At 61.6% G+C, this 57,048-nt stretch carries 49 protein-coding genes (1 of these 49 only partly in view); 22 read left to right on the top strand and 27 right to left on the bottom strand.

The window, feature by feature from the left end; genetic code table 11:
* Window positions 1–1,308: the 3' portion of a lysine--tRNA ligase gene (gene lysS, locus THIDRDRAFT_RS15780; protein WP_007041880.1), read on the top strand. 240 nt of this gene lie to the left of the window's left edge; only the last 1,308 of its 1,548 coding nucleotides appear in the window; its start codon lies off the left edge, out of view; it ends in the stop codon at window positions 1,306–1,308.
* 60 nt (window positions 1,309–1,368) lie between these two features.
* Here lysS and ygfZ read toward each other — a convergent pair whose 3' ends face one another.
* Window positions 1,369–2,373, bottom strand: coding sequence for a CAF17-like 4Fe-4S cluster assembly/insertion protein YgfZ (ygfZ, locus tag THIDRDRAFT_RS15775; RefSeq protein ID WP_007041879.1), 1,005 nt, complete (start codon window positions 2,371–2,373; stop codon window positions 1,369–1,371).
* A gap of 298 nt (window positions 2,374–2,671) precedes the next feature.
* Here ygfZ and THIDRDRAFT_RS15770 point away from each other — a divergent pair, with 298 nt between their 5' ends.
* A complete protein-coding gene (locus THIDRDRAFT_RS15770) occupies window positions 2,672–4,498 on the top strand; it encodes an RNB domain-containing ribonuclease (RefSeq protein WP_007041878.1) in 1,827 nt (608 codons plus the stop codon).
* A gap of 179 nt (window positions 4,499–4,677) precedes the next feature.
* Here the strand turns inward: THIDRDRAFT_RS15770 and mepK are convergent, their stop codons facing one another.
* A complete protein-coding gene (gene mepK / locus THIDRDRAFT_RS15765) occupies window positions 4,678–5,205 on the bottom strand; it encodes a peptidoglycan L,D-endopeptidase MepK (RefSeq protein WP_007041877.1) in 528 nt (175 codons plus the stop codon).
* Between the two features lie 357 nt (window positions 5,206–5,562).
* On the opposite strand from mepK, the gene THIDRDRAFT_RS15760 reads away from it, so the two are divergent.
* Window positions 5,563–6,261: a transglycosylase SLT domain-containing protein gene (locus tag THIDRDRAFT_RS15760; protein ID WP_007041876.1), complete on the top strand. Its 699-nt coding sequence runs from the start codon at window positions 5,563–5,565 to the stop codon at window positions 6,259–6,261.
* A 27-nt stretch (window positions 6,262–6,288) separates the two neighbouring features.
* Here the strand turns inward: THIDRDRAFT_RS15760 and THIDRDRAFT_RS15755 are convergent, their stop codons facing one another.
* A complete protein-coding gene (locus THIDRDRAFT_RS15755; RefSeq protein WP_007041875.1) occupies window positions 6,289–6,507 on the bottom strand; it encodes a hypothetical protein in 219 nt (72 codons plus the stop codon).
* Window positions 6,508–6,860: 353 nt separating this feature from the next.
* Here THIDRDRAFT_RS15755 and sat point away from each other — a divergent pair, with 353 nt between their 5' ends.
* On the top strand, window positions 6,861–8,051 hold the full coding sequence (gene sat / locus THIDRDRAFT_RS15750) for a sulfate adenylyltransferase (protein ID WP_007041874.1): 1,191 nt from the start codon (window positions 6,861–6,863) through the stop codon (window positions 8,049–8,051).
* Between the two features lie 31 nt (window positions 8,052–8,082).
* Here the strand turns inward: sat and THIDRDRAFT_RS15745 are convergent, their stop codons facing one another.
* Complete coding sequence (locus THIDRDRAFT_RS15745) at window positions 8,083–8,937, bottom strand: pentapeptide repeat-containing protein (protein ID WP_007041873.1); 855 nt, start codon at window positions 8,935–8,937, stop codon at window positions 8,083–8,085.
* Window positions 8,938–9,184: 247 nt separating this feature from the next.
* Here THIDRDRAFT_RS15745 and THIDRDRAFT_RS15740 point away from each other — a divergent pair, with 247 nt between their 5' ends.
* On the top strand, window positions 9,185–10,462 hold the full coding sequence (locus tag THIDRDRAFT_RS15740; RefSeq protein WP_007041872.1) for a bifunctional O-acetylhomoserine aminocarboxypropyltransferase/cysteine synthase: 1,278 nt from the start codon (window positions 9,185–9,187) through the stop codon (window positions 10,460–10,462).
* 22 nt (window positions 10,463–10,484) lie between these two features.
* Complete coding sequence (locus tag THIDRDRAFT_RS15735) at window positions 10,485–11,390, top strand: bile acid:sodium symporter family protein (protein WP_007041871.1); 906 nt, start codon at window positions 10,485–10,487, stop codon at window positions 11,388–11,390.
* 59 nt (window positions 11,391–11,449) lie between these two features.
* Here THIDRDRAFT_RS15735 and THIDRDRAFT_RS15730 read toward each other — a convergent pair whose 3' ends face one another.
* Entirely contained in the window at window positions 11,450–11,992 is a 543-nt protein-coding gene (locus THIDRDRAFT_RS15730; protein ID WP_007041870.1) for a hypothetical protein, read from the bottom strand.
* 311 nt (window positions 11,993–12,303) lie between these two features.
* Between THIDRDRAFT_RS15730 and THIDRDRAFT_RS15725 the strand changes: the two genes are divergently transcribed.
* Both THIDRDRAFT_RS15725 and THIDRDRAFT_RS15720 read left to right on the top strand, forming a co-directional pair.
* Window positions 12,304–13,698: a ribulose-bisphosphate carboxylase gene (locus tag THIDRDRAFT_RS15725; RefSeq protein WP_007041869.1), complete on the top strand. Its 1,395-nt coding sequence runs from the start codon at window positions 12,304–12,306 to the stop codon at window positions 13,696–13,698.
* A gap of 176 nt (window positions 13,699–13,874) precedes the next feature.
* A complete protein-coding gene (locus THIDRDRAFT_RS15720) occupies window positions 13,875–14,912 on the top strand; it encodes an alpha/beta fold hydrolase (RefSeq protein WP_007041868.1) in 1,038 nt (345 codons plus the stop codon).
* A gap of 24 nt (window positions 14,913–14,936) precedes the next feature.
* Here THIDRDRAFT_RS15720 and THIDRDRAFT_RS15715 read toward each other — a convergent pair whose 3' ends face one another.
* Window positions 14,937–15,875: a DUF808 domain-containing protein gene (locus THIDRDRAFT_RS15715; protein WP_007041867.1), complete on the bottom strand. Its 939-nt coding sequence runs from the start codon at window positions 15,873–15,875 to the stop codon at window positions 14,937–14,939.
* 129 nt (window positions 15,876–16,004) lie between these two features.
* On the opposite strand from THIDRDRAFT_RS15715, the gene ubiT reads away from it, so the two are divergent.
* Window positions 16,005–16,472, top strand: a complete 468-nt coding sequence (gene ubiT / locus THIDRDRAFT_RS15710) for a ubiquinone anaerobic biosynthesis accessory factor UbiT (protein WP_007041866.1) — start codon at window positions 16,005–16,007, stop codon at window positions 16,470–16,472.
* Between the two features lie 164 nt (window positions 16,473–16,636).
* Here the strand turns inward: ubiT and THIDRDRAFT_RS15705 are convergent, their stop codons facing one another.
* Window positions 16,637–17,290, bottom strand: a complete 654-nt coding sequence (locus THIDRDRAFT_RS15705; protein ID WP_007041865.1) for a cytochrome b/b6 domain-containing protein — start codon at window positions 17,288–17,290, stop codon at window positions 16,637–16,639.
* Complete coding sequence (locus THIDRDRAFT_RS15700; protein ID WP_007041864.1) at window positions 17,290–18,924, bottom strand: tetrathionate reductase family octaheme c-type cytochrome; 1,635 nt, start codon at window positions 18,922–18,924, stop codon at window positions 17,290–17,292. Before THIDRDRAFT_RS15700 ends, THIDRDRAFT_RS15705 begins: the two co-directional genes overlap by 1 nt.
* 325 nt (window positions 18,925–19,249) lie before the next feature.
* Here THIDRDRAFT_RS15700 and THIDRDRAFT_RS15695 point away from each other — a divergent pair, with 325 nt between their 5' ends.
* Entirely contained in the window at window positions 19,250–19,768 is a 519-nt protein-coding gene (locus tag THIDRDRAFT_RS15695; protein WP_007041863.1) for a TIGR00645 family protein, read from the top strand.
* A gap of 32 nt (window positions 19,769–19,800) precedes the next feature.
* On the opposite strand, the gene THIDRDRAFT_RS23955 is transcribed toward THIDRDRAFT_RS15695, so the two are convergent.
* The 4 genes from THIDRDRAFT_RS23955 to THIDRDRAFT_RS15675 form a co-directional block, all read right to left on the bottom strand.
* Entirely contained in the window at window positions 19,801–20,865 is a 1,065-nt protein-coding gene (locus tag THIDRDRAFT_RS23955) for a GGDEF domain-containing protein (protein WP_245535865.1), read from the bottom strand.
* Between the two features lie 282 nt (window positions 20,866–21,147).
* The gene (locus THIDRDRAFT_RS15685) at window positions 21,148–21,327 is read right to left on the bottom strand and encodes a YgaP family membrane protein (protein WP_007041861.1); all 180 of its coding nucleotides are present in this window, start codon (window positions 21,325–21,327) and stop codon (window positions 21,148–21,150) included.
* Window positions 21,328–21,510: 183 nt separating this feature from the next.
* Window positions 21,511–22,722 (bottom strand): Bcr/CflA family multidrug efflux MFS transporter, encoded by a 1,212-nt coding sequence (locus THIDRDRAFT_RS15680; protein ID WP_007041860.1) that lies wholly within the window; start codon window positions 22,720–22,722, stop codon window positions 21,511–21,513.
* A 253-nt stretch (window positions 22,723–22,975) separates the two neighbouring features.
* Window positions 22,976–23,767, bottom strand: coding sequence for an alpha/beta fold hydrolase (locus THIDRDRAFT_RS15675; protein WP_007041859.1), 792 nt, complete (start codon window positions 23,765–23,767; stop codon window positions 22,976–22,978).
* A 351-nt stretch (window positions 23,768–24,118) separates the two neighbouring features.
* On the opposite strand from THIDRDRAFT_RS15675, the gene THIDRDRAFT_RS15670 reads away from it, so the two are divergent.
* The 3 genes from THIDRDRAFT_RS15670 to THIDRDRAFT_RS15660 are packed head-to-tail and all read left to right on the top strand — an operon-like array spanning window position 24,119 to window position 27,676.
* Window positions 24,119–25,363 (top strand): paraquat-inducible protein A, encoded by a 1,245-nt coding sequence (locus tag THIDRDRAFT_RS15670; protein WP_007041858.1) that lies wholly within the window; start codon window positions 24,119–24,121, stop codon window positions 25,361–25,363.
* Entirely contained in the window at window positions 25,356–27,038 is a 1,683-nt protein-coding gene (locus THIDRDRAFT_RS15665) for a PqiB family protein (RefSeq protein ID WP_007041857.1), read from the top strand. The genes THIDRDRAFT_RS15670 and THIDRDRAFT_RS15665 overlap by 8 nt, the downstream gene beginning before the upstream one ends.
* 2 nt (window positions 27,039–27,040) lie before the next feature.
* A complete protein-coding gene (locus THIDRDRAFT_RS15660) occupies window positions 27,041–27,676 on the top strand; it encodes a PqiC family protein (RefSeq protein WP_007041856.1) in 636 nt (211 codons plus the stop codon).
* On the opposite strand, the gene THIDRDRAFT_RS15655 is transcribed toward THIDRDRAFT_RS15660, so the two are convergent.
* Window positions 27,664–29,283: a methyl-accepting chemotaxis protein gene (locus THIDRDRAFT_RS15655; RefSeq protein ID WP_245535864.1), complete on the bottom strand. Its 1,620-nt coding sequence runs from the start codon at window positions 29,281–29,283 to the stop codon at window positions 27,664–27,666. The genes THIDRDRAFT_RS15660 and THIDRDRAFT_RS15655 overlap by 13 nt on opposite strands.
* Window positions 29,284–29,875: 592 nt before the next feature.
* On the opposite strand from THIDRDRAFT_RS15655, the gene THIDRDRAFT_RS15650 reads away from it, so the two are divergent.
* A complete protein-coding gene (locus THIDRDRAFT_RS15650; protein WP_007041854.1) occupies window positions 29,876–31,081 on the top strand; it encodes an ammonium transporter in 1,206 nt (401 codons plus the stop codon).
* 2 nt (window positions 31,082–31,083) lie between these two features.
* Here the strand turns inward: THIDRDRAFT_RS15650 and THIDRDRAFT_RS15645 are convergent, their stop codons facing one another.
* From THIDRDRAFT_RS15645 to THIDRDRAFT_RS15625, 6 genes are all read right to left on the bottom strand, one after another.
* Window positions 31,084–31,386 (bottom strand): TusE/DsrC/DsvC family sulfur relay protein, encoded by a 303-nt coding sequence (locus THIDRDRAFT_RS15645; RefSeq protein ID WP_007041853.1) that lies wholly within the window; start codon window positions 31,384–31,386, stop codon window positions 31,084–31,086.
* Window positions 31,387–31,464: 78 nt separating this feature from the next.
* Window positions 31,465–32,247 carry a DUF3050 domain-containing protein gene (locus THIDRDRAFT_RS15640; protein WP_007041852.1) on the bottom strand — a complete coding sequence of 261 codons (783 nt, stop codon included), beginning with the start codon at window positions 32,245–32,247 and terminating at the stop codon, window positions 31,465–31,467.
* A 108-nt stretch (window positions 32,248–32,355) separates the two neighbouring features.
* Window positions 32,356–33,306, bottom strand: coding sequence for an energy transducer TonB (locus tag THIDRDRAFT_RS24750; RefSeq protein WP_007041851.1), 951 nt, complete (start codon window positions 33,304–33,306; stop codon window positions 32,356–32,358).
* Complete coding sequence (locus THIDRDRAFT_RS15635) at window positions 33,303–33,677, bottom strand: biopolymer transporter ExbD (RefSeq protein WP_007041850.1); 375 nt, start codon at window positions 33,675–33,677, stop codon at window positions 33,303–33,305. Before THIDRDRAFT_RS15635 ends, THIDRDRAFT_RS24750 begins: the two co-directional genes overlap by 4 nt.
* Window positions 33,674–34,099: a TonB-system energizer ExbB gene (gene exbB / locus THIDRDRAFT_RS15630; RefSeq protein WP_007041849.1), complete on the bottom strand. Its 426-nt coding sequence runs from the start codon at window positions 34,097–34,099 to the stop codon at window positions 33,674–33,676. Before exbB ends, THIDRDRAFT_RS15635 begins: the two co-directional genes overlap by 4 nt.
* A gap of 331 nt (window positions 34,100–34,430) precedes the next feature.
* Window positions 34,431–35,162, bottom strand: coding sequence for a hypothetical protein (locus THIDRDRAFT_RS15625; RefSeq protein ID WP_007041848.1), 732 nt, complete (start codon window positions 35,160–35,162; stop codon window positions 34,431–34,433).
* A 153-nt stretch (window positions 35,163–35,315) separates the two neighbouring features.
* On the opposite strand from THIDRDRAFT_RS15625, the gene THIDRDRAFT_RS15620 reads away from it, so the two are divergent.
* From THIDRDRAFT_RS15620 to rluB, 7 genes are all read left to right on the top strand, one after another.
* Entirely contained in the window at window positions 35,316–36,191 is an 876-nt protein-coding gene (locus THIDRDRAFT_RS15620) for a PHP domain-containing protein (protein ID WP_007041847.1), read from the top strand.
* A gap of 21 nt (window positions 36,192–36,212) precedes the next feature.
* Window positions 36,213–36,836: an L-threonylcarbamoyladenylate synthase gene (locus tag THIDRDRAFT_RS15615; RefSeq protein ID WP_007041846.1), complete on the top strand. Its 624-nt coding sequence runs from the start codon at window positions 36,213–36,215 to the stop codon at window positions 36,834–36,836.
* Window positions 36,836–37,507: a site-2 protease family protein gene (locus THIDRDRAFT_RS15610; protein ID WP_007041845.1), complete on the top strand. Its 672-nt coding sequence runs from the start codon at window positions 36,836–36,838 to the stop codon at window positions 37,505–37,507. The genes THIDRDRAFT_RS15615 and THIDRDRAFT_RS15610 overlap by 1 nt, the downstream gene beginning before the upstream one ends.
* A 65-nt stretch (window positions 37,508–37,572) precedes the next feature.
* Window positions 37,573–38,790, top strand: coding sequence for a tryptophan--tRNA ligase (locus tag THIDRDRAFT_RS15605; RefSeq protein ID WP_083827503.1), 1,218 nt, complete (start codon window positions 37,573–37,575; stop codon window positions 38,788–38,790).
* Window positions 38,791–38,903: 113 nt separating this feature from the next.
* Window positions 38,904–39,746, top strand: a complete 843-nt coding sequence (locus THIDRDRAFT_RS15600) for a segregation and condensation protein A (RefSeq protein ID WP_007041843.1) — start codon at window positions 38,904–38,906, stop codon at window positions 39,744–39,746.
* The gene (gene scpB / locus THIDRDRAFT_RS15595; RefSeq protein ID WP_007041842.1) at window positions 39,727–40,329 is read left to right on the top strand and encodes an SMC-Scp complex subunit ScpB; all 603 of its coding nucleotides are present in this window, start codon (window positions 39,727–39,729) and stop codon (window positions 40,327–40,329) included. The genes THIDRDRAFT_RS15600 and scpB overlap by 20 nt, the downstream gene beginning before the upstream one ends.
* Before the next feature lie 112 nt (window positions 40,330–40,441).
* The gene (gene rluB / locus THIDRDRAFT_RS15590) at window positions 40,442–41,332 is read left to right on the top strand and encodes a 23S rRNA pseudouridine(2605) synthase RluB (RefSeq protein WP_007041841.1); all 891 of its coding nucleotides are present in this window, start codon (window positions 40,442–40,444) and stop codon (window positions 41,330–41,332) included.
* Here the strand turns inward: rluB and THIDRDRAFT_RS23950 are convergent.
* From THIDRDRAFT_RS23950 to THIDRDRAFT_RS15555, 7 genes are all read right to left on the bottom strand, one after another.
* Window positions 41,329–43,737 carry a putative bifunctional diguanylate cyclase/phosphodiesterase gene (locus tag THIDRDRAFT_RS23950; RefSeq protein ID WP_007041840.1) on the bottom strand — a complete coding sequence of 803 codons (2,409 nt, stop codon included), beginning with the start codon at window positions 43,735–43,737 and terminating at the stop codon, window positions 41,329–41,331. The two genes, rluB and THIDRDRAFT_RS23950, sit on opposite strands and share 4 nt — an antisense overlap.
* 9 nt (window positions 43,738–43,746) lie before the next feature.
* A complete protein-coding gene (locus THIDRDRAFT_RS15580; RefSeq protein ID WP_139058768.1) occupies window positions 43,747–44,187 on the bottom strand; it encodes a type 2 periplasmic-binding domain-containing protein in 441 nt (146 codons plus the stop codon).
* 8 nt (window positions 44,188–44,195) lie between these two features.
* Window positions 44,196–45,380 carry a hypothetical protein gene (locus THIDRDRAFT_RS15575; RefSeq protein ID WP_007041838.1) on the bottom strand — a complete coding sequence of 395 codons (1,185 nt, stop codon included), beginning with the start codon at window positions 45,378–45,380 and terminating at the stop codon, window positions 44,196–44,198.
* A gap of 264 nt (window positions 45,381–45,644) precedes the next feature.
* A complete protein-coding gene (locus tag THIDRDRAFT_RS15570) occupies window positions 45,645–47,822 on the bottom strand; it encodes a hypothetical protein (RefSeq protein ID WP_007041837.1) in 2,178 nt (725 codons plus the stop codon).
* 184 nt (window positions 47,823–48,006) lie between these two features.
* Window positions 48,007–48,234, bottom strand: a complete 228-nt coding sequence (locus tag THIDRDRAFT_RS15565; protein WP_007041836.1) for a SlyX family protein — start codon at window positions 48,232–48,234, stop codon at window positions 48,007–48,009.
* 15 nt (window positions 48,235–48,249) lie between these two features.
* Window positions 48,250–48,864 (bottom strand): PAQR family membrane homeostasis protein TrhA, encoded by a 615-nt coding sequence (trhA, locus tag THIDRDRAFT_RS15560; protein WP_007041835.1) that lies wholly within the window; start codon window positions 48,862–48,864, stop codon window positions 48,250–48,252.
* A gap of 6 nt (window positions 48,865–48,870) precedes the next feature.
* On the bottom strand, window positions 48,871–49,836 hold the full coding sequence (locus tag THIDRDRAFT_RS15555; RefSeq protein WP_245535863.1) for a serine hydrolase: 966 nt from the start codon (window positions 49,834–49,836) through the stop codon (window positions 48,871–48,873).
* A 671-nt stretch (window positions 49,837–50,507) separates the two neighbouring features.
* On the opposite strand from THIDRDRAFT_RS15555, the gene THIDRDRAFT_RS24745 reads away from it, so the two are divergent.
* A complete protein-coding gene (locus tag THIDRDRAFT_RS24745; protein WP_245535862.1) occupies window positions 50,508–51,272 on the top strand; it encodes a GTPase family protein in 765 nt (254 codons plus the stop codon).
* A 256-nt stretch (window positions 51,273–51,528) separates the two neighbouring features.
* Here the strand turns inward: THIDRDRAFT_RS24745 and THIDRDRAFT_RS15545 are convergent, their stop codons facing one another.
* On the bottom strand, window positions 51,529–56,886 hold the full coding sequence (locus THIDRDRAFT_RS15545) for a DUF7948 domain-containing protein (RefSeq protein WP_007041831.1): 5,358 nt from the start codon (window positions 56,884–56,886) through the stop codon (window positions 51,529–51,531).
* Window positions 56,887–57,048: the final 162 nt, after the last annotated feature.

Here is a 57,048-nt window from a genome sequence, read left to right as displayed (position 1 = left end):
GCCGGCCGTCTCATGACGCGCCGCGTCATGGGCAAGGCGAGCTTCGCCCATATACAGGACATGTCGGGGCGCATCCAGCTCTTCGTCCAGCGCGATCAGATCGGGCAGGAGGCCTACGCGTCCTTCAAGCGCGACCTGGATCTCGGCGACATCCTCGGTGTCGAGGGTGTGCTCTTCAAGACCAAGACCGGCGAGCTCTCCATCCGCTGCGAATCCATTCGGCTGCTGACCAAGGCGTTGCGACCGCTACCGGAGAAATTCCATGGTCTGACCGACATGGAGAGCCGCTATCGCCAGCGGTATCTGGATCTCATCATGAACTCCACCGCGCGCGAGACCTTTCGCGTGCGTACCGCCATCGTTCAGTTCATCCGCGATTATCTGAACGCTCGGAGCTTCCTGGAGGTCGAGACCCCCATGATGCAGGTGATTCCGGGCGGTGCCGTGGCGCGTCCCTTCGTCACCCACCACAATGCGCTCGACATGCAGCTGTTCCTGCGCATTGCGCCCGAGCTCTTCCTCAAGCGTCTGGTGGTCGGCGGATTCGAGCGGGTCTACGAGATCAATCGCAACTTCCGCAACGAGGGGTTGTCGACGCGTCACAATCCCGAGTTCACCATGCTGGAGTTCTACGAGGCCTATGCGGACTACCGCGACCTCATGGACCTGACCGAGGACATGCTGCGCCGCATGGCCCTGGAGGTGCTCGGTCGCACCGAGATCCAGTATCAGGGCGAGACCTACGACTTCGGCAAGCCTTTCGCGCGCATGAGCGTGCGCGACTCGATCCTGCGCTTTAATCCGGATCTGACCGCCGAGGAGATCGACGATCTGGATCGGGCCAAGCAGGTGGCGGAACGGCTCGGCATCAAGCTGAAACCGACCTGGGGGCTGGGCAAGGTACAGATCGAGATCTTCGAGATGACCGTTGAGGGTCGTCTCATGGATCCGACCTTCATCACGCGCTATCCGACCGAGGTTTCGCCCTTGGCGCGACGCAACGATGAAGATCCCTTCGTGACCGATCGTTTCGAGTTCTTCGTCGGCGGTCGCGAGATCGCTAACGGATTCTCGGAGCTGAACGACGCCGAGGACCAGGCCGAGCGATTCCGGCAGCAAGTCGCGGAAAAGGATGCAGGCGATCAGGAGGCTATGTTCTACGACGCCGACTATGTCCGCGCCCTGGAGCACGGTATGCCGCCGACGGCGGGCGAGGGGATCGGTATCGACCGGCTGGTCATGCTCTTCACGGATTCGCCCTCGATCCGTGATGTCCTGCTGTTCCCGCACATGCGCCCGGAAACCTGATGCGATCGGTCGCGAAGACACCGACTGCATCCGAGTCGGTGTCTTCGCGACGCGCGGTCGTCAATCCTCGCTGGGAAAGCCGTAGGGTGGGGGCTGTAGCTGAAGGGCGGGGCCGTCGTGCCCGAGCCTGATCTCGCCGTCCTCGGCGGCGGCGATCTCGGCGACCGCCAGCAGCGCGAAACGTCCCTCGGCCAGGGGGGCTGCGTCGACGATCCAGCCGCTGCCCTGCTGTGAGGTGCTGGAGGATGCATAGAGCTCGTCGCCGGGTTTCGGCTGGGCCGGCAGGTCGGCCTCGGCCAGATACATGCGGCGTTTGAGCTTGCCGAGGAACTGCATTCGGGCGACGACTTCCTGGCCGGTATAGCAGCCCTTGTTGAAGCTGACACCGTCGATGTGCTGCAGATTGAGCATCTGCGGGATGAAGGTCTCGGCCGTCTCCGAATAGACGTTGGGTAGACCGGCCTGGATGTCGAGTCGTCTCCAGATGTCCGGGCTCGCCACGCTGGCTCGCTCGCTCAGGTGCTCCCAGAGCTGGCGTATGGGATCGAACGGGCCCAGGATTTCGAATCTGGGGACGTCGCCGGGGAGTCGAATCAGCGTGAGTTCATCGGAGACGGTCACGCCATTCTCCATTTCGGGGACCGGCAGATCCTGATCTGCGAGGCGGCGCGGCGCATCCGCACCCGCCAGGCCGATGCGGATGCAGGTCTCGCTGGCGTCGGCGAGCGTCACCTTGCTGCGCAGCACGAAGATGCTCAGGCGCTTCAGGATGTCGGGGACCCGCTCGGCGGGCATCTGGAGATAGAGCGTGTCACCGCAGCGGATCATGCGGAAGAGGGCAAGCATGCGGCCCTTGTTGCTGCAATGACTGCTGAGCTGGCTATGGGTCGGCGAGAGCTCGCGGATGTCGTTGGTGAGCTGGCCTTGGAGAAAGGTTTCGGCATCGGCGCCCTGGACGGCGATGAGTCCGAGATGGGTGAGATCGATCAGTTGGCAGTCTCCGTCTGGACTCGCTCCTCTCTCTTGAGACTGCTCGGTGAGAAAGGCTTGCCATTGTTTCATCATGTGGATGGGACCTCGATACGGATGATGCCGGCGTGCGGCGTATGGATCGCGCGTTGAAGGCTGGATTCTGGTGACCCTGTGCCGCTGGACGCCGCCGACTGGAGGCTGGCCTGCTCCAGTCGGGATGATACGCAAGGATGGTGGCGAACACCGAACGGCTCGTGTCTGCTCGTGGCGGACGCAGAGCCTTCTTTTCAGCTCGGCGTCGTGCATGGGCCCGCCGAGACTATTGCACATTGTCCTCGCATTCGGGTCGACCGCGTTCGAACCCGGCTGCTCATACGGAGATAACTGCGTCTTGGCGACACATCAAGCCAATCCACCTGTCGACAGTCTGGTTCTCTATAAGAATCGGCCAGCCCGTGTTGCGAGCGTCGGCGATAAGATCGAAATCGAGCTCGACGGCGGTCAAAGCAAGCGGGTACGTCCCAAGGACGTGGAGCTGCTCCATCCCGGTCCGCTACGCCGTCTGGCCGACCTGATCCCGCAAGAGGGCGAGTTGACCGAGGCCTGGGAGCTGCTCGAAGGCAGCGAGACGACCCTGCGGGATCTGGCCGAGTTGGCGTTCGACGATTTCACCCCCTCGACGGCCTGGGCCGTCTGGGAGCGTGTCGCCGAGGGTTTGGCCTTCGTCGGCACCCCATCCGCCATCCAGGTACGCTCGCGCGAGCTCGTCGAGCGTGAGCGTGCCGAGCGCGAGGCGAAGCAGGCTGCGGAGGCGGATTGGAAGGCATTCCTGGAGCGCATGGGCGCCTCGGCGCCCACAGCGGAGGATGCGAAGCGTCTCGGCGAGGTGGAGCGGCTTGCGCTGGGCCAGATCGAGCACAGTCGTATCCTGGAGGCGTTGGGTCATCAGTCGAGCCCGGAGAATGCCCATCGCGCGCTGGTTCAGGTCGGCTACTGGTCGAAGAGTCACAATCCCTATCCGTCGCGCTGCGGTGCGACCCTCGTCGATCTGGATCTGCCTGTCGCCGAACTCGGTGCGGGGAACGAGCGTCTGGATTTGACCCATCTCCCTGCCTACGCGATCGATGACGAGGGCAATCAGGATCCGGATGATGCGCTGAGTCTTGAAGGCGATCGGCTCTGGGTGCATGTGGCCGATGTGGCGGCCTTGGTCGAGGGCGATAGCGACTTGGAGCGGGAGGCGCGCGCGCGTGGTGCCAACCTCTATCTGCCCGAGGGTGTCGTCAATATGCTGCCCGCCGCCATCACGGAACGGCTCGGTTTGGGGCTGCACGAGGTTTCCCCCGCCTTGTCGTTCGGATTCCTCTGCGATGAGCAGGGCGAGCTTCGGGATCTCCAGGTCGTGGCCTCTTGGGTTCGGGTCGAGCGGTGCACCTACGAGGGTGTCGAGACCCAGCTCGACCAATCGCCATTCGCCGAGATGCTGGCGGTGACCGAACGCTTTCAGTCGCGGCGTCAGGCCAATGGTGCGAGCAGCCTGGCGCTTCCCGAGGTCAGCGTTCGCGTTCTGGACGGGCAGGTCACGATTCGTCCCTTGCCGCGTCTGCGTAGCCGGGAGCTGGTGACGAATGCCATGCTCATGGCGGGTGAGGCGGCGGCACGGTTCTGCGCCGAGCGCGAGATCGCGATTCCCTTTGCGACCCAGGTGCCCCCGGACTCGGGTGCCGAGGCGGAGGATCTTGCGAGCATGTTCGCGCGTCGACGCTGTTTCAAGCCGACCCGTTTGGCGATGACGCCCGAGCCGCATTCGGGTCTGGGTCTGCCGATCTATACTCGGGCGACCAGTCCGCTGCGGCGCTATTCGGATCTGCTTGTCCATCAGCAGATTCGCGCTAGTCTCGCCGGGCGTGCCCCGCTCGATGCCGAGTCTGTCTTCGCGCGCGTGGCCGAGGCGGACGCGGCTTCCAAGGTGGTTCGGCGTAGCGAGCGCTTGTCCAATCAGCACTGGAAGCTGGTGTACCTGCGCGATCACTCGGGTTGGAAAGGAGAGGGCGTGGTCGTAGGGCTCGAGGACAGAAAGGCGGTGGTGCTGGTGCCGGAGATCGCCCTGGAGACGCGAGTCCGGTTCCGCGATCCGGTTTCGCTGAATCAGCGTGTGCGTCTCGCCCTGAACGAAGTCGATCTTCCCGGTCTGACGGCAAGCTTCCGCATCCTCTGATGCGTTCCGCCATAGGGCTGGATTACTTGATTCAGGTCAATTGAGGCTCAAGCCGGATCCGCTTAACCTTCGGGGGTGAGGCGGGTCCAGCTTGCTTTGGGCATTCTCGGGGCGATTCGCGCGGCGTGCCTGTAGGAATCGCGTTCAGCGAGACTCGAACCGGAAGACGGTGAGTCGATTCAGGCTCGCCACTGACGGACGGCGCCGGTATCCAGATGCACGAAATTGGAGCGCGGATAATAGCCTACGCCGCCTCGGCTGAGTTCGATTGCCGTGTCGCGCAGATGTCGCGTCGACAGGTCTGGGAAACGAATATCGATGGCCTGCCCCTTCAGATGAAGGCTTTTCTTGGCCACGCCGCTCGATGAGCGTCGCAACATCCTGTTGGTTGCTGGCGAACGGTAGGCGCTCAGAACGTGGTAGCGGGCATCTGGGTCTCCGAGAGTGACCTTGAGGTCGTAGAGCAGATCGAGCAGACGGGGATCCATGGCGATGGTGTCGCCAGTTCGGAAATCGCGGAAAAAATAGTTGAGCCGCTGAAGGGCCGATCGCTGGTAGTGATCGCCGATGCGGTAGGTGATGTCGATACGGTCTTCGGTATGCAGGTGATAAAAGGACAAGACGCGAGGCTTGTCGACGGTCCTGCGCGCGAACACGGGACTTGCCGCTGTGGATAGGGCAAGTCCCAGGAAATAACGTCGATTCATGTTCCCCCCGGTACATTCGGGACGTTAACTAGCTAGAAGGCTCAAATTATAGAGCTCGGGGAGCATAAATCAATTGAAATCGACATCTGGCGATGCGTTTTTGAAACTTAAAGTATTACATGAGAAATAAAATATAAATATTATGATTTGGCGGCGTTCCGTGTGCGCAGCTGATAAATAACGTAATTCGATCTTAAATGCATTGATAATTGTGTTTTTTATGGGATTTTGGCTATTTGGGTCGGGTGTTTCTGTCTTGGATATGTGAGATTTTTCACTAAGCTGTATCGATGCGTGGGATACACTAGTACGGTCGATGGACTAGATGGTCATGTTCGCTGATTGCGGGGGGAAGCGATGCGTGGAACGAAGCGGATGCTTGGGGGACGGACAAGGGCGATCGTGATCGCGGGGGCGATGGCGTTCCTAGGGCCAGGTGGGGCGGTGGCGGACGTCTTCAAATACGTGGACGGTTCGGGCAACGTCTATTTTACGGATACGCCACTGAAGGGCAGCAAATACAAGCTCGCATGGCATCGCGAGGCGAAAAAGCTGGTTCGCGAGAGCAAGCGGAAGTATGCCGGTGTGACCCATGGTCGAACCCAGGGCCGGGTCCGCTCCAGCAAGGCGCTACGCCAGCGGCGCGCGAGCTACGAGCATCTGGTGCAGGCGAACGCTCGCCGTTACAGGCTTTCGCCGGCCTTGCTGCATGCCGTCATTCGGGCCGAGTCGGCCTACAATCCATCGGCCGTCTCCTCTGCTGGGGCTCAGGGAATGATGCAGTTGATGCCGGCCACGGCGGCCCGTTACGGTGTTTCCGACAGTTTTAATCCGGTCGAGAACATCCGGGGCGGAGCGGCCTACCTGCGCTATCTGCTGGATCTTTTCGACAACGATCTACAGTTGGCGGTCGCGGGCTATAACGCGGGCGAAGGGGCTGTGATGAAGTATGGCCGCAAGATCCCGCCCTATGCCGAGACGCAGAGTTACGTGCGCAAGGTGCTCCAATACTACCGCGCCGAGCAGCCCGCCAGCATCGCCATGACCGTACGCTGAGCGCGTTCGTTCTCCGCTCGATCCCCCTCAGTCCTCTCCGATCACGCGCTCGTCGCGCGGGATGGAGAGGAGCTTCTCCGCCTCTCCCTGCTGTTTCGCGAAAATGAGCCTGTATTCGACGCCCGTCTCGCGCGGTTCGTTGAGTCGTCGGCTGCGGACGATCTCACGCGCGTCTTGATAACGCTCCTTGGTGTCGAGGTGTTCAAGCTGGCGGGGCGGGGATATCTTGTAAACGAAATAGGGCATGGCTTCGAGCGTCTTATGCGTTGAATTTCTTATGGTTACATCGGAATGTTCGCGCTCTTGCGCGCGCTATTCCGCATGGTGTCGCCGCGTTAGTGCACAGGGCTCGGAGTCAAGTCTAACCCATCTCGTCGCGCTTCGATCCATTAGACTTCGGTAAAATTGTTGAGCATATAAAGACAACCTGGGAGAGTCGGTGTTTCACGCGTGGTAGGGTTCCATGGCCGACGTCCGCGCCCGCCAGGCGCTATCCTGGACGCGGTTTTAAAGCACTCGTACAAAAAACCGTTTCATCCGTCGTGTCCCATGTCGTGCTGGACGTGTCGCGATGACGCAGTCTAAAGGAGAGCCGGGCGATGATTACTCCAGTGGGTTCCGATGTCCTGAAGCCCTTGTTCGTCAATGATCCTGACCGGCATCAACCCCTGATGCGCGAGGCCGAGACTCTTCCTCGGGTCGTCATTAGCTCCCAGGCCGCCGGTAACGCGGTCATGATGGGCGGCGGCTATTTCAGTCCGTTGCCCGGGTTCATGAATGTGGCGGATGCGGTGAGCGTCGCCGAGTCGATGCACACTCGGGACGGACGCTTCTTCCCGGTTCCGATTCTCTGCCTGCTCCAGGATGTGGATGCCATTCGCGGGGCGGATCGAATCGCGCTGCTGGATCCGAGCATCGACGGCAACCCCCCACTCGCGATCATGGACGTCGAGGCGATCGAGCCGGTCAGCGATGCCCAAATGGCCCTGATGACAGAAAAGGTCTACCGCACCCTGGATCCCGACCATCCGGGGGTTGCGACCTTCAATGCGCAGGGACGGTACGCCGTTTCGGGTTCCATCCAGGTCTTGAATTTTTCCTACTTTCAGAACGACTTCCCCAGCACTTTTCGCACAGCGGTTGAGATCCGCAACGCGATCGCCGAGCGTGGCTGGAAACGGGTCGTTGCCTTTCAGACCCGCAATCCCATGCATCTCGCGCACGAGGAGCTCTGCCACATGGCCATGGAGCGGCTCGATTGCGACGGCCTGGTCATCCATATGCTGCTGGGCAAGCTCAAGCCGGGCGATATCCCGGCCTCGGTGCGCGATGCGGCCATCCGCACCATGGTCGATCTCTACTTTCCGCCCAATAGCGCCATGGTGACGGGCTACGGCTTCGATATGCTCTACGCGGGCCCGCGCGAGGCCGTGCTGCATGCCTACTTCCGTCAGAATATGGGGGCGACCCATTTCATCATCGGTCGCGATCATGCGGGTGTAGGCGACTATTACGGCGCCTTCGATGCCCAGACCATCTTCGAGGACGAGGTTCCCGAGGGCGCGTTGCAGATCGAGATTTTCCGTGCCGATCACACGGCCTATTCGAAGAAGCTCAACCGCGTCGTCATGATGTGCGAGGCACCGGATCACACCAAGGAGGATTTCGTCCTGCTGTCCGGAACCCGGGTGCGCGAGATGCTGGGGCAGGGTATCGCCCCGCCGCCCGAGTTTTCGCGCCCCGAGGTGGCGCAGATCCTGATCGACTATTACCAGACGCTCGATGCCTGAGCGTCTGGATCTGGCGCGGGCGAGATGCCGGTCAACGCAGGTTCTGCTTATAGGAGGGAACCTGTGCGTTACGGGCCTTGGAGATGTTGGCGAATTCGAGCGTGACGCTCGCCAGTTCCACCCCTGAGAAATCGGTGTTGGTCAGGTTGGTGCGATGGAGGATGGCTCCGCCGAGGATGGCGTTGGTCAGATCGACATCGGTCAGGTCGGCGCGGCTGAAGTTGGTATCCTGGGCCGAGATGTTGTGCAGCTTGGATCCGCGCAGGTCGGCCCCCTCCAGATTGGCCAGATTGATGACTGCGAAGCCGTCGGGGGTGAGGCTGGTCAGATCGGCCTCGTGCATGCGGGCCTGAACCAGATTGGCGTCGTTCAGATGGGCGTCGCGCAGATCCGCGTGGCAGAGATCGGTCTCGCGCAGGTTGGCTCGGATCAGGAGCGCCTTGATGGCGACCATGTGCGATAAGTCGCTGCCGTGGAAGTCCGTTCCGCGCAGGTCCGCGTGACTCAGGTTGGCGTGCTTGAGGTTGGCATAGCGAACCTCGGCGCAACGCAGATCGGCACCCGTCAGTTGGGCGTCTGAAAGATCCGCGCCGTTCAGCATCGCGGCCCGGGAAGGTTGCTCCGATCCGAGTCGGGCGCGTGAGAGATCCGCCGAGCGCAGGTCGGCATCCTTGAGATTCGCGCCAATCAGGATCGCGTCGACGAGCCGCGCGCCGGCCAGACCGGCGCCGGCCAGATCGCTCGATGTCAGATTGGCCCCGGTCAGATCTTGGCCGCTCAGGTCCGCGCCATTCAGGCGCATGTCGCGTAGGTCGGCTCCGGCGAGTGTCGACCCTTCGATGGTTTCCAAGACCTCTCCCGTTTCACGATGCTTGATCTCGATCATGTCGCAGTTCCTGTGGATGGTGCCGGGGGCGTCGGATCAATCGACGGCAGGGATCCGGCACGATGCTCGGATCACATCAATATAGGCCATCAGGTATTCGGGCGGCGTTGCGGACGCAGATCGACAGTCGGGGTTTCCCTGGATACCATCCCACGGGTTTCACGGGCGACGGGCTGTATCCCGAACCCCGGACCTTCGCGCGCGATCGACGCCACGATGACAACGACCACCGAAGAGGCACATGACCATGAAGCTCGAAACCCTCGCCATCCATGCGGGGTTCGCCCCTGACCCGACCACTCGGGCAGCCGCTACGCCCATCTATCAGACCACCAGCTATACCTTCGACGATACCCAGTACGGTGCCGATCTGTTCGACCTCAAGATTCCGGGCAATATCTACACCCGCATCATGAACCCAACCAGCGACGTGCTCGAACAGCGTGTTGCAGCGATGGAGGGTGGCGTTGGCGGCTTGGCGGTGGCGTCCGGTATGTCCGCCGTGACCTATGCCATCTTCACCCTGGCCCAGGCCGGCGACAACATCGTGGCGGTCTCCACGCTTTACGGTGGGAGCTACAACCTCTTCGCCCATACGCTGCCTCGGCTCGGGATCAAGGTGCGCTTCGCCGCGCCGAACGACATCGCCGGTATGGAGTCCCAGATCGACACCAATACCAAGGCGGTTTTCTGCGAATCGATCGGCAATCCGGCCGGCAACGTGGCCGACATCCAGGCGATCGCCGACATGGCGCATGCGCACGGTGTGCCGCTGATCGTCGACAATACGGTGCCGAGCCCCTATCTCTGCCGCCCGTTCGAGCATGGTGCCGACATCGTGGTCCATGCCCTGACCAAGTACTTGGCCGGACATGGGACCACCATCGGCGGCATGCTGGTCGACTCGGGTCAATTCCCTTGGGCCGAGCATGCCGATCGTTTCCCCATGCTCAACGAGCCGGACGTCTCCTATCACGGTGTCGTCTACACCAAGGAATTCGGCCCGGCGGCCTTCATCGGGCGTGCCCGCGTGGTGCCGCTGCGCAACATGGGCGCGGCTATTTCTCCCTTCAACAGCTTCCTGGTGCTCCAGGGCATCGAGACACTGCCGGTGCGCATGGATCGTCATTGCGAGAATGCCGTGGCCGTCGCCAATTACCTCAAGGATCACCCCGGGGTCGAGTGGGTGCGTTATGCCGGTCTCCCGGACAACCCGGACTATCCGTTGGTGCAGAAATACATGGATGGCGGCAAGGCGAGCTCCATTCTGTCGTTCGGCATCAAGGGCGGTCGCGAGGCGGGGGCCAAGTTCGTCGATGCGCTGAAGCTCATCCTGCGTCTCGTCAATATTGGCGACTCCAAGACGCTTGCCTGCCATCCGGCGACCACCACGCATCGCCAGTTGTCGCCGGAAGAGCTGGCTCGGGCCGGGGTGTCCGAGGACCTGATCCGTCTCTCGATCGGCATCGAGCACGCCGACGATATCATTGCCGACCTGGATCAGGCCCTGGCCGCCGCCAAGTGAGATCGGGCCTCGGGCGGCGACGATGAACGCGATCACCGGTCTCTTTCCGCTTTGGGCGCTGCTCGGGGTCGGTTGTGCCACTCTGTTCCCCGAGTGGTTCGTGGGTGCCAAGCCGGCGATCGTGCCACTGTTGGGGCTGGTGATGTTCGGCATGGGGGCGACCCTCGATTCGAGCGGTTTCGCTCGGGTCGTGCGCCGTCCGCGCGGGGTGCTGATTGGGTTGGCGCTTCAGTACGGCGTCATGCCGCTGGCGGGGTGGTCGATCGGTGTCGCCTTCGACCTTCCACCGGAACTGCTGGTCGGATTCGTCCTGCTCGGGGCCAGCCCGGGCGGGACGGCCTCGAACGTGATCTGTTATCTCGCGCGTGGCGATGTCGCCCTCTCGATCACGCTGACCACCGCCTCGACTCTACTCGCGGTCGTTCTGACCCCCGCCTTGACTTGGCTCTATGTCGGAGAGCGGGTGCCCGTGCCCGCGTTGGACATGCTCTGGTCGATCGCCGAGATCATCCTCATTCCCGTGGCGACGGGTTTGCTGGTGCGGCGCTGGCTTGGGCCGCGCATCGCGCCTGTCGAGCGGGTTTTCCCGTCGATCTCGGTTGGGGCCATCGTCCTCATCATCGCCATCATCGTGGCGCTCAACCGCTCGCATCTCGCCGAGGTCGGATTGATCGTCGCGGTTGCCGTCGTGCTGCACAATGCGATCGGTCTGACGGTGGGCTACTGGACGGCCCGCGTGCTGCGAGAAGACGCGCAAGGCGCGCGGACCATCGCCATCGAGGTCGGGATGCAGAACTCGGGGCTCGCGGTTGCGCTCGCCATCAAGTATTTCTCCGCCGCGTCCGCGCTGCCGGGCGCCATTTTTTCCATCTGGCACAACCTGTCCGGATCGCTCCTCGCCGCCTGGTGGTCGCGCCGACAGGCGTAGACTGGGTGGAGAGCGCGCGGTATCCCTGGATTGGGCGCGCTTCATTCAGGTTGCGGGGATCAGGCCCTTTCCCGGACGAGGGACTGCCGCATGCCGCAATGCGGGCAGACGGCTTCGGCGTCGGGTAGCAGGCGGTCGCAGAGTGGGTTGACGCACCGCGCCGCCGATTGACTGGCGACGGTTTCGGCCATCTCGCTGGAGATTCTGCTCGACGAGGGGCTTGGGCTATCCGGCCTTCTCCTGGATCTGGGGTTGGAACGCGGCTCTCTTGAGTGTTCGGACGCCATCTCTAGCGCGCGGCTGTCATACGCAGCCCCCTGAGACCAGAGTCGATCGCGGATCTCGCGGGTGTGATCGGCCGTATCCAGATTGGCCCGGATCCACTGACCCAGTGCGACGACCAGCAGACCGCCGAGTGCCCCAATGCCCCCCAAGACCGCGACGAGCGGATCGCGCAGATGCCACGCCAATGCCACCCCGAGCGTGAGTAGGACGAGGAGCATCGACCAGCCGATGCCGGAGATCAGGCGCGCGACGAGTCGTGCCGTGCGATAGCTCGAACGGCGTGTCTGATGTTGAGGTTCGGTGATGTGTGTCCGCATGATGTCTGGTGCTCGGTCGCGGCCGAGATGTGATCGGCGATATCTCGCTGTCTCTTGAGTGTCTCGCAAGGCGGAAGGTCTTTATCCGGGGCGCGCCTCTGTGTCTTCGGTTGGTCGGGACGGCAATATATAGATTTTTACTTATAGTCTCGATAAGAAATACGAAATATATTTATGTGAAAATTACCTGTAATCTTTATGGAAATAGTGCGAAGGGGGACAGGCCGAAGGACGCTCGCATCCCAAGGCTTCCCGTTGATATCGAAGGCATTCCGCCTGTTATAACAAACGACAACGAAGAGACGAATCACATGGCACTCGACCAGTCCAAGCGTTACGCCGATCTCAGCCTCAAAGAAGCCGATCTGATTGCCGGCGGCAAGCATATCCTCTGCGCCTACAAGATGAAGCCCAAGGCCGGCACCGGCTATCTGGAGGCCGCCGCGCATTTCGCCGCCGAGTCCTCGACCGGAACCAACGTCGAGGTCTGCACCACCGACGACTTCACCAAGGGCGTAGACGCGCTGGTCTACTACATCGACGAGAAGACCGAGGATATGCGTATCGCCTATCCGCTGGACCTCTTCGATCGCAACGTTATCGACGGCCGCATGATGATGGTGTCCTTCCTGACGCTCACCATCGGCAACAATCAGGGCATGGGCGACATCGAGTACGGCCAGATGATCGACTTCTGGGTGCCGCCTCGCGCGCTCCAGCTGTTCGACGGCCCGTCCAAGAATATCTCCGACCTCTGGCGCATCCTCGGTCGTCCGGTCGAGGATGGCGGCTATATCGCTGGTACCATCATCAAGCCCAAGCTGGGTCTGCGTCCCGAGCCGTTCGCCGAGGCGGCCTACCAGTTCTGGTTGGGTGGCGACTTCATCAAGAACGACGAGCCGCAGGGCAATCAGACCTTCGCGCCGATCAAGAAGGTCATGCCTCTGGTCTATGACGCCATGAAGCGCGCCCAGGACGAGACCGGCGAGGCCAAGCTGTTCTCCATGAACATCACCGCCGACGACCACTTCGAGATGTGCGCCCGCGCCGATTTCGCGCTGGAGACCTTCGGCTCGGACGCCGACAAGCTCGCCTTCCTGGTCGATGGTTTCGTCGGCGGCCCTGGCATGGTCACCACCGCGCGCCGTCAGTATCCCAATCAGTACCTGCACTATCACCGTGCCGGTCACGGCATGATCACCTCGCCGTCGTCCAAGCGCGGCTACACGGCCTTCGTGCTGGCCAAGATGGCCCGTCTGCAGGGTGCCTCCGGCATTCACGTCGGTACCATGGGGTACGGCAAGATGGAGGGTGGGGCCGATGATCGCGTCATCGCCTACATGATCGAGCGCGATGCCTGCGAAGGTCCGATCTACTATCAGGAGTGGCACGGCATGAAGGCGACCACCCCGATCATCTCCGGCGGCATGAACGCACTGCGTCTGCCCGGCTTCTTCAAGAATTTGGGTCACGGCAACGTCATCAATACCGCCGGTGGTGGCTCCTACGGCCATCTCGATTCCCCGGCGGCCGGTGCCAAGTCGCTGCGTCAGGCCTACGAGTGCTGGAAGGCCGGTGCCGATCCGATCGAGTACGCCAAGGAGCACAAGGAATTCGCGCGCGCCTTCGCGTCCTTCCCGCACGACGCCGACGCGCTCTTCCCGGGCTGGCGCGAGCAGTTGGGGTCCTTCGCGACCGAGGCCTAATCCTCCATCCCAAGGATCGACCTGGAGCCCCCGCGATGCGGGGGTTTCGCGTTTGGGGGGCGGCGGTCCCGAAAGCCGGCGGCCGTTTGGCTTTTGCGCGCGGTGCACCAAGATCTCCACCAGATATCCATCGCCAGGGATGCCGCAAGGCGCCCGAGATACCTGGAGGAAACGCTATGTCTCGTACGCTCGTCGCGCTGTTCGGTCTCTTTCTGCTTGCGCCCGCGCTTGCCGGGCCGGAAGCGGCGCGGGAAACACCCGATTTTGGCGTCAGGCTCGAAGGTTTCGATTATCCCTATCCGGTTGCTTTCTATCGCTTCGAGTCCCAGGGCCAGTCGCTGGAGATGGCCTATCTGGACGTGATGCCGCCCGAGGGACGGGCGAACGGACGCAGCGTTCTGTTGCTGCACGGCAAGAATTTCTGCGCCGCGACCTGGGAGGGTGTCATCTCGGCCCTGCATGAGGCCGGTTTTCGGGTGATCGCACCCGATCAGATCGGCTTCTGCAAGTCCTCGAAACCGCGCCGCTATCAGTTCAGCTTCAATCAGCTTGCGGCCAATACCCATGCCTTGCTGGATGGGCTCGGGGTCGAGCGGCCGATCGTTATGGGACACTCGATGGGCGGCATGCTGGCGGTACGCTATGTGCTCCAGTATCCCGATCAAGCCGAGCGTCTGGTGCTGGCCAATCCGATCGGTTTGGAAGACTGGCTGGAAAAGGGCGTTCCCTATCGCACGATCGACCAGTGGTACCAAGGCCAGTTGAAGACGAGCGCCGACGCTATTCGGGCCTATCAGCGAGACACCTATTACGCAGGCGACTGGGAGCCGCGCTACGATCGCTGGGTCGAGATGCTCGCCGGGCAGTTCGAGGGCGACCGGGATCTGATGGCCTGGGAGTCGGCCCTGACCTACGACATGATCCTGACCCAGCCGGTGGTGCACCGATTCGGCGATATCGCCGTACCGACCCTGCTGCTGATCGGCGAGCAGGACAACACGGCGATCGGCAAATCGGTCGCCCCGGAGGCGGTCGCGCGGACCCTCGGCGACTATCCGGTGCTCGCCCGCGAGGCTGCCGCGCGCATTCCGCACGCCACCCTGGTCACCTTTTCCGACCTGGGACATTCACCCCAGATCCAGGATCCGGAGCGCTTCAATCGCACGCTCCTGGATCATCTCCTCAAGACGTCTCCCGATGACGCGCCGAGATAGGTGCGTCGGGCGCCAGTGTCTTCCTCAGTCTTTACCGAGCATTCGCTGGATCGGGCTGTAGACCGCGAGCGCGGCGGCGCCCACCAGCAGGCCGGCGAGTGCGTTGACGAGCAGGGGCGCGCTGACCGACAGTGCCGGCCCGATCGCGGGGATGGCGTCGAATGCCGCGCCGATCTGATCGCTCAGATGGTGTGTCATGGGGAGGCCGTGCAGGATGATGCCGCCGCCGACCAGGAACATGGCGATGGTTCCCGCGATCGAGAGCCCCTTCATCAGGAGCGGCGCGGCGCGCAGCAGTCCGCGTCCGATCCTGCGTAGGACCGTGCCGAGCGGTCCGTTCCGATCGCGCCGGCTCAGATAGAGTCCGGCGTCGTCCAGCTTGACGATGCCGGCGACCAATCCATAGACGCCCACCGTCATGAGGATGGCGACGCCGCTCAGGACCAGCAGCTGGGTGAGTAGGTTTTCCGCGTCGACCGTGCCGAGTGTGATGACGATAATCTCGGCCGAGAGGATGAAATCGGTGCGGATCGCGCCTTTGATCTTGGTCCGTTCCAGTGCGGCCAGGTCGGTGTTCGGGTTTGCGAGCGCAGCCGCCAGTTCGGCGCGTCGCTGCGCGTCCGAGGGTTGATGGCGAATGGCATGGGCGACCTTCTCGAATCCCTCGAAACAGAGATAGAGACCGCCGACCATCAGCAGTGGCACGATGGCCCAGGGTGCCAGTGCGCTGATGATCAGGGCCAGCGGGACCAGGATCGCCTTGTTGACCAGCGAACCTTTGAAGACGGCCCAGACCACGGGCAGTTCGCGCTCGGCGCGCACACCTTGCACCTGCTCCGCGTTGAGTGCCAGGTCGTCGCCGAGTACGCTGGCGGTCTTGCGGGCCGCGACCTTGGTGAGTAGCGAGACGTCGTCGAGAACGGAGGCGATGTCGTCGAGCAAGGCGAGCAGGCTGGTGGCCATGATGCGAGTGGGTCCTGTGGTCAGGGAAGTGATCGCGGAAATCTGTCACAGCATGGCGACTTGTGTCGAGCGTCGCGAGGCGCGAGAATCCGCTGCTATTTTTTGAACGATTCCATCGAGATGACGACCATGCCTGATCCACAACGCTTTTTGTACCCATTGACCTTTCCGCTACGGCTGGTGCCGGGCGTACTGCACAGTCGGGCGCTCGCCGGCATTCTCAACCAGGTCATGAAAGAGGCATTGGCGGAGGGTGAACTCGATTTCCTCGAAGGGCGCCGCATGGCGATCGAGATCGATGATATCGGCGTGCGCTACCGCCTCGGCCTGACCGAGGGACGCATTCGGGGCTATGGCGACGATACCCCACCCGATTCCAGTATCTCCGGTGGACTGCACGAGTTCCTGCTTTTGGCCGCCCGTCGCGAGGATGCGGATACGCTCTTTTTCCAGCGCCGGTTGCGGATGTCGGGCGACACCGAACTGGGGCTGTATCTCAAGAATTTCCTCGACGCCTTCGAGCCGCCGGAGAAATATCAGCCTTTGATGCGGGCGCTTGAGAAGATGGCGAGTATCCGCTTTCCGGGCAAATCCTGATCCCCGCGAACCTCTCTGCTCGACGGCCATGAGCCGTTGATGAACCGAACCGGCTTTCCGCGCGGAATTTTGGCTTGCGGTTGCGCGTTCGGCATCAAAAAAGGCGGACCGGGAATCCCCGGTCCGCCTTCATGCGAGGCGAGTCGCGTGCCTCCATTCTTTCCTCAGCGAATGACCCCCGGTTCGTCCTTGAGCAGATAGGCCTCTTCCTCGGGGCTCAAATCCACGTCGTCGAATCCGCTGATCATGGGCATGACGTGCTCTTTGAAGGAGTGCCCCGTGGTGAGCATGTAGACGTGGATCATGACGAAGACGACGATCGTGAAGGCCGCCCCCGTGTGCACCAGCGCCACGCCGTCCAGCACCTGGGTGGCATGCGGGATGTCCCGCCACAGGAAATAGAAGAGGTAGGCCAAGCCAGAGATCCAGATCAGCGGGAAGAGCACGATCTTGAGCATCAGATAGGCCAGCGCCTGTAGCGGGTTGTGCTTGCGCCAGTACGCCTTGCGATAGGGGTGATGTTCGCCCTGAAAGATGCCGAAGCTATAGAAGCGCAGCACCTGCCACATGCCCTTGACGGTCGGGATGAAGTGGCGCCAGTTCCGGGTGGTGAAGAGCCAGAAGATGCTGAAGGCCCAGAGCAGCAGTAGCAGAAATGCGGCTAATGTATGCAGGGTCACCGCCTGCTTGAAGTCGAGCAGATGATGGAATCCGTGCAGCCCGAAGCCGCTGAACATGAGCACGAGGATCAAAAACATCTGCGTCCAGTGCCAGAAACGCTCGAATAGGCTGAAGATTCTTACACGACGAATGGTCATCAGTGCTTGGCTCCCTTGGGCGAGAAAATGCGGACCAGGGCGTGGCCCAGGATGACGAGGAAGGTTCCGGCAACCGCGATGATGCCGATCAGGTCGAGCCAGCGGTTGTTGTCACGGCCCGGCATGTAGACGCCCTCGACCCCTTGGAGCCGTCCATTCTTGGAATGGCAGTCGGCACAGTCGAGGGCCTGTTCCTTGGGTGCGACCATGTGCGTGATAGGCCAGTAGGAATAGGTCTTGACGAATCCGTACTCGCCTGAGTAGGGGAGATTGAACGCCTTCATGCCATGGGCGATCGACTTGCCCATGTCGTAGTTGCCCCAGTAGGAGTCCTCGTCCTGGCCCCAGAGGTGGTTGTAGACCAGGGTGCCGTTGCCCATGTCGGCCGGCATCCAGGTGGTCATGCGTTTGAACGGCCATATCCGCGACCTGGGGTCCTCGCGCGAGCCGGTGAAGTCATTGATGGCGACCGGCTTGGTGACGTCGAACTTGGTATCGATGGTCGTGTAGTTCATCTGACCGTCGAACCAGCGGTAGAGGGGAACCAGATTCTCGCCGTAGGTGAAGGTGCCCTTGATCGACTTGTAGGTATAGCGCTCCTCGCCGTTGCCCTGGGTATAGCCGTGCTCGTGGTAGCCCTCGCCGTTGCGGGTCTTGCCGGCGGTGCGCCAGTCCCAGTCGGTCTCGGTCGCCACGCCGCCGCGCGCGTATTCGGGGATGTGGCAGGTCTGGCAGGCGACGCTTGAGATATGGTCGTTGAGCTTGAAGGGGGCGAGCGAGTCGACCGGATGGGGCTCGTTGCCGTGACAGGACTCGCAGGTCGCCACGTCGCGCCGCTCGCCCGGTTTGCCCGTGCCTTTCTCGTCCTTGGCGATGACGTGGTAGCGGCTGCCGGCCCAGATATGCGATTTGGTGATATGGCAGGCGGTGCAGGCGAAGTTGAGCCCCTTTGCGTCCATGTGGACGTCCAGATCGCGCGGTGGATTGGTCAGCGCGCTGGAGAGGTCGCCATGCTTGACATTGTCGCCGCCTCCACCGTGAAAGTGGCAGGTTCCGCAGTTGGCGCGCTGAGGCAGGCCGACGCTCTGGGCGACCAGATTGTAGTCGATGGGCGCCATGTCCTCGAACATGACCGAACAGGCTGGGCTACCTTCGCTGTTCGGTGTCTTGTAATAGGTCCCTGTCGTTTCGTGGCAGACCAGACAGTCGATGTTGGTCTCGTCGCTGAAGTCGAAGCTCTCGTCCTTCCAGCCGTACCCGGCATGGCATTGGGCGCACATGCCCTCGTTGCCGCGGGCGTTGGTGCAGAAGTTGTTGACCAGATGCTTCTTGCCGAGCAGTTGACCGGTCTCTGGATTGCGATACTCCCAAGTCCAGTGGATGTTCTTCATGAAATGCTTGCCGGTTTCGGTATGGCAGCTCAGGCAAGCCTTGGTGACCTCCGGGCCGGAGGAAAAGGGCTGCTTTAGGGCCTCGTACTTGCTGTGATCGCCGGTGCCGCCGGTGAGCGGGCCGGAGACCTGGTCTGGCGGCTTGGACGCGGGTGGCGTGGGCCATTGATCCGTGGCTTGAGCCGTCGTCAGTACGAGCGTCCCCAGCAGGAATGCCAGGACGTGTCCGGAAAAGGGTCGCATAGCGCGTGCTCCGCAAGTAATGGTCTGATGGACCTGGCGCATCGGCGATCTTGGCGTCGCCTGACGCACACAATGCAGTCAGCATGCTGATGTCACGGACTCGACATGTCCATGACATACGACAAGCTAGAGGCTTGGGCTGGGGGGCTTTGGTTCTGGAATGTCCGGCGGGAAGGGGCTGGCGAGACGGTGGGCGGAGTCACTACAATGCGTTGAGTCGGCCCAACTCTTGAGTGACGGCGTCGATTCCTTCTGGTGCCGCCGTGCATGCCCGTGCCGCGCGGCCTTTCATTCCCTATCCCTATCTGCGCGGAGACATACTCAGGTGCTGGAACGTTTCGTCGAACGTCTGCTTTACGGCAGCCGCTGGCTGTTGGCGCCCATCTATCTCGGACTGGCCCTGGTGCTGGTCGCGATTGGCGTCAAATTCTTTCAGGAGATCTATCACCTGCTCACCCATATTCTGGAGATGACCGAGTCGAATATGGTGCTCCTCGTCTTGGGTCTGATCGATCTGTCGCTGGTCGGGAGTCTGGTGGTGATGGTCATGTTCTCCGGATACGAGAACTTCGTCTCTCAGATCGATATCGAGGAAGGGGACGACAAGCTGGCCTGGCTCGGCAAACTGGATGCCGGCACCCTGAAGCTGAAGCTGGCGGCCTCGATCGTGGCCATCTCGTCGATCCATCTGCTGCAGGAGTTCGTCAACATCCCCCATGTGCCGAGCGAGCAGCTCATGTGGTACGTCATCATTCACCTGACGTTCGTGGTCTCGGCGCTGCTGCTGGGGCTGCTGGACCGCATGTCGTTCGCCAGCCATCGCGACCACGGCAAGGATCATTGACCCAGACTGGGGTCGAGTGCATCCACCCTTGGTCAGACCGTGAGTCCTTGGGTGACGAGGCGATCGCGGCCTGAATTCTTGGCCTGGTAGAGCGCCTTGTCGGATGCCTGGAGCCAGTCGCTGGCCGTGGGGCTCGCATTGAGTTCGGCGATGCCGATCGAGATGGTGATACGTAGCCGTTCCTGCTCGTACTCGATTTCCAAATCACGCACTACGTCCAGCAGACGCTCGGCGAGCTGGACCGCCGTGCTGGTCGTGGTGTCCTGCAACACGACGGCGAACTCCTCGCCGCCGTAACGGGCGACGAAATCCGTCCTGCGCGGAAAGCTCTGTACGCAGCAGTTCGCGAGTCGTTTCAGCACCTGGTCTCCTGCCGGGTGTCCGAAGGTGTCGTTGATGCGTTTGAAGTGATCCGCGTCCACCATCATCAGGCAGGCCGGCTGTCCGGAGAGCTTGCAGAGTTCGAAGACGCGTTCGAGTTGGATATCGAACGCCTTGCGGTTGTAGAGTCGGGTTAGCGGATCGAGCTCCATCTCGCGCTGGGCCGCATCCAGTTCTCCGCGCATCTCGTGCAGCTTGCCGGTGAGCTCGTTGAGCAGTCCCTGATTGCGTCGGGAGCGCTCTTTGGCGATATCCGTGATGAGATTGATGGCGTGCAATGCCGTCTCGCTCAACGTCTCGATCGGGGCGTTACCCTCAATGGCGGTGCGCATGTGTCCGATCGCCGAGAGGACCCGCGTCTGTTCCTCCTGATCCTCCGCCAGCACGCGCCCCAGGGTCTGGACGAAGTCACCCATGACCTGTCGCGTTCCGACAATCTGTCGGTTGACGTATGACTGCTCGTTGCGTCTGAGTCGCGAGACGAAGGCGTTCAATCCCGGCCAGTCGCGTCGCGCGGTGAGTTCGGGATCCCCATCCCCGGTCTCATCCTCTGGAGCGGGCTCCAGGCCTGGACGCGGGGTGGCCATCAGGATGTGACGCACCCAGCCATCGATCTGCTCGTTGATGCTGCTGGCCTTGATCTCGTCCAGATCGAAGGCGTACTGACCCCAGGTCTTGAGAACCGCGGCCAATTGGTCCAGCGCGGTTCGTTCCATCACCGGGGAAGTCGGGGTCGCCCTCTGGCTTTTCTCGTTCGAGCCCTGGGTGGCCTTGGGTGATTCCGACGCGCTCTTGCCTCGCTTCCAGAATTTCGCCATCTCGCATGCCACGGAAGAAGTGTTTTGTGAATGGCAAGACTAGCGGTTCTCGCCTTGTTCGACGAGTCCTGGAAACGAACAAATTGCCGGGATCGGATTGGCGGAGTGTGTACGGGGGCGTCGACACATCCTTGTGTCGCGGCCTTGGACGGCGGCTGAAGCGCCGGAGGCCGTTTGGACTCAGCGCGTGGTATCGACGTCCATGGGGATGTAAACCGGGCACCAGCGCAGATAGGCCGTTGCCAACAGGGCGAACCCAATCAGGCCCCAGGCGTTGCCGGTGGAGAGGCCCCACAACAGGAATAGGATGCCCGCGATCGCGCGGTACTTGCGGTCGTTCTCGCCAATGTTCTTGTTCATGTCGATGCTCCAGTCAGGCTCGATTCGAATGATGGCCCGCTGGCTTGGTATGGCCGCAGGCCGACCTGGATCGGTTGCTTCGTTCTTCGTGATCGATGGTCACGAAGCTGTAACCATAAAACAAATGGGGTATCTGTGAAAAGCGGTTGCGCGATATTGGTGCGGTGGATGTTATCGGGCCATTTAACCGATGTCGTCCGTTGCCTGTCCGCCGACCTGGGGTCGCGAGCGGCAGAGCGTCGTGTAGGCGGTCAATCCAAGGATTCCGCAAACGCCCATGCCGATCAGCAGCGGGGCCGACGTCCCGTCATGAGCGACGCTGGCGAGCGTTCCCATGGCCGCTCCGGCGCCGAATCTGGCTGCGCCGGCGAAGGCCGAGGCGGTTCCCGCCGCCTTGGAAAAGAAGGCCATATAGCCCGCCATGGCGTTTCCGAGCACGACGCCGGTCATGCCCAGAAAGAGGACGGCCATCAGGGCGATCGTCCAGAGTGACGGAGCGCCCGCCAGGAGGAGCGCGAAGGCCATCAGCCCGGAGAGACTCTGTACGATTAGGGCCCAGAGCAGCAGACGATCCGCGCCGAGTCGTTTCGCGAAGCGTGCATTGAGCGCCGAGAACAGCATCCCCACGGCGACATTGGCGCCGAAGGCGAGCCCGAACCAGGTCGCCGGGAGTCGATGCAGCTCGATGTAGACATAGGGCGAGGTGACCACGAAGGTCATCATGCCGGCGAAGCTGCAAACCCCGGTCAGCAGATATCCCACCGCCGCCCGGTTGCGCATGATTCGCAGATAGTTGCGCAGGATCAGTCCGGTATCGAAGGCATGACGGTGCTGACGATGGAGCGTCTCTCTGACCAGGGTGAAATAGAGCGCCGTCGCGATTAAGGCGATAGCGAACAGGACCAGGAATACGACCCGCCAGGAGGCAAACCCGATGATCAGCGAGCCCAGGCTGGGCGCGACCAGCGGTGCCATCGCCATCACCAGCATCACCAGTGACATGACGCGGGCGTAATCGTCCTTCTCGTAGAGATCTCTGACCAGTGCGGGGACGGTCACCGCGACGGCCGCGCCGCCGAGCGCCTGGAATCCGCGCGCGATGAGCAGGACCTCGATCTGGGGCGCGAGCATGCAGGCGAGGTCGGCCGCGAGGAAGAGGAAGAGTCCGCCGCCGATGGTCGCGCGTCGGCCCAGCACGTCCGAGAGCGGTCCCAGGAAGAGATGCGCGCAGGCGAAGACGCCCAGATAGATGGTGACGCTGAGCTGGGCCACCTCGATGGAGGTTTCGAGATCCATCGCGATGGCGGGCAGGCTTGGTAAATAGAGATCGATCGCGAAGGGCGTCAGACCGGACAGAAGCGCGAGCACGATCAGGAGGCTGGGTCGGATCTGCATGGATGGCTCGCTATCGGCGCTGGCCGCAGGTGTGGTAGGGGTGAGGCCAGTGGATCATAGCCTTCGTCTCATCGGCGCGAAAGGATCCTGGGTGAGGGGCTGATGATGGATCCGCCGAGCAAGTTTTCGGGGAGGGCGCCGTTCGAGGGCCGTTCGGCGAAGATGTGGGTGGCCTTTTGGAAACCTCATCCGTACCGCAAGGGATGACGCGCGGTCCGGATGAGGTGAGTGCGAGATCGGTTAGGATCGGTTCTTAGCGCGTTGGATCGGGGTAGAAGAGCTCGCGCAGTCCGCTACGCTCGAACGGCTTCCAGTCACCCTCGGATTGCGCTAGGCGGTCGGCGACGGCATAGAGCACCGTCGGATTGACCGCGAGGCCGAGATGGCTTGATTCGACCTCGATGTTTTCCGCCGCCGGGCCCTGGTGCGTTTGGCTGCTGTTCCAGGGAACGATACCGTCGGTTCGGCTATAGATAGAGGTCGTGGGCACGGGGGGAGGCGTCTCCAAGGGGCCGCTGTTCTTGGGCAGGCCGATGTGGTCGCCTGTCAGGTCCTCGTAGGCATTCCATATCTCGGTTGGACTCGGGTGGCCGGCGAATGGCGAGCCCAGCGTGATGACCTGCCGCACCTGATCCGGGGCCAGCTTGGCAAGCTCGCGGGCGTAGAGCCCGCCGAGGCTCCAGCCGATCAGGCTCACCTTGCGTCCGTAGCGTTTTTCCAGGGTGTCCAGTCGACGCAGACAGGCCGACATGACGCCCGCGCGCGGGCCCATATTGACGCCCAGTTCCCAGGGATGGGCCTCATAGCCCATCTGGCTCAGGAAGGAACGCAGTGGCTGGGTCGAGAAGTCGCACCCAAGCAGTCTTGGCAGGACCAGAACCGGATGTCCGTCACCGTGTGGCGCCATCGTCAGCAGTGGCTGGGTTGCGAGCAGTGCACCGAACTCCCAGCTTGCGCGGCTTTCGAGTGCAAGGCGCCAGGGGGCGGTCGCGAGGTTCCAAAATTCGTCGAGGGCGGTGGGCGTGAGCTGAGCTGCGTGAGACAACGGGAACTCCTTCAGGGGACTGTTTTTTGCGGATTGATCGATGCCTGCGCATCGGTTTGGATTGGTGGTTGATGCCGGCATTGGTCGGCATTGCTTCAGTGACGGCCGTGCGATGAGGCGGTTTTGTCTGCATCGTCAGGCCCGGACCGAGGATCGTCAGCGGGTGATGGATACGCTAGGAAGATGTGCGATTATGCGCTCTTTGCGCCCTTTTGTGCAGTCGCAGCAAAATAGGTGAGGACATCGATCCTGGGGTGGACTCCGGCCCTCCTCGGGAGGCGTCCCGCGCTCGGCTGTCATGCGTCTGTCTTTTCACGCCTCTGTGTGCGCGTCGTCCCGGATGTTTGATCCATGAACCGAGATGCCTTGACCGAATGTCTCGAATGCGGTCTGTTGCAGCGCAATCCGGCGCTTCCTCCGGGCGGGACGGCGGTGTGCGTGCGTTGCGGCAATGTGCTGCATCGCGATCGTCCCGACAGCATCAATCGGACCCTGGCCCTGACGATCGCCGGTATCGTGCTTTTCGTCATCGCCAACGCCTTTCCCTTCCTCGCGTTTGAGATGCGAGGGCAGGAGACGCAGACGACCCTGATGACCGGTGTCATGGATCTCTGGCGGGGCGGAAATGTCTTCATCGCCGCCGTCGTCTTTTTCACCAGTGTCCTTGCGCCCGGATTGCAGCTGGTCCTTTTGCTCGTGGTACTGGTGCCGCTGATGCTGGAGCGCGTGCCGCCCTGGCTTCCGAGACTGTTTCGCTGGGTGCGCACGCTCACGCCTTGGGGGATGATGGATGTCTTCATGGTCGGGATTCTGGTCTCGGTGGTGAAGCTGTCGGAGATGGCGACCATGGTGCCCGGGGCCGCGCTGTTCGCCTTCGGGGCGCTCATCCTGGTTCTGGCGGGCGCCCAGTCGGCGCTGGATCCGGATCAGGTCTGGTCGCGCGTGCCGTTGGCGCGTGGGCCCTCGAAACCGCCGTGTGCGGGCGACGGTCATCTGGCATGCGACGTCTGCGAACTGGTGATGTCTCGCGAATCGGCGCTATGGGACGGGCGTCATCTGCGCTGTCCGCGCTGCACCGATGTGCTGCACGCCCGCAAGCCGCGCAGTCTGCAGCACACCTGGGCATTGGTCATGGCGGCGATCGCCTTCTATATCCCGGCCAATCTGCTGCCCATCATGACGGTGACCTCGCTCGGTCAGAGCCAGTCGGATACCATCTTGAGCGGGGTCATCTTTCTCTTCGAGCACGGGATGTGGCCTCTGGCCGTCATCGTTTTCATCGCCAGCATCTTCGTTCCGATGCTGAAGCTCCTGATCCTCCTGTCGCTACTGCTCTCGGTGCAATTGGGCTGGCGCTGGAGTCCACGGGAGCGGACCCGGCTCTACCGGATCACCGAGGCGATCGGACGCTGGTCGATGGTCGATATCTATGTGGTCACCATCCTGGTCGCGTTGGTGCGTCTCGGTAATCTGGCCTCGGTCCAAGCCGAAGCGGGGGCCGTTTATTTCTGTGCCGTGGTCATGCTGACGATGCTCGCGGCGATGTCATTCGATCCCAGGTTGATCTGGGACGGTTTGGAGCGAAAGCATGTCTGAGACCCCGGGCGGTCGAAGCGCGACGAATGAAGACGGGACGGGCGCCGACGCCATGCCGCAGGCGGTCGTCAGGCCGCCCAGTCGCCTGTCCCTGGTCTGGCTGATCCCCTTGATCGCCGTGGCGGTTGGTGCCTGGCTGGCGGTCAAGACGCTGAGCGAGCGGGGGCCGACGGTCACCATCGAGTTCAAGACCGCGTCCGGGCTGTCGGCCGGACAGACCAAGGTCAAGTTCAAGGATGTGGATGTCGGTCAGGTCACGGCGATCGACGTGGGCGCGGATCTCAAGACGGTGATCGTGACCGCCGAACTCAAACATGGCTTTGCCGAGCATCTGAGCGAGAACACCCGTTTCTGGGTCGAGCGTCCAAGAGTCAGCGCGAGCGGGATCTCGGGTCTGGATACCCTCTTGTCTGGCGTATTCATCGCCATGGACCCTGGCGAGAAGGGGCGTGATCGACGGCGCTTCAAGGGCTTGGAGGAACCGCCGCTGTTCAGCACGGCCGAGCCCGGTACCCAGTTCGTGCTGCGCTCGCCTACCCTCGGGTCGCTCAACATCGGCTCGCCCGTCTATTACCGCCAGATTCAGGTCGGTCAGGTCGTCGGTTATTCGCTCGATGCGGACGGACGCGCGGTGAGCATCGAGGTCTTCGTGTCCTCGCCCCACGATGCGCTGGTGTCCGGGAATACCCGGTTCTGGAACGCCAGTGGGATCGATTTCTCCATGTCGGGCGCCGGATTTAGTGTCGATACCCAGTCGCTTCTTTCGGTTGTGATCGGTGGCGTCGGATTCGATACGCCAGAGACTATCGGTTCGGTGACCTCAGGCAGTCCCGTGCCGGAGAATTTTCCGCTCTATGCAAGCCGTGAGGCGGCCCATGCCAAGACCTATTCGCGCAAAGAGCGGTATCTGCTGTTCTTCGAGGGTTCGGTGCGTGGACTTGTCATCGGCGCACCCGTTTTGCTCAAGGGGATCGACATCGGCAAGGTGTTGGATATCCAACTGCAGTACAGCGTCGAGAATCTGGCCTTTCAGATTCCGGTGCTGGTCGAGGTGGAGCCGGATCGCATTGCGATCCGAGGCGATTCGACCGCACTGGAGGGCGTCAATCTGGTCGACCGCCTGGTGTCGGGCGGTCTGCGGGGCCAGCTCAAGTTCGATAGCCTGCTGACCGGCGATCTCTATGTGGACCTCGATGTCTATCCGGACGCCCCTGCCGCGACGGTGGCCAAGTACGGCGGCTACGATGTGATCCCGACCATCCCGACGCCGCTGGAGGCGCTGACCACTAAGGTCACGGATATCCTCGGCAAGCTGGATGCGATTCCGGTGGATCAGATCGGGCGCGATCTCGCCTCTGCTGCGTCCGGTGCCAACGCGCTGGTCAATTCTCCGGAACTCAAACAGACGCTCGACGAGCTACAGGGCACGCTGGCACAGGTGCGCGGGACGGCGGAGCAGCTCAATCTCAAGATCGCGCCTGAACTCGCCAAGACCTTGGAGGAGGGGACGCGCGCGTTGGAACGGGCCGGGTCGATGCTCTCGACGACCTCGTCCTTCCACTCGGACATGCAGCGCATGTTCCAGGAGGTCTCGGCGGCCGCACGCTCGGTGCGGGTCATGGCCGACTATCTGGAGCGGCATCCGGATGCATTGTTGAAAGGTAAGGGGAGGTGAGGATGAGACGCTGGATTCGGGCTGAATGGATGTCGATCGGTTGTCTCGCGGCGCTGCTGCTCGGCTGTGCGAGCACCCCGCCGTCGAGCTTCTATACGCTGACCCCGCTGTCGCCCGATGCCGTCGACGGCAAGGTCTCTGGGCCTGAATTGAGCGTGGGGCTCGGCCCCGTGTCCTTTCCGGTGTTTCTCGATCGCCCGCAGATCGTGGAGCGCGAGGGCGGTCATCGTCTTACGATCGACGAATTCCACCGCTGGGGTGGAACCCTGCAGGACGATTTCCTGCGCGTCTGGAGCGAAAACCTGGCCCTGTTGCTCGGAACCAGTCGCATCCTGGTGTTCCCGAGCGATATTCGCTATCCGCTCGACTTCCGAGTCGCTGCCGAGGTTCTGGCGTTCGAAGGGACTCGGGGCGGCGATGCCGTGCTGAAGGTGCGCTGGTTCGTCCTGGCCCCAGATGTCGACCGGGTGCTCCTGGTCCGGGAGGATGTCTATCGGCGCCCCTGGGATAGCTCGAGCGATCCGGGCGCATCGATCGCGGCGCTGAGCGGTGCTTTGGCCGACTTCAGCCGGGATGTGGCCGCGGCGCTGCGTACGCTGCCGCGCCCCGTCGAGCCGGTTCAGGATCAGGCGCGATAACCGATCCGGCATCCGCCCCAGTGGCGACCCCGGATATAGACCGGTGCCGAGATGTCGTGGACGATCTCGCCGGTGTCGCGACGATAGGTCTGGATCAGGAATGAGAGCTCGTGCGCGCCGCACTGACGCCCGACCGGGTCGTCGAAGATGCGCTTGGTGCGATTGTGGATCAAATCGATGGCCGGCTTGCCGGTCAACGGCTGCGCGAAGCGTCGGTTGTGGGTCGGCACATATCCCTTGCGGTCGCAGCCGATGACATAGACGAGCGCCGGCTCCCGATCGAGGATGGGTTCTTGGATCGGAGGGAAAAGCCTGTCCGTCAGGTGATCGAAGCCGGTGGTGAACTTTTTCGGCTCGGTATCGGGAATCGGTGTGTAGCTGGGCTCGAAGAGCGCCTGCTCTTCGACATGTCCTTGGTCCAGTGCCTGTTCGAGTGTCTTGCCGAGCGCGGCGGCGGCTTGCTGGACGATGTCGGGCATCCGTTTATGGATGGCGATGGCTTCCGCACCCGTATCGCCCAACTTGAAGACCTTGCTGATCTCATGGAGATTCGCGGCCAGGCTCTCCAGCTCTTGAGCCTCCTGCAGGGTTTCGGCTGCGCCGGATGCATTGCGTTCGACCATGGACATGATCTCGTGGACCGCGCCGACCACCTGCTCGCTCTCGCGTCCCTGCTCGGTGATCACGGCGGCGATCTCGTCGACCCGTTCCATGGTTTCCTGCGCGCCCCGGTTGATGTGGTCGAGCGAATCCGCAGCCTGACGGGCCAGGGTGGCGCCGCTGTCTGCTTGCTCGCTGCCCTGACGGATCGAGGCGATCGCGGTTTGGGTCTCCTGTTGGATGGCGGCGATCATGGGGGCGATCTCGCTGGTCGATGTCGCGGTGCGCTCGGCAAGGCTTCTCACCTCATCCGCGACCACGGCGAATCCGCGCCCCTGCTCGCCGGCGCGGGCCGCCTCGATCGCGGCGTTGAGCGCGAGCAGATTGGTCTGCTCGGCGATCTCGCGGATGACGCTCACGATTCCGCCGATCGCTTGGGAGCGCTCGCCGAGCGCGGCGATCACCTGCGCCGATCCCTCCACGGAGCGCGCGATGCGCTCGATCTCGCTGGATGCCTCAGCAGCGGTATGCGTTCCCTCCTGTGAGAGGTCGTGGGCATTCTGGGCGTTCTCGGCGGTTCGGCTGGCGTGCTCGGCGGCCGCGTTGACGCTCGTGGTCATGCGTTCGATCCGCTCGACTAGATTGCCCGACGTTTCGCGTTGGGCGTTGGATCCGTCGGCGACGACGCGGGCATGCTTGGCGAGTGCGTCCGCCGTCGCCGCGACCCGTTCGGCGTCGAAGATGACCTTGCCCATGATGCCCTGAAAGCTCTCGATCAGGGCGTTGAAGAGCAAGGCCGAGCGGGCTGTAGGACCTTTGATCTCGGGTACGCGGCGCGACAGATCTCCGTCCGCGTGCATGTGCGACAGCGTGCTTTCGAGTCCGCGCAGCGCCTGGCCCAGGGTTTTCTTGAGCAGCCATGTGGTGATCGCGGCGATCGCGACGCCGAGTATCAGATGTGATGCAAGACTGGGATAGAGACCACCCTCTCCGAGAGTTGCCGCCAAAAAACCACCTAGGCCCGCGAGGATGCCGACCAACGTTCCGATTAACCAAAAGCCCATAGTGTTTGCATCATCGCCCTCGGGCAACGTCTCCTTGAATCTAAGGTGGGTTTGGAGTCCGCCGATCGATCGACGTCCGCTGGCCGTTCAGCGATGGCCGTGTCGGATTATTCGCAGATTTCCATGTTCTTGCTGTATTTATTCTGAATCTGTGATGCGGTCCTCGTCATCCCGTGGGAGACCGAAACCCGCCTGTTGTCGTTCGAGTGGCATCCCGATTTGCAGCCTGTCGTGACTGATAATGGTGCGCGTTTGATGCTTCGTGATCCATGATGGTGCCTCTTGTTGGTGCCTGAGTCGCAATAGTGGTGCTTTGGAGTCGTGCGGTCAGGGGCCGGAAGTCATCGAGTCATGGCCCGTCACTGCAGACCGAATAGCGCCCAACTCATTAATCGCTAGGGACGGTTTTCACCTGTTTGGTGCATACATGAGGTGTCGTGTCAGGTTTCGGAGCATGGATGTCTCGATCCCCAATGATAATTGGCCTGATACCTGCTTATGGCATGCACCAAAATTGTTCGCATGAGAGTTGTCGATGGAGTCACTGCAGGCAGGTACAGACGTCTTGTTCATTCTGGTCGGCGCCGTGATGGTGCTGGCTATGCACGCTGGGTTTGCGTTCCTTGAGGTCGGGACGGTTCGGGCTAAAAATCAGGTCAACGCGCTCTCGAAAATCATGAGCGACTTCGCGATCTCGACCATCGCCTATTTTTTCGTCGGATATAGCTTGGCGTACGGGGTCGACTTCTTTTCGGGCGCGGCTGCACTGCAGGATAAGAGTGGCTACGCGCTGGTGAAGTTCTTCTTCCTGTTGACCTTCGCGGCGGCCATTCCGGCGATCATCTCGGGCGGGATCGCGGAGCGTGCGCGCTTCTATCCCCAATTGCTCGCGTCCTTTCTGATCGTCGGTTTCCTCTATCCGCTGTTCGAGGGCATGACCTGGAACGGTAATCTGGGGATGCAGGCAATGATCGAGCGATTGTTCGGCGCCCCTTTCCATGATTTCGCCGGCTCGGTGGTGGTGCATGCCGTCGGTGGTTGGATCGCGCTTGCCGCTGTGCTCCTGCTTGGGCCACGGATTGGGCGCTACCGCAAGGATGGCAGCATCATGGCCCATCCGCCGTCCTCCATTCCCTTTCTGTCGCTCGGCGCCTGGACCCTAACCGTGGGCTGGTTCGGATTCAACGTGATGTCGGCGCAGACCGTTGGGGCCGTCAATGGCCTGGTGGCGGTCAATTCGTTGATGGCTATGGTGGGCGGAATTCTGGCGGCGATGGTTGCCGGCAAGAACGACCCCGGCTTCCTGCATAACGGACCGCTTGCCGGTCTGGTGGCCGTGTGCGCGGGCTCGGATCTGATGCATCCGATCGGCGCCTTGATTACCGGAGCGATCGCGGGCGGGCTCTTCGTCTACGCCTTCACCTTGACTCAGAACAAATGGCGTATCGATGACGTGCTGGGCGTTTGGCCGCTGCACGGTCTCTGTGGGCTTTGGGGGGGCATCGCCGCAGGCATTTTCGGGTTGAAGGCGCTCGGCGGTGTCGGTGGCGTGAGCTTCCTTGCTCAGCTCGCCGGTAGTCTGATCGGCGTCGTTTTGGCCTTCGTCGGTGGCGGGTTGGTCTATGGCCTTATCAAGATGCTGATCGGGATGCGTCTGAGCGAGGAGGAGGAGTACAACGGCGCCGATCTCAGCATCCACAAGATCACCGCGCAGCCCGACTACAATCGCGGCGAGGTCTGATCCTAAACGCAGCCGGTCGGTTTCGGTAGGCCGCCCCATTTGCAGATCAGCTTCATGGGGCCTTTCTTGAAGATGTCGTAGAGATCTTTGGTGGAGACCTTCTGCTTCTTGGCGAAGATGCGAATGGGCGGAACCACCCCATTCTCCTCGTACATGGAACGTGCTTCGCGGATGAAGGTCATCACCTGATCGGTCATCTCGAAGTCGTCGGCCTTGGCGAGCTCGATCGCGACCTCCTCGCTCCAGTCGTCGCGATCGAGCAGAAATCCTTCATTGTCCAGGGGTACGGCTAGCTCTGCGTTCATGTCTTCTCGCCTCATCGGTTGTTCGATTTCCGTGTGCAAAACAACTTGGGGCGAGAAAAAACATGTCAAGTCGGTTGGTTATTCGGGGCGATGTGACGACGCGATCGACTCCAGTACCCCGTCCCAGAAGCGGATACGGGCGCAGATCGCCTCTTCCGCCGCCGTTTCCGCCTCTTCGATGCGCTCGGGGTCGTCGGCACAGAGTCGTTCCAGCAGCTTCATCGACAGAGGGCCGTGGAAGTCCTGGTCCAGATGGATGTGTCGGTTCAGATAGGCATGGAAGGTTGGGGCCTGTTCGGGGGTGATCCCCATGCGTTCCAGGAAACGTCGAAACATCTCCGGGATCAGATTCTCGCGCCCGAGCGCGAGCGCAGCCGCCGCCATATGCGGCTTGTCCGCGCGGATGAAGCCGAATGTCGTTTCGCTGAAGTAGCGCGCCGGGCTAGGGACCTGATCCGAATAGAGCGCCTTGTCCACGCCCTGTGCGGCGACCTCGTCGAGAAAGCGTCGCGGCATCTCCGCATCCGCGCCAATCTCACGCATGGCCTGGCAGTAGAACTCGAAATGGCTGGCGTAATGGAGTTCGCCGTCGGGAAGCGGGATGGCATCCGACTCCTCCTCCAGTACCAGTTGATTGATGAAATATCGCAGGTCGGGATCCTCGGTCGGTATCCAGGGTACCCGGACCGGGGCGATGGAGGATTGGAGGTATTTGATTAGGGACATAAAGTCCCAGACCGAGAAGACATGATGGTGCATGAAGATTCGCAGGTCCTCAACGCGCTCGATCGCCCCGTAGATCGCATGATTGGCGAGTTGATCCTGCAGTGGGCGCAGATGTTCAAGGTCGAGTGATGCCATATTCGTGTCCTCGTTATTAAGAATTTCAGCGGATGCTAAACCAAATGATACTCAAGGTCCTTCGTGTCGGTGCATTTTGGTGCGCCGGTCGTTCGCGTCGGTGCGATCTCATTGGAGGTTGAAACGAATCGGAACTTGGAGTGCCCAGGTTGTGCGGTCCAATTCGGTCGGAATCGGCTTGAAGCGTCCGAGCCGGCGCATGGCGTCGATTGCGGCCCGATCGATCGATGAATGCCCTGAACTCCTAACGATACGGATCTGACCGATGCGTCCGTTCGCCTGAATGACGAAGGCCAGGGTCGTTGTTCCCGTTTGCTGGCGGCGTCTGGCGCTGGCTGGATAGCGTTGCTGGCGCGAGATCGCACGTTGAAGCGCGGACAGATAGGCGCGCTCGGATGCCTGTTGGCGTGCCTTCGACGCCCCTGATGATTGTCCACCGCCGTTGCGATTTCCGCCCGTCGAGCCTTGGGCGCGCGATCCGCTGTCCCTTGAAGCCCCGTGGTCGAGTGTGCGTTTGGTCTTTGCTGGGGCCGGAGTGGGTGGTGCTGCCTTCCGCGCCTTTGGCTTCGGTGTTGGCTTGGGCGGTCGTTTCGTTGTCTTGTGTGCCGTCTTGGCAGGTGCCTTGTCGTGATGTGTCTTCGTGCTCCGGCGTTCCGTTTTGGGTTCCAGGGGGCGGGGAGCTGGGGTCGGCTGGATCTTGGGTGCGGCCGTTGGCGCCGCTGGGGTTGGGGGGAGGGCTGGAGTCTCTGGACGCTCGGTGCTCGAATCCGTTGGCTCGGGCTCGGGCTCGGGCTCGGGCTCGGGTGTCGTTGCTGCGTCGTGCGCGGTTGCTGGAGACGGCTGGGCGCTGGGCGTTGCGGCGCTCGCCGGGACGTCCGCTGCGGCAGGCTCGGCGGCAGCGAACATACCAAGCTCGATCGGGACGACCGTTTCGCCTCGATGTGGCGCATCGGCTGGCGTACCGAATCGCAAGAGCGCGGCGGCTCCGGCCGCGTGCAGCACTGCGGAGCATGCAATTCCGGCCCAGATACAGCGTCGGCAGTTCTGGACTCGGCTCATGACTTGCGGGTCAGGATGGTCAGGCGCTCCAGCTTGCGGGTCTTGAGCTGATCGACGACGGCGACGAAGCGCTCGAAACGGGTGGCCGCGTCGACGCGCAGAACGATGGGGGTCGATGTTTCCAGCCCGTCTAGCGCCGTGGCGAGCCGCTCCTCGGTGACGGGCTCCGCATCCAGATAAAAGGCGCCGTCGGCGTCGATCGCGATCTCGACGGAGTGTGGTGGAGGCGCGTCGGCCGGGTTCGTCGATGTGGGCAGTCGGATCTCCATGCGCCCATCGCTGATGAAGGTGGCCGTCGTCAGCACGATGGCGAGCAGCACCAGCATGATGTCGATGAATGGCAGGACATTGATCTGATCGATGCGTTTCATGGGCGCTTCACCCGGCGCCAGCGCGCCTTGAGCGATTCGGTTCGGCGCAGCAGTGCGTTGTAGAAGACGAGCGATGGAATGGCGACGACCAGGCCCAGTGCGGTGGCCTTGAGCGCCAGGGCTAGTCCCATCATCATGGCTGCAGTTTCGATCTCGCCCGCGCGACCGATATCGTAGAAGGCGATGAGAATGCCCAGCACGGTTCCGAGCAGTCCGATATAGGGTGCGTTGGCTCCGATGGTGGCGATGGTGGTGAGGTTGCGAGTGAGTGCCAGTTCCAGATCCTCCGCGTCCTCGAATGCGGCCAGGTCCACACGGGCGAAATAGAGAAATCGTTCGATGACGAATGCGATCATGACGAAACTCATCAACCCCAGTAGGCCCATCACCCCCAGGTCCAGATTGGACTTCAGGAACTCCACGCGAATCTCTCCTCGGTCGATGCCGTTCGTGTCTTGTTTGTTATGAATCCGGCCACTTTATGGGCATTCCCGGACGCGTCGATCCCTGTCCCGCACCCCCTGCAGTATGCACTCTACCCGATCCGCTTCAATCTGGGTCGCATCGACTCCATGCCGTGTCGACGTGTTCTTGAGGTGGGTCTGTGCGTGTCTGATGCACGGTCGATGGTTCAGGGGCAGGCAAGGAGCGTCCGCGCCGCACTGAGCGGGCCATCTGAATGCTTGGCCAGTCGCTGACCTGGCAGCGGAGTTGAATCCGTCAGGCGCTCGGGGCCTATCGGTGTAGAGTCGCTCAGTGCAGCCGCTGTCTGCTGCAACAGCGTTCGAAATAGTGCTGCATGACCTGTCGAATCTGGTCGGGGTAGTCCAGCGCCTCCATCTGCCCCATGCCCTCGCGGAAGAAGTCGGGTGCCTCGTCGCCAAGATGCTCGACGACGTCATCGAAGGCCGTCTCCATCAGGGCGGGTTGATAGCTGCGGGTGGCGACGATGGCGCGGTTGAGGATGAGGATGCGCCACGGCTGTGTCGTGGCTGGCTCGGGATCAGGACCCACCCCCTCCATGAGTTCGGTCATGAGGCCGAACAGCTCGGTCAGTTCCTCCGGATCCTTCGCTTGATTGGCGAGAATGGCAGCGGCATTGATCGCGGGTTCGGGACGAATGAGTTCGGTGCCGTGCCGAATCATCCAGCAGCTGAAGGTTAGGGCGAGTTGGTCGAGCGCGCGCACCGATTGCGGTAGCCCCAGTCGTCTGGCGAGGTCTGACAGATCATGGAGCAGATCGAGACCATGATCGAGCAGCGCCTCCGGCTCCGAGCCGGTGAGTGTCCTTAGCGCCTGCGCCGAGGCGGTTGGTGTGGGCCGTTCCCCGGTCCGCAGGATATCGAGCAATCGGTCGAGTCCGTTGAGAAGGACCTGTGGGGTCGGTTCAGGTTGGGGGGAGGTCTCCTCGAAGAGGCGCTGGATCTCCTCGCCCTGTTCGGATATTTGGTCTGCGATGTAACTGATATCGATTGGTGGCAGCATAGCGGTCGGTCATCCCTCGATGAACTCGGCGGGCGAGTCGCGCACCCTAATGGTGCCTCTCGGACCTTGCATCTTGGAAGGATAGCAACCAGATTGGTCTTCGTCTTGCTTATCAGCATCACGCGATGCCGCGCCTTCAGTTAAACTATCCCGATGACCGCGATTCCCGATCTACATACCCATTCCACCGCTTCCGACGGCACTCTGTCGCCGACGGATCTCGTGGCGCGCGCGGCCTCGGCTGGCGTGAGGGTTTTGGCGCTCACCGATCACGACACCACGGCCGGTCTCGAGGAGGCGCGCCGTGAGGCGAACGCCCAAGGGATCGTGCTCGTATCGGGGGTCGAGATCTCAGTGACCTGGGGCGAACGGACCATCCATGTCGTGGGATTGGGTGTCGATCCGGAGAATGCCGCTTTGCAGCAGGGCCTTGCGGGTTTGCTCGAATACCGTAGCTGGCGTGCCGAAGAGATCGGACGCCGCCTTGCCAAGCAGGGCATTGAAGGCGCTTACGAAGGGGCTCGGGCGCTGTCGAACGGGACTCTGATCGGTCGCACCCATTTCGCCCGGTTTTTGGTCGATCGCCGTCTCGCTAAAGACACGGCCGATGTCTTCAAGCACTTTCTCACCACGGGCAAGCCCGGATATGTGGCGGGTCGCTGGGCCAGTTTGGAGGCCACAGTCGGTTGGATTCGCGAGGCGGGTGGACAGGCGGTTGTCGCCCATCCTGCGCGCTATGGTATGACCCGGACTCGGGTGCAGCGTCTGCTCGGCGAGTTCCGTGAGCACGGCGGTGTCGGGGTCGAGGTGGTCACCGGCAGTCATTCGCGCGACGATGCCTTCACCTTTGCTCGACATGCCCGCGAGCAGCGTCTGCTCGCCTCGGCGGGCTCGGACTATCACGGGCCCATCTATCCCTGGCTCGAACTGGGGCGCTTGCCGTCGCTTCCCGAGGGCTGCACCCCCATCTGGCATGACTGGCCCGAGATGGTGAATGAGATCGCCGCCCATCGGACCGCTGCTGTCTGACCCTTTACTTCACGTCAACCCATGGCCCAATTCTTTCAGATTCATCCCGAGAATCCGCAGCCCCGGCTGATCCGTCGCGCGGTCGAAATCCTCTTGGAGGGTGGCGTCATCGTCTACCCAACCGACTCCTCCTACGCGCTGGGCTGCCAGATCGGGGAGAAATCGGCGATGGAGCGTATCCGGCGTATCCGCCGGGTCGACGACAAGCATTATTTCACCCTGGTGTGCCGAGACCTCTCAGAGATCACCACCTATGCCAAGGTCGACAATCAGGCGTTTCGGCTACTGAAGACGCTCACGCCTGGACCCTATACCTTCATCCACGAGGCGACCAAGCAGGTGCCGCGCCGTCTGCAGCATCCCAAGCGCAAGGCGATCGGTCTGCGGGTGCCGGACAACCCGATCTGCCGCGCGCTCCTGAGCGAACTGGATCAGCCGATTTTGAGCACCACCCTGATCTTGCCGGATGACGAGCTGCCGATGACGGATCCCTATGATATGCGCGAGATCCTGGACAAGCATCTGGAGTTGGTGATCGACGGCGGTTTCTGCGGCCTGGAGCCGACCACCGTGATCGATATGATCTCCGATCCGCCCGCATTGATTCGCCGCGGCAAGGGCGATGCTAGTCTTATCGAGGAATGATGAACGCACTCAACCATTTGCAGCTTCTGGCTGTGCTCGCCGTCCCCGTCCTCTTTGCCATCACGGTGCATGAGGCGGCACACGGCTGGGTCGCCAATCGCCTGGGCGATCGCACGGCCTTCATGCTCGGGCGCGTCACCTTCAATCCGTTGCGTCATGTGGATCCGGTCGGGACCATTCTGGTGCCGACGGTCACCTTCCTGCTCGCCGGTTTCCTCTTTGGCTGGGCCAAGCCGGTCCCGGTCAATTGGCGCAATCTCGGCCATCCGCGCCGGGATATGGCGCTGGTTGCGGTTGCCGGCCCAGGGGCGAATCTGCTGATGGGGTTGGCCTGGGGGCTGGCGATCCAGCTCGGACTGCTGCTGATGCCCTTCAGTCAGTGGATTGCCTTGCCGCTGATCTATACAGGGGCCTCCGGTGTCCTTATCAATGTTTTTCTCATGGTGCTGAATCTTTTTCCTTTGCTGCCGCTCGACGGCGGACGGATACTGAACGCACTCCTGCCTCCTCGGGTTGCCTACTATTTCTCGCGACTCGAGCCCTTTGGGCTCATCGTCCTCCTGGCCCTGCTCGCCACCGGATTGCTGGGGGCGATCTTGATGCCGCTGGCGGTCCTGGCGATCGATCTGCTGCCGGGCTCAGAGATCGTGAAGGAACTGTTTCTTGCCTGAAGTCTTCTCGGCCTGAATGCGTTCGGGTCCGAACTTTTTCCAGTCTGACGCGAGGACGTCCATCCTTGACTTCTGTTTCTACTCAAAATTCGCGTGTGCTCTCCGGCATGCGTCCCACAGGCCGTCTGCATCTCGGACACTATCATGGTGTTTTGAAGAATTGGCTCGAGCTCCAGCATGAGTACGAGTGCTTCTTCTTCGTTGCCGATTGGCATGCGCTGACGACCCATTACGAGGATCCCTCGATCATCCCGGGCAGCATCCGCGAGATGGTCATCGATTGGCTGGCGGCCGGCATCAATCCCGGCTCGGCGACGCTCTTCGTCCAATCGCAGGTCCCCGAGCATGCCGAACTGCACCTGCTGTTGTCGATGATCACCCCCGTCGGTTGGCTGGAACGCGTGCCGACTTACAAAGATCAGCAGGAAAAGCTCAAGGAGCACGATCTCTCGACCTACGGCTTCCTGGGTTATCCGTTGCTGCAGAGTGCCGACATCCTCATCTACAAGGCCGGGCGTGTTCCGGTTGGCGAGGATCAGATCGCGCACGTCGAGCTGACGCGCGAGGTGGCACGGCGCTTCAATCACGTCTACGGTCGCGAACCCGACTTCGAGCTCAAGGCCGAAGAGGCCAAGAAGAAGATGGGTAAGAAGAACGCCAAGCTGTTCGACTCGCTCAAGCGGCGCTATCAGGAACAGGGCGATCAGGAGGCGCTGGCTGTGGCGCGTGCTCTGCTCGAAGGCCAGGGCAATATCACCATGGCCGACCGCGAGCGTCTGCTCGGCTATCTGGAGGGGGGCGGTCGCGTGATTCTGCCCGAACCCCAGGCGCTGTTGACCAAGGCGTCGAAAATGCCGGGGCTCGACGGCCAGAAGATGTCCAAGTCCTACGCCAACACCATCGCCCTGCGCGATTCCCCGGCCGAGGTGGAGAAATCGCTGCGGACCATGCCGACCGATCCGGCGCGAGTGCGCCGTACCGATCCGGGCGACCCGGAGAAGTGCCCGGTGTGGCAATTCCATCAGGTCTATTCCAACGACGAGGTGCGTACCTGGGTCCAGGAGGGTTGTCGCTCGGCCGGAATCGGTTGTTTGGAATGCAAACAGCCGGTGATCGATGGCGTGCTGGCGGAACTTCTGCCGATGCAGCAACGTGCCCACGAATACGAGGCGCAGCCGGACCTGGTGCGCAGCGTCCTCAACGAGGGCTGCGAGAAGGCCCGTGACGTGGCGCGTGAGACCATCGACGAGGTGCGTCACGCCATGTCGCTGGTGATGGCCTGAGTCGTGGCGGCGGACCCGGCCGAACGCTAAGGCGTCTGAACGCATCCGAGTCCGCAGGAATGGAACGCAGGGAAGAGGAGCGAGAGCATCCAGCCTCGGAAGAGGCTGGAGCGATGGCGTTGGAGTCCACACCCATGGGGCTCCAGCAGGAGATGCCGTTCGCAGTCGTGCAGGGTGCGCCGTTCATGACGCTACCGCAGGATCTCTACATTCCGCCGGATGCGTTGGAGGTGTTCCTGGATGCCTTCGAGGGACCGCTCGACCTCCTGCTCTATCTCATCAAGCGCCAGAATCTGGATATCCTGGACATCCCGGTCGCCGCGATCACGGATCAGTACATGGAGTACGTGGAGTTGATGCAGGAGCTGCGTCTGGAGCTGGCAGCCGAGTATCTGGTGATGGCCGCCATGCTGGCCGAGATCAAATCGCGCATGCTGTTGCCACGCACCGAGTCCGAGGACGAGGAGGGCACGGACCCGCGTGCGGAACTCATCCGCCGGCTCCTGGAGTACGAGCGCTTCAAGCAGGCCGCCGAGGACCTCGATGCCCTGCCGCGACTGGAACGGGACCTCTTCATCGTGCACGCCGGGGTTCCGCCTGGTTTCATCCAGCGTCAGCCGCCTGATGTGGATCTGCGCGAGTTGCTGGTAGCACTACGCGGCGTGCTGGCCAGGGCTCAGCTCTTTACCAGCCACCGGGTCGAGAAGGAGTCGCTCTCGTTGCGCGAGCGCATGTCACAGGTGATGGAGCGGTTGCGTGGTCGCGGTTTCGTCGATTTCGCGGCCTTGTTCGATTTCGCCGAGGGGCGGGCCGGTGTCGTGGTGACCTTCCTGGCCACGCTGGAGCTGACCAAGTCGAGCGTGCTGGAGTTGGTCCAGTCCGAGCCCTTCTCGCCGATCCATGTCCGTCTGCGTGAGTCCAACGATCAGGAATCCGATGACATCGCCGTCGCTTAAACTCATCGTTGAGGCCGCGCTGATCGCAGCGGGCGGACCGCTGACGCTCGATCAGATCTTGGCGCTCTTTTCCGAGGAGGAGCGACCGAAGCGTGACCGGGTGATGGATGTCATCCGCGAACTGGAGGTCGACTACGTCGATCGCGGGATCGAGATCGCCGAGGTCGCCGGCGGATTTCGCGTCCAGGTTCGCTCTCAGGTCGCGCCCTGGGTGGCGCGGCTGTGGGACGAGAAGGCGCCGCGCTATTCGCGCGCCCTGCTGGAGATCCTGTCGCTGATCGCCTATCGTCAGCCGATCACGCGTGGCGAGATCGAGGAGATTCGTGGCGTGGCGGTGAGCACCAACATCATCAAGACGCTGACCGAACGCGAGTGGGTCAGAGTGGTCGGGCACCGGGATGTGCCGGGTAGACCGGCGCTCTATGCGACCACGCGTAAATTTCTCGACTATTTCGGGCTGCGCTCGCTCAATGATCTGCCGCCATTGTCGGAGATCCGCGATCCAGAGGCGCTGTTCGACCGGGAATTGCCGTTGGAGCCGCCCGAGACCAGCGCTCGGTCAATCACCGAGCTCGAATCCTGAGCGCGATGTCTGGCGCACGTCCTGCGGAGGCGCGCTATGGTTAATTCAGCTCTTTGTTTTTGTTAGCGCTTTTGCGCATTTTCGATTCCCGATTAGGGATTTAGGCCCAGACATGAGAAACAACCGTCGCCCCCCCCCATTTCCCAGCACCGAGGAGCCGGTCCGGCTCCAGAAGCTGCTCGCCGAAGCGGGTCTCGGATCGCGTCGCGAGATCGATGCCTGGATCGCCGAGGGGCGCGTGCGCGTCAACGGCGATCTGGCCAAGCTGGGGGATCGGGCGACCTCATCGGATCGGATCCGCGTCGATGGCCGCGATGTTCGGCTCCAGCGCAAGCGCGACTCCTTGCAACAGGTCATTGCCTACCACAAGCCCGAGGGCGAGTTGGTGACGCGGCGTGATCCGGAGGAGCGCCCGACCGTCTTCAAGCGGCTGCCGCGTCCCAAGGATGGCCGTTGGATCGCGGTCGGTCGACTGGATATCAATACCTCCGGACTGATCCTCTTCACCACGGATGGCGAGTTGGCCAACCGTCTGATGCATCCGTCGAGCGAGATCGAGCGCGAATACGCGGTGCGTATCCTGGGCGAGGTCTCGCCGGAAACGCTGACGCGTCTCGCCGAGGGGATCGAGCTGGAGGACGGACCGGCCAAGCTCGACTCCGTCGTCGAACGCGGCGGGTCGGGAGCGAACCGCTGGTTCCATGTGGTGCTGCGCGAGGGGCGCAACCGTGAGGTGCGTCGACTCTGGGAGGCCGCCGGCTGCACCGTGAGTCGATTGATTCGCGTCCGTTATGGAAACATCGAGCTCGGGCGTCGGCTCTTTCCAGGAAACTGGCGTCCGCTCACCGATGAGGAGCGTTCGGTCCTGATGGCGCAGGCGGGCATGTCCGCTCCTCAGCCCGTTGGGCGTAAGCCGGTCGTGCGTTCTTGGAATCCCAGAGGAGAGGGGCATTCGGCGCCGGGCAGAGGACCCAAATTGGGCGGTCCCGGTCGTCGTCGCTAGTGTTCCTCGGTGTTCCGTAGCAAGAGCGGAATTCGATCGCGGAAGGCGTAGAATGCGTCGATCGGCAGGGGGCGTGAGAAGAAGTAGCCCTGGGCGTACCTGCAACCCATTCCGCGCAGCAGTCGGACGTGTTCGGCATCCTCGACGCCTTCGGCGACCACCTCGATGCCGAGGCTCTTGGCCATGGCAATGATCGCTTCCACTAGTGCGCGATCGCTGGCGTTGGTGGCGATGTCGCGCACGAAGCTCTTGTCTATTTTGAGCCGGTCCACGGCGAAACGCTTCAGATAGGAGAGGGATGAGTAGCCAGTTCCGAAGTCGTCGAGATAGACCGGAAAGCCCTGCTCGCGAATCTTGCTCAGCCACTGAGCCGTGCTACCGAAATCGCTCAGCAGGACGCCTTCGGTGATTTCGAGCGCGAGCGACTGGGGAGCGCAGCCGTGGCGCCGAGCGGTCTCGAAGAGCGTCTCGGGTGGCAATCCATCCGGGATCTGTCGCGCCGAGACGTTGACCGAGAGGTAGAGTTGGATGGCTTGCGCGCGCCATTTCGCCAGTTGTTCCGAGGCCACCTCCAGCGCCCAGAGTCCGATCTCGCCGATGAGGCCGCTCTCCTCGGCGAGCGGAATGAAATCGTCGGGCGGCACCAGTCCGCGCTCGGGGTGACGCCAACGAATCAATGCCTCGGCGCCTACCAGTGTGTCCTCCACCAGATCGACGATCGGCTGATAGTAGAGGACGAATTCGTGCTCGCGAATCGCCCGGCGCAGTTCGCTCTCCAAGTGTCGGCGCTCCTCGATCGCGAGCGCGAGCAGCGGATCGAAGAACTGAATCAGGTTGCCGCCCTTATCCTTGGCGTGCGCGAGTGCGAGCTCGGCGTGGTGGAGGAGGTCGCTCGCGCCCTCGTTCGAGTCTTGGGGATAGATGGCGATTCCCAGGCTGGCATGCAGCAGAACGGGCGATCCGGTGACGAAGAAGGGTGGTTGCAGACGCTGTTGGATGCGCTTGGCCACGCACTCGATGTCGAGGCCGGAATAGATATTGGACAGTGCGATGGCGAATTGGTCGGCTCCCAGCCGTGCGATCAGGTCTGTGTTCTTGATGCAGGCGGAGAGTCGACTGGCCGCCTCCTTCAGGATGTCGTCTCCGAGCGCGAGACCGTAGCTGTCGTTGATGCGGGTGAAGTCGTCGAAGTCGACCAGAATCAGTGAGAATCCGAACGCATGCGGTTGGCCGTAGTGCTCGACCAGATCCGCGAGCCGTCGCTCCAGCCCGATACGGTTGGCAAGGCCGGTGAGCGGGTCGGTGACGGCAAGGCGTTTGGCCGATTCCTCGGCCTGTTTGTGTTCGGTGATGTCGTGGATCACGCCCTGGATGGAGCCGTTACCGATCGGCGTGAGTACCATGCTGAACCAGATGTCGTCCTCGTTCGCACGCTGATGGGCCAAGTCTCTGGATACGCTGCTCGCACTGTTCAGACAATTGAGCAGGATTTCGGCGAGCGCGATCGGCTCCTTCCAGTCGAGATCGAGTAGCGCGATCGGCTGTTCCGGTTGCGTTGCGATCGAGAGCTGCATCAGACGCTCGAAGGCGGGATTCCAGGAGATGAGGACCCCCTCGCGGTCGATGATGAAGATCCCGGTCTCCACGTTCTGGAAGATGGCGTGATAGCGGCGCTCGTCCATCTCGCGCTGGATGCGCAAGTTACGCTCCTTGTCGAGCGCGCGAACCAGGTCGTCCGCCAGAAGGTTGACATCCTCGACCAGGAATCCGATCTCCGAGCTCTTGTGGTGCGATGGGGCGGTGAGACGGTCTCCGCGCGTGGCATCCATCCCGTGCAATCCATCGGAGATCTGCTTGATCGGACGGACGACCTGCAGCAGCACGACCGCAACGACCGCGAGCGCCACCAGGGCCAGCTCGATGGCCGTTTGGATGGTCGCGAGTCGCAGTTCGGAGCGCATGCTCTGCTCGATCAGGGCCCGATTTGGCGTCAAGCGAATCTGGCCCACGCGCAGATTCGGACTGAAGGGCGAAAAAACATCGCGTATCAGGGGCGGTTCGTCGGGCGCATCCGATGTCATTGGAAGCGGCGCATCGGTGCGCCGCCGAGCGGTCAGCTTCTCGCCTCCGGCGAAGATGTCGACCGCGAGCACCTCGGCGTTTTTGAGCAGGCCATTGGCGAGCTCCGTGGCGAGGACATCGTCCTTGGCGAAGCAGGCCACGCTCGCGGTGCTCTCGACCGTATCCAGCAGTTGATCGAGTCGCGCGATGGATTCCTCCTCGGCGCGGGACTGGTTGAGCTTGAAGGTGACGGTCAGGGCGAAGACGCCGAGGAAGAGAAAGAGGACGACTAGGACCGACGCGGTACGGAAGAGGATGCTGCGGTGCCAGCTGAGTTTATGCATCGGTATCTGTCATGGGTCTAGGGTGAAGACGGCCTTGAGCGGCTCGCGTAGCCGGTCGGCAGGTAGATAGCCGATGGCGCCGGGCTCCGTCATGAGCCACTGGATGATTTGCTCCTCGCTTTCCGCTTCGCGTGGTGGTGTCGTCTTGCCGGAGAAGATCAATCTGGCCCAGTAGGCGTGGATCTCGGCTGGATTCTTGCCCACCAGTCTGCGATAGAACTCGGCCCTGATCGGGTGATCCGAATCCTGGTCGATCGGGATGGCCAAGTGGCCGTTGGGAAGCTGGCGAAAACGTCCGAGAAAGATGTTGATGACCTGATCGCGCGTCAGGGTCTCGACGCCCGCGCTCACATGTATGGCCACGACCAGAGAGGTCTCGTTGGCGATCACCGACGAGGCCAGGGTCAGCATGCCCAGCAGGAGCGGTGGGATGAGAAGGCGCGATCGCACAGGTGCCACTAGAAGATAAAGTCCAGGGTCACGCTGAGGACTGTCATGCTTCCGTCCCAATCCTCGAGGTTTTCCCAGCGATAGAGGAAACGTGACTCGGGCTTGCCCCGCACGATATCCATCTGGGCTTTGATACAGAAGTTTTCCATGAAATCCCAACGTGTGCCGAGGAAGAGGGTGCGCTGATCGTTGTAGAACTCGGCCTGGAAGACGTCAGTGTATCCGGGGATTGGATGGTCGAGGTCTTTGGGTGAGGATTTGGCTGCCGAGAGGCCGACGAAAGGGGTGAGCGCGTGCATCCGATAGCTCAGGATCAGATAGCCGGCCCAGGCGTCCTGAAAGACACCGTGGTGGCTCAGGGTTCTGCTGAGCATGAACTGCGTTTGCAGTGGTCCTGAGTCGTAGACCGCGCCGAACGCGGTGAAGCTGGTGCTTTTGTCGGCGACCCGCAGTTCGTCGGCGGTGTTCGGTGGCAGGGCGTCGTAGAAGTCCTCGACGGGCAGATCCCGATCGAATTGCAGGTTGGCATGGCCCAGACGGAACTGCCAGGGACCCTTGATGAAATCCAGATAGGCGCCGGCCAGCAGTGAGCCGCTCATGTTGAATTGAAGCTCCGCCCAGGGTGACTGTTCGCGGCTCAGACCCGCGTAGGCCTTGGCCTTGAAGAGTCCGCCCGCGAGTGGTCTGGTGATCGCGAGATCCAGCCCGTCGAAATAGTCGAAGGGCAGTGTCCCGAAATAGTCCACGGGCGGGCGCACGGTGACATAGGAGTAGCCGACCAGACGTGAGTCGGCGAGCATGTAGAATTCATTGCCCAGACGGCCGGCACGCAGGGTGACGGCGGGCGATGGGGCGTAGCTGAGGAAGGCCCAGGTGAGTTCGGGCTTAAAGTCGCCATGCGGGTTGTAGTGGGAAGCGGCCTGGACGACCCCTTCGAATTCGGGATTGAAATGCAGATTGGCCTGGAGGCCGAGCACCGAGTCGGTTTCGAAGCTCCAGGCTTCGGTCAGGCCGTTGCGTTGCGAGAGGTCACGGACGAATTCGGCCGAGTCGTCGGTCGAGCGGGCAAGACCGAGCGTTCCGAATCCATGGAGCGAAAAGGCCGGTTTGCCGGCGTGTCCCTGGATCGGTTGTCCGAGGATGAGGCAGAACAGGCAGAGCGCCTGGAAATCGCGTCTGAAGGTGACCGTCAAGGGAAGGGTCGCCTGATCTGCATCTATTCGGCGTCTTCGAGGCTTTGTGGTTGGGGGCGCGTCGTTCGACTCTAGGCCTCGTGAGATCTGCATCGTGCAATCGCCGTGGTTCCTGCCAGTTCAAGCACTCAATGATCCGATGTCGTTGCACGCAGAGCAAGGGGTTTAGCCCCTCTGTGCGGATGCGTGGTCATCGGTCCTGAAAGGCTGGACCGCGTGGGGATGACCGCAATCCGTGGCGCGCGATCATCCCCGCCAGTCGGGTTAGGTCTTGCTCGGGGGGACGGCCTGCATGGTATCGAGGGTTCCAGCGATATCGGCGAGCTGTCTGCTCGCGAGGCGCTGGACATCGGGATCGGTGACCCTGCTCAGATACTCCCGTGCGGCTGATGGCTCGAAGGCGCGGGCGCGATTGATGGCTAGAATCGCCCAGCCGCGATCACGCTCGGGTCCGGCATTGGCTTGCTGAAGCTCATTTTCCAGCTGGATGAACATCTGCTTTCCTGTCTTCTCGTACCCGGCGTGCACAAGCACGCGGGCCAGTTCGGCCTGGGCGGCGCGCCGCTCGCTCTCGGTGCTGATGTCCTTGATGCTCGCCAGACCCTGTTGGAAGTGTGTTTGGGCTGCGGAGGACTGGCGTTCCGAGGCGCTACCCAGCAAGACGTGTGCGCGTAGTCGGTGTTCCGGTGTCGTGATGGAGTCGGCAATCGAGGCAAGTCCGAGAAATTTGCCGGAGAATGCCTGCTCCTGGATCAGGGCAAGCAGGAATCGCTCGGATTCCCTCGGATCTGAGGCACCCCGGCTCGCCGCGATGGCTCGGTCGAGATTCCCGATGCGCAGCCAGGCATCGGCGATATCCAATCGGGCTCGATCCTGCTCCGCAGTGGTCGAGATCCGCTCCAGGCCGGAGGTGGACTTGTCTAGGATGCCGATGGCGGTATCTTTGCTTCCAAGCCGGAAGAGTGCGGCCGCGAGGTAGCTGTCGATGCGGATATGCTGCGACGGGGACATGGGATTCCCTAGTCGCAGCGTCGCCTGGCGCAGGCTCTCGCGAGCCGCGTTGGACATGCCCAATCTGGCTTCTGCCAGTGCGATCCTGGCCCATGCCTCGGCGCGTTGAGGTGCTGATTGGGTCGCGAGGGCCAGTTGCTTGGTCTGGTTGATCAAGGCCGCCGCATCGGCGCGCGCCTCGGGCTGTCCGTAGGCCGCCAGCGCCCGAGTCAGAGCGTCTATTTTGGGCAAGGGGGAGGTCAAGGGCGCGATCTCGTCCGTTACCAGGATCGTCAGGGTATGGGCCGCGTCCGACTGTCCATGATGCCGCGCGGCGGCTCCGATCCTCGCGAGCGCGGTGATTCGCTCTGGGCCTGGCGGCAAGCGTCGCGCCAGGCTGACCGCCAATGCGCCATTGCCGGCGGTTACCGCGTCGAGTGCATTGAGTTCAATGAGACGGCTCCACTCCGGATCCTGAGTCGTCAGTCGGTGTAGCGGATCTGGATCTCGGGCGCGTGGATTGACCTGACCGAAGGCACCGCCGGCCGCCGAGGTCGAGCTGGATCTGATGTCATCCGTCGTCGTCGCGGCGATGACTGCTCCAAGGTCGGCTGTTACGCCGGCCTGTTCGAGGATGCCTTGCGACAGGGCGATCAGATCTTCTGTGGATGCCTGCTGGGCGGGCGACAAGGTGCCGTCGATTGATCCGCCCGGGATTCCCTCGGCATTCAATGCCCCTTCGATTGCGCCGAGTCCATCGGACGTCTGTTGCAGCGCCAGGGATGCCGAGCTCTTGAGTCGCCCTTGATGATCAAGGAAGAAGAAGGTTGCCGCACCGCCGGCACCGAGTCCCAGAATCAGTGTCGCGGCGGCGGAGCTCACGAACTTCCAACGCTTGTTTAGTCCGGCCGGTATGCCCATTTCTTTGCGAAGCTGATCCTCCAGACGCTTGCGGTTTCGCTCCTCTTCCTCCTGCTCCTGCTTGCGTTTGGCGTCCTCGTCGCGGCCTGCTTCCATGAGTTTGAGTCGGGTCCGAACCGCTTCGACTTCCTGCTTGCGCTTGTGCGCCTCCTTGTATTTGGCGAAGACCAACCCGCATCGGGGGCAGAGTCGGGGAGCCTCCTGGTCGATGTGGTATTCCAGACGCTCTTTACATCCCGGGCAGACCAGGATCGAGGTTTTGGGAACCAGCGAGAGATCCCCAGTGCCGCCGATGCTCGGTTTGCAGTTCGCTTTTGCTCCGGCCCGGGTCAATGCCTCCGTCATACGATGAGCGAGATCGGACGAAACCCCCTTTTTGACGAGAGTAGCCTCTTCGCGTTCGAGCAGCTGATCGGCCTTTTCGAGCTCCATCGAGAAGGATTTCGCAATTGCTCGCGCGACCTCAATCCGATCCTTGCCCTCTTGAATCCCATAGAGCATGACGTCGTATAGCGTCTCCATCGTGTCCATTGCGCACTGATCTCATAAGTAACAGGGCGTCGCCCCTTGTGTAGATGAGTTGCCGCCTCGGTTGGATCCGGCGAGACGGTCTGTGAAATGCTAACCTGATTTCCACGTCGCAAGGACGGATGCGAGTATCCAAGCAGTGGCGCTGGTGCCGCCTGAGCCAACGTGTCCGGGTTGCGATGGAGTCTCAATAATGCGGGGGGGATTCGTGTGTTGGGGAGGGGCTTGCGCCGTTCTGGGCCTGCGAGGCGATCAGCTCCTTCAGTCGCTGCAGCTCCTGGCGCAGCGAATCGATTTCCTGCTGCTGGCGGGCGACGGTCAGGTTGAGATGCCTCAGGTCGTCCTCCTGGTAGGTCAGGCGGACCTGGAGGTCGGCGATTCCCGATTCGGGTTCGTGTGCGTGCGTCGGTCCCACGTCGATCACTCCTAATCAGATGAAGAGCAGAACGGTGAAGTAGTGGCTGACGCTTCCGGCGAGCACGAAGAGGTGCCAGATCCCGTGGCACCAGGGGTAGCGGTCGTCGAGGACGTAGAAGATGACGCCGAAGGTGTAGAAGAGTCCGCCGGCGAGCAGGGCCCAGAAGCCGGCCGGGGGCAGGGCGGCGATCAGCGGATCCAGGGCGAAGAGGATCAGCCAGCCCATTCCCAAATAGATGGCCAGCGAAATGATGCGCGGTCCCTTCCGGGGCAGTGAGTCGATGATGATGCCGATCAGGGCTAGGGTCCAGACCGCGCCGAACATCCACCAGCCGGTCGCGCCCTTCAGAACGAGCAAGGTGAATGGGGTATAGGTACCCGCGATCAACAAATAGATGGCGTTGTGATCGAGGATCTGGAAGATGCGTTTCGCCCGTCCCTGCAGGCTGTGGTAAAGGGTCGAAAAGAGATAGAGCAGAAAAAGGGTCACGCCGTAGATGGTCAGGCTGGTGATCCGCAATGCGCCCCCCTCCGTCCCTGCCAGGGTGACCATGACGGTGACCCCGACCAATGCCAGAAAGGCCCCCACGAGATGAGAGATGCTATTGAAGAACTCTCCGGCGTACATGGTCGCTTACCTCGATACCGTCTGGGTGGATGTCAACAACCAGTTGCGTATTCGGTTGGAGTCTCCGACTGGGGTCAGTTTGCCCGAGCCGTGCAGTAGGACGATATAGATCCGACGATTGTTGATGACGGTGCTCATCACCAGGCAGCGGCCCGCTTCGTTGATGAACCCGGTCTTGCTGACCTCGATCTGCCATTCCGGGTTGCGAACCAGCGGATTGGTGTTTCGATACCGTAGCGGTGGCTTGCCGGAAAAAGGATAGAGCTGCATCTCTCCGGTCGCGGCTGCTTGGCGGATGGATGAATAGCGCGTCGAAGCCCGTACCATCTTGACCAGATCCTCCGCCGTCGAGCGGTTGCGCGCGTCGAGCCCGCTGCAGTCGGCGAAATAGGTGTTGCGCATCCCGAGTGCGCGGGCCTTGCGGTTCATCGCTTTGATGAATTCCGGCATGCCTCCGCGGAAGGTGGTTCGGCCGAGGGCATGCGCGGCGCGGTTGTCTGAGGAGACCAGCGCCGCCCGTATCATGTCGGCGCGGGTGAGGCGCGCCTCACCGATTCGCAAACGGGAGCGGCTGTTGCGCAGCCGGTCGCGATCCTGGTCGATGATGGTGATGGTGCGATCGAGCGACACGCCGGAATCGAGCACGATCATGGCGGTCATCAGCTTGGTGACGGAGGCGATCGGGGTCACCATGTTCGCATTCTTGGCATAGAGCTGCCGACCGTTCTCGTCGACGACGATGGCGCTGGTCACATGGACCTGCAATGCCTTACGGTTCAGACCGCCCCAAACGTCGCGGCGTTGGCTCGTGCTGGTTCCGCCCCAGTGGCCCAAGGCGTTGCTGGTGTTGGTGCGCTCTGGGGCGTGCAGCCGGCTTGAGATCACCGGGGCGTGGGAGCCCTCCTGATTGTTTCCGGCACAGGCGCTGCCGGTGAGGACCAGAGGGGCAAGGAACAGTGCCGTCGGGAGCACGCGACCCCATTTGCCGCCGAAAGGTTTAGGGATGCGGAGAACGATGGATCGCAACGGATGCAACCTAGACATGGCGGAAAAAACCTTCGGTCAAATGGGTTGGTAAGAGCGGCCAAAGTGAAATTATCGCATACCCGTGCGTTAACGCGATGCCAATCCATTGGCTCGATCGGTCTGATTCGGCAGCCGTGTCGGTGCATCTAAGGTCAGCGATACTGGCTCTCGTCCTTCATGCCGCCGACGCAAGGCGTAGAATGGGAACACTGCATGAGGATGCCAGCGAGATGACGATTTTTCATCGAAAGGCCGGGACGACCCCATGGCGCAGGTTGCAAGCGAGACTGCCGGACCTTGGGCGGCCTCAGGCCAGGTTGATCTTGGAGTGTCTCTTGGAGCGTGTCGAGCGCCAAGGTTCGGCACCCTTGGCGCTATGGGCGATGCCGGTCGTCGTGCTGTTGCCGCTCGGTATGCTGTGGCTCCTCGAACGCGGCTGGTTTGTTGTTTGGATCGGGGTTCTGGCGATGTTCGCGGGCCTTGGATTTTGGCTGCAATCCTGGATCTCTACTCGGGTCCGGCGGCCTGCTGAGCGCGGGCGGCCGTATTCCATCGAACCTCGTTCGCAAGCGCCTGAGCCGATGCGGCGAGTCGAGACGCCGTCGCCGGTTCCGCCCATGGCATCGTCGAAAACCCTGGTGACGCCCGAGGCGAGCCCTGTCGCCGAAGGCTCTCTGCGTATCCTTCTGCTTGGATTTTCCAATTCGGGTAAATCCACCCTCATTGGCGCCCTGTTCGGCAAGCTGCGCGCGGCGACCGATCTCACCCCGGATCCCAATCGTGCTCTGACTCCGTATCGACTGGAGCATCAGGGGCGAGAGCTTGCCATCATCTACGACACCCCCGGTTCCGAGCGATTGGCCCACAAGAGCCTACACGAGGTGGCGAACGTCGCCGATTTCATCATCTGGGTCAGCGCCGCGCATCGCCCCGAGCGCCAATCCGAGCGTCAGATCCTGGATGCGCTACGGCTTGCCCAGACCGCTCGTGTCGATCGCCGTCCGCCCCCGCTGCTGCTCGTGGTCACCCACATCGACCGTCTGCGTCCGCTGCGTGAATGGCAGCCTCCCTATGACCTCACGAACCCGGATGATCTCAAGGCCATGAGCATTCAGGCTGCGGTGACGGCCTTCTCGGCCGATTTCGAGGTGCCGATCGCCTCCGTCGTGCCGGTCTGTCTCGCCGAGGGGCGTGTCTACAACGTGGATGACACCCTGTGGGCCGCTATGCTGGACCTGATGGATCGCGACCAGCGGATCCGTCTGTTGCGCTGTCTGGGCGCTGGGCGCCGCGAGGAGAACTGGACCCTGCTGCGCCGACAACTCGCCAATGCGGGTCGCTTGCTCCTCGCATTCCCTGGCCGTGCGCCTCGTCGCCTCTGACTTTGAGGATCTTGCCGGTCAGCTTCGGTCGCTGAATGCGCCGTCGTTTCTGGGGAAACGCAGATGCTTGAAGACATGCGAGTTGAGCGCCCCTGCTGCGGTGAAGACTTCGATACCGTGGTGATCGGTGCCGCAGGCGGCCAGCACTCTGCAGGCGGCCAGCACTCTATTGGCGTGAGAGAACATCGCTGTATGACCGCAGTTATCGTGGGAATATGCCTGATTAGATGAATCGGCATATTCCCACCTGCATCCATCAGATGCTGTCGAGCAGTTCATCGATCCGATCGATGGCTGGTTGGATCGTCGATGTATCGCTGGTGACACCCCATAACACGTTCTGTCCCGCTTGGCGCAAGGCGGACTGCCCGGCGGTGTCGAGTGCGCCGTAGAGGATGCCGCGTGAGCGCTGGGCCGCAGCGAAGGCGAGACTGACGTGGATCCGGTTGCCGAAGCGGGCCATGTCTGTGGCCGCATCTGGATTGGCCCAGCCCCCGTTGATCAGGGCGATGATCATCTGATTCCGCAGCACTCGGCCACTTTCCAGTTCAGCCAGCCAGTATCCGTATCCCTCTGTATCGGCCTCACGGTCGAAGATATTACGGTAGAGCGCCTCGATCAGTCCCCCATAGCCGAGCGAGCCGGGGTAGGCGGCTTGTACGAGTGGTTGATCGAAGAAGCTTTGCGCGACCGTGGTCGGAGTCCAGGCGCTGTCTCGGCTCAGTGTATTGACCCAATAATCGAGGCCTTCGCTGTCGGGCGCATAGCCCATGGTTGCCAGGTAGATCTCGGCGACTTGCCAGTCCACGGCCGTACGGTCGACTACCCAACCTGAATCGAACTGCGCTCCGACCTGTGTGTCCTCATCGAGTGTGAGTTCGCAGCTTGTCGCGCTGTCTGAGCAGGCTCCGCTCCAGCCGCCGAAGGTACTGCCAGAACTAGGCTCGGCGTTCAGGGTGATCACGGATTCGATTGGTCGCGACGCCGAACAGGTGGTGCCACAGTCGATGGCTGCCGGCGTGCTCGTCACCCGGCCGGAGCCGGTGCCAGAGGTTTCGATTCGTAGAGTGACTTGTTCGGCGTTGGGATCGAATCCGGTCGAGAAACTCCAACTGACCGGCTCGTCCATCACATTGTCGTTGAGATCGATTACACCACTCAGGTACGCCGTATAGGTCTCTCCAAAGGCGAGCTGATTCGCAGGCCAGAATCGCAGTGTGCGGATCGCGGCATCGTATTCGAGCGTGCCGGATACGCCATCCAGGCTGAAATCAGCCTCGCTGGTATCTACATCCTCGCTGAAGGTCGCCTCGATTGCCGGAGTGTAGCGGCTCTCGTCGATTGCACCGCCGCTGACGGGTACGTCGATGGCATCTCGCTCGGGGGTGACCGAGATCACTGCTGGTGGCGTGGTATCGGCTGGGTCTGGAGCAACCTCGAAGGTGATGGTTGCCGGCGCGCTCGCGCGACTGCCACTGAGCACCCGGAAAGTGAGTCGGTCGACGCCGCTGAATCCGGACTCTGCCGTGTAGCCCAGTTGGGGTAGGGTGCCGTTCAGGGTACCGAACAAGGGATCGGAAAGAATCTCATACGTCAGATTGGATCCGCCTTGTCCGTTCAGCATGACGGGAACCGCCGTGCCTGCGGTCGCCTGGATCCTTTGATCATGGGCCGCGAGGCTGGTGATTTCATGTACGACCAGGTTGGTGAGTGTGGTTTCCAGCGCGTTGGGGAAGAAGACCTCAGCCTGATTGCTGACCACGGTCCCATCGGGCAGATCGGCATCGAGTTGAACACGGAAGCTTACCTCCCCGAATTCGCCTGGATTCAGGTCGCCGATCTGCCAAGACAGCAGGCGGGAGGCGTCATCATAGGTGCCACCGTTGTCGATCTGGAGCGTCGACGCGTCATAGAACTCGGAGAGCCGATCGATGACGAAGACCCCTAGCGCATCGCCCTCGCCGGTGTTCTCGTATTGCAATCGATAGTTCAATTCCGAGCCGGCCAGTGCGGCGCCAGCTGGTTCGGCGAGCTTTGCATTGGGATCATGGGATGCTCGAACTTGCGTTACCTTGGTCGCGCAGCTTTTGGCTAGGGGGCATTTTTTCTTTTCAGGGACACAGCAGGAGAAGGCGTCGCCATCCTGGTTGCAGCTGGCGGCGTCACAAACCTCATCGAGGGGGCAGGTGGCCGCTCCGGAGCTCGCGGGCGCGTACATACCTGTCGTCTTATTGCACTGCGTCCGGCAGGTTCCTAAACCAAATGAGACCCAATTATAAAAGCAGGTGCAATCGAGCCGGTCTTTGGTGCATATGTGCGCGTCCGGATTCTTAGCGCAAGTGTTGTGGCAATCGGCCAGCGAAGTGCCGACGCTGACTAAATCTCCGACCCCAGGAATATTCTTGGTGGCGAGTTCAGCTGCATTGGCCGTACATTTTGAACAATTAGTTACAACGCTGGTTTCGTCAGTATTTCCATTCCGAATAGCATCGGCGCATTTGACGCAGTCGATCGTTAAACCGAGCGCGCTATAGGCAGCGTTGATCTTGCCCAGGGCCATATCGGGGATCGTGTTGATCATACAATTGAAGTTACAACGGCCTTGCCTCGTGAATAACGATGACGCGTTCGATGACATGAGCGCCGTTTCGGCTTGCGATAATGACGCCGATGCACCGAACATGTCCAAGGATCCGGCGCCGCGATTCCAGTGAAAGCCACCATCTTGATCGAAAAGACTATATGTGCTGCCTTGATAGTGCTCTATGAGGGCTGAATCGGTGGATCCAGAAAGCACGGCCAGTGTGCCATCTTGGGTATCGATCAGATAAAATTGCCACCATTCTCGACCGCCTGTCATCTGGATATGGGTCGCGGTGCCACTGAACGCATAGCCGTCTCGCAAAACTTGCGTGTAAAGCGCTTCGATTTTGGCATGCGCCTGTCGAGACTGTTCGGCTTCAGCGAGCGAGAGAAAGCGCCAATCGGCGACCTCGATTCCCTGATAGTCCAGATAGGGTGAGACATCGAAGGTGTCGTCTGGATCATTACTCGCGCTGATGCGGGCGGTAAACTCAAAATCTTTCGTCGGAGTTCCGGAAGGCACCCGCATTTTGAAATACAGTTTTCCTTCGGTATAGGTGGGCAAATTACCAAGGGACCAAAAGAGCTGATTCTCGCAACGACCCTCGGCATAGTATTGAGCAGTCTCGTCATATTCCACGAACTCGAAGCCGGCCGGAATGTCAACGACGACGACGGCGTCTTCGGCTGTGGTGCGCATGGTGTTGCGATACGTGAGTTCGAAATCTTCTTCAGTCCCTGGGATTATCAGGCCGGTGCCCTTGATCGATACCGATAACACCTCGGGGATCATCAGCCGGGCAATGAAGCCATCATCGTCGTTTGCAGGCAATGTTTGGTCGAGCGTTCCCGCGGTCGTCGGAAAATTCTGGTCTGGATCTGAGGTGCCCAATGTATCTCCAACCAGATAGACGCTGCCGTCCGGGCCTAGGTCGACTCCACCAAAGGAGTCGTAATGGGTGCCACCAATCAAGGTCGCGTAGAGGAGACGGCTAAGGTCGGGGTTGAAGACGCCAAAATAGATGTCGTGAGCGGCGTAGCGGTGGACGCCTAGATTAAATAGCCGTTGATAGGCATCGATGGTGGTCGGGAGATCATTTGAATACGTCTCGCCCGCTAAAAGGATGTTACCCTCTGGCGTCAAAGCGAGTTCGCCAGCTTGGTCCTCTGCCCCGCCGAAATGGGTGACCGCATCAACTGTCGTCAGGTCGCTATCCATGCGCAGCACAAACGGCGTCATATAATGGAGCTTTGTGTCGTACAACGGTTGGAAACCACCCGTGAGGGGTAGGCCCTGAGCATCCACTCCACCGGCCACATAGAGGTGGCCTGATTCTGTGAGAAGAAAATCGCTTGTCGTGACCTCGCCGTAGTCAGTCGTATAGCCACACCGCGTTTTGCTAGTCCCCTCGACGCCAATGAAGGTGCTGGCCTGAAGCTCGGATAAATCATTATCGAAGCGGCTGACAAAGGATGCATAGCAGCCGGTGCCAATTGGCATCCAGGCGTTTGATGTCGTTGGGAAATCGTACTGCAATCCTGATTCGTTTTGAGGTGCGTTCGCGTTATGGACAGTGCCGGTGACATAAACACGATCCTGGTTATCGATCAGGATCGCCACGCCACGCTCTTGACTACTTCCTCCCAGGTAGCTGGCCGCCATCACATTGGTGAGATTGGCGTCAAACTTTATTAGGAGCACATCGCCCCAGCCATTGTTGCTGGTGTCATATCCCGTGGCGGGAAGACCTTCGCCGGCGATTCGCCCCGTGAGGAATACATTTCCTATGGAGTCAAGTGCCATGTCAGTGAAATCGAGCGAAGTAAAAGGTGCCACGTCGAACACTGTTGAGGCCATCAGTCTCGACAGATCGGACGACAGACGACTGACGAAACCGGCCCATCCACGTTTCCCGGTACGCTGATAGGCATTTTCGGTCGTCGGAAAACCCGCGTTCGTCGAGGCATTGCCGGACAGGTAGACGCTGCCATCGGGTGCTTGCTGGAGCGCATTGATCCTGTCGTCTTCAGTCGATCCAAGAAAGGTGAAGTCGAGGATCTGGCTCAATTCTGCATCGAGGCGCGCGACGAAGATATCGTTGCCGCTGCCTTCGGGGAGTGTGCTGTCATAGCCGCCGGTGACAGTCGGAATGTGATTGCTGTCAGTGGTGCTTGGAACAGCGGTTTGACCTGCGACGACGACAGTCCCCGCCGCTTCCACGACGACCTTCTTGACGCTGTCGGTGGCATCACCCCCGATTAGCGTGGAGGCGACTAGGGTTGGGTCGATCACCAAGGTGGTCTGGGCATCATAGGCGCCGACCTGGAAGCCGTACCCACCTTCCGGCATCAGTCTGTATGCGACCGCGACCTCGACGCGTTCGCCGTCGATCTCCTGGAACGCGATGGGCTGGCTGAAGCGGAATGCGTGTCCTCCCTCCGTCAGGGTGGCTGTCAGCGTGCCATCCTCGTCGAGTGCCAATCGATGCGGCTGCGCGAAGGTGAGCGCGATGTCGCTCACCTGGGCACCAGGTTCGACGCGAATCACCTTCTCGATACCGCGTTCACCCTGAATCAGTTCGAGACTGATCCCTGAGGCGAGATCTCCGACCCGAATGGTCCGGTAACTGGGAATGTCGTTTAGCCAAAGCGTGGGGTCATTGCTGCGGAAATCGTGTATGCGTGTTTGTGCCGCCTCGGCCCCACGAGGCTCGAAAAGACTTGGCGACAAAGGAGCGATTTCGTCGAGCTCCACTCCGGCACCGATCTCGTAACGAATCGACTGTGGTCGGACAGAGACCGAGTATCGGCCATCGTGCGCGACAAAGAGGGTGTCTTGTGGAAACTGACCTTGGTTCTGCATGAACGGCAGATCGAGTCCGGCTGCTACTGAGGCATTGGATGTCGCAATGAGCAGGATCAGAGCGCATATCCACGAGATGTTGACTTGTGTGCGACCACTGTCCAGCAAACGGCATTTATCTAATGATGAGCCTGACAGCGCGCGAGTCTGTGAGAGAAGGCTGTTCATGGTAACCTCGATCACGAGTCTATACCTAGCGAATGCAGGATTTCGGTTCTCAATTACCGATAATCTGGAAGTTCTCAGCAAGCAGCGTGCGCAGTTGGGGCGCATAGAGATCCAGCTCCGCAAAAAACTCTTTGCAGGCTATTCGGAACTCGGCAAACTGCT

The sequence above is a fragment of the Thiorhodococcus drewsii AZ1 genome (genome assembly GCF_000224065.1).
GTDB classification, from domain to species: Bacteria; Pseudomonadota; Gammaproteobacteria; order Chromatiales; family Chromatiaceae; genus Imhoffiella; species Imhoffiella drewsii.
This window is presented reverse-complemented; position numbering and strand designations above follow the sequence as displayed.

Bases quoted from the DNA above. Each gene is read 5' to 3' on its own strand.
- ygfZ (WP_007041879.1), bottom strand. From the start codon at position 2,373: ATGATGAAACAATGGCAAGCCTTTCTCACCGAGCAGTCTCAAGAGAGA.
- mepK (WP_007041877.1), bottom strand. From the start codon at position 5,205: ATGAATCGACGTTATTTCCTGGGACTTGCCCTATCCACAGCGGCAAGT.
- THIDRDRAFT_RS15760 (WP_007041876.1), top strand. From the start codon at position 5,563: ATGCGTGGAACGAAGCGGATGCTTGGGGGACGGACAAGGGCGATCGTG.
- THIDRDRAFT_RS15755 (WP_007041875.1), bottom strand. From the start codon at position 6,507: ATGCCCTATTTCGTTTACAAGATATCCCCGCCCCGCCAGCTTGAACAC.
- sat (WP_007041874.1), top strand. From the start codon at position 6,861: ATGATTACTCCAGTGGGTTCCGATGTCCTGAAGCCCTTGTTCGTCAAT.
- THIDRDRAFT_RS15745 (WP_007041873.1), bottom strand. From the start codon at position 8,937: ATGATCGAGATCAAGCATCGTGAAACGGGAGAGGTCTTGGAAACCATC.
- THIDRDRAFT_RS15740 (WP_007041872.1), top strand. From the start codon at position 9,185: ATGAAGCTCGAAACCCTCGCCATCCATGCGGGGTTCGCCCCTGACCCG.
- THIDRDRAFT_RS15735 (WP_007041871.1), top strand. From the start codon at position 10,485: ATGAACGCGATCACCGGTCTCTTTCCGCTTTGGGCGCTGCTCGGGGTC.
- THIDRDRAFT_RS15730 (WP_007041870.1), bottom strand. From the start codon at position 11,992: ATGCGGACACACATCACCGAACCTCAACATCAGACACGCCGTTCGAGC.
- THIDRDRAFT_RS15725 (WP_007041869.1), top strand. From the start codon at position 12,304: ATGGCACTCGACCAGTCCAAGCGTTACGCCGATCTCAGCCTCAAAGAA.
- THIDRDRAFT_RS15720 (WP_007041868.1), top strand. From the start codon at position 13,875: ATGTCTCGTACGCTCGTCGCGCTGTTCGGTCTCTTTCTGCTTGCGCCC.
- THIDRDRAFT_RS15715 (WP_007041867.1), bottom strand. From the start codon at position 15,875: ATGGCCACCAGCCTGCTCGCCTTGCTCGACGACATCGCCTCCGTTCTC.
- ubiT (WP_007041866.1), top strand. From the start codon at position 16,005: ATGCCTGATCCACAACGCTTTTTGTACCCATTGACCTTTCCGCTACGG.
- THIDRDRAFT_RS15705 (WP_007041865.1), bottom strand. From the start codon at position 17,290: ATGACCATTCGTCGTGTAAGAATCTTCAGCCTATTCGAGCGTTTCTGG.
- THIDRDRAFT_RS15700 (WP_007041864.1), bottom strand. From the start codon at position 18,924: ATGCGACCCTTTTCCGGACACGTCCTGGCATTCCTGCTGGGGACGCTC.
- THIDRDRAFT_RS23955 (WP_245535865.1), bottom strand. From the start codon at position 20,865: ATGGAACGAACCGCGCTGGACCAATTGGCCGCGGTTCTCAAGACCTGG.
- THIDRDRAFT_RS15685 (WP_007041861.1), bottom strand. From the start codon at position 21,327: ATGAACAAGAACATTGGCGAGAACGACCGCAAGTACCGCGCGATCGCG.
- THIDRDRAFT_RS15680 (WP_007041860.1), bottom strand. From the start codon at position 22,722: ATGCAGATCCGACCCAGCCTCCTGATCGTGCTCGCGCTTCTGTCCGGT.
- THIDRDRAFT_RS15670 (WP_007041858.1), top strand. From the start codon at position 24,119: ATGAACCGAGATGCCTTGACCGAATGTCTCGAATGCGGTCTGTTGCAG.
- THIDRDRAFT_RS15665 (WP_007041857.1), top strand. From the start codon at position 25,356: ATGTCTGAGACCCCGGGCGGTCGAAGCGCGACGAATGAAGACGGGACG.
- THIDRDRAFT_RS15660 (WP_007041856.1), top strand. From the start codon at position 27,041: ATGAGACGCTGGATTCGGGCTGAATGGATGTCGATCGGTTGTCTCGCG.
- THIDRDRAFT_RS15650 (WP_007041854.1), top strand. From the start codon at position 29,876: ATGGAGTCACTGCAGGCAGGTACAGACGTCTTGTTCATTCTGGTCGGC.
- THIDRDRAFT_RS15645 (WP_007041853.1), bottom strand. From the start codon at position 31,386: ATGAACGCAGAGCTAGCCGTACCCCTGGACAATGAAGGATTTCTGCTC.
- THIDRDRAFT_RS15640 (WP_007041852.1), bottom strand. From the start codon at position 32,247: ATGGCATCACTCGACCTTGAACATCTGCGCCCACTGCAGGATCAACTC.
- THIDRDRAFT_RS24750 (WP_007041851.1), bottom strand. From the start codon at position 33,306: ATGAGCCGAGTCCAGAACTGCCGACGCTGTATCTGGGCCGGAATTGCA.
- THIDRDRAFT_RS15635 (WP_007041850.1), bottom strand. From the start codon at position 33,677: ATGAAACGCATCGATCAGATCAATGTCCTGCCATTCATCGACATCATG.
- THIDRDRAFT_RS15625 (WP_007041848.1), bottom strand. From the start codon at position 35,162: ATGCTGCCACCAATCGATATCAGTTACATCGCAGACCAAATATCCGAA.
- THIDRDRAFT_RS15620 (WP_007041847.1), top strand. From the start codon at position 35,316: ATGACCGCGATTCCCGATCTACATACCCATTCCACCGCTTCCGACGGC.
- THIDRDRAFT_RS15615 (WP_007041846.1), top strand. From the start codon at position 36,213: ATGGCCCAATTCTTTCAGATTCATCCCGAGAATCCGCAGCCCCGGCTG.
- THIDRDRAFT_RS15610 (WP_007041845.1), top strand. From the start codon at position 36,836: ATGAACGCACTCAACCATTTGCAGCTTCTGGCTGTGCTCGCCGTCCCC.
- THIDRDRAFT_RS15600 (WP_007041843.1), top strand. From the start codon at position 38,904: ATGGCGTTGGAGTCCACACCCATGGGGCTCCAGCAGGAGATGCCGTTC.
- scpB (WP_007041842.1), top strand. From the start codon at position 39,727: ATGACATCGCCGTCGCTTAAACTCATCGTTGAGGCCGCGCTGATCGCA.
- rluB (WP_007041841.1), top strand. From the start codon at position 40,442: ATGAGAAACAACCGTCGCCCCCCCCCATTTCCCAGCACCGAGGAGCCG.
- THIDRDRAFT_RS23950 (WP_007041840.1), bottom strand. From the start codon at position 43,737: ATGCATAAACTCAGCTGGCACCGCAGCATCCTCTTCCGTACCGCGTCG.
- THIDRDRAFT_RS15570 (WP_007041837.1), bottom strand. From the start codon at position 47,822: ATGGACACGATGGAGACGCTATACGACGTCATGCTCTATGGGATTCAA.
- trhA (WP_007041835.1), bottom strand. From the start codon at position 48,864: ATGTACGCCGGAGAGTTCTTCAATAGCATCTCTCATCTCGTGGGGGCC.
- THIDRDRAFT_RS24745 (WP_245535862.1), top strand. From the start codon at position 50,508: ATGGCATCGTCGAAAACCCTGGTGACGCCCGAGGCGAGCCCTGTCGCC.
- THIDRDRAFT_RS15545 (WP_007041831.1), bottom strand. From the start codon at position 56,886: ATGAACAGCCTTCTCTCACAGACTCGCGCGCTGTCAGGCTCATCATTA.